The organism is Halobellus inordinatus (assembly GCF_024498335.1).
Classification (GTDB): domain Archaea; phylum Halobacteriota; class Halobacteria; order Halobacteriales; family Haloferacaceae; genus Haloquadratum; species Haloquadratum inordinatus.
In genome coordinates this window covers 1902914-1960584 of sequence record NZ_CP101825.1, presented here as the reverse complement: position 1 = coordinate 1960584, position 57671 = coordinate 1902914, and the positions used below count along the sequence as shown (strand labels likewise).

The 57671-nt window shown below is 61.4% G+C and carries 52 protein-coding genes, 2 rRNA genes and 1 pseudogene (2 of these 55 running past the window's edge); 32 read left to right on the top strand and 23 right to left on the bottom strand.

From position 1 onward, the window contains the following. The 3 genes from NO362_RS10010 to NO362_RS10000 all read left to right on the top strand — a co-directional run. Nucleotides 1–926 (top strand): 23S ribosomal RNA (locus tag NO362_RS10010) (it extends 1988 nt beyond the left edge of the window). 230 nt (nucleotides 927–1156) lie between these two features. Further along, a 5S ribosomal RNA gene (rrf, locus tag NO362_RS10005) occupies nucleotides 1157–1278 on the top strand. Between the two features lie 212 nt (nucleotides 1279–1490). Further along, nucleotides 1491–3227, top strand: a complete 1737-nt coding sequence (locus tag NO362_RS10000; RefSeq protein ID WP_256545120.1) for a hypothetical protein — start codon at nucleotides 1491–1493, stop codon at nucleotides 3225–3227. Between the two features lie 226 nt (nucleotides 3228–3453). Here the strand turns inward: NO362_RS10000 and NO362_RS09995 are convergent, their stop codons facing one another. Beyond that, the gene (locus NO362_RS09995; protein WP_256545119.1) at nucleotides 3454–3894 is read right to left on the bottom strand and encodes a hypothetical protein; all 441 of its coding nucleotides are present in this window, start codon (nucleotides 3892–3894) and stop codon (nucleotides 3454–3456) included. After that, nucleotides 3891–4187 (bottom strand): DUF8124 family protein, encoded by a 297-nt coding sequence (locus NO362_RS09990; RefSeq protein ID WP_256545118.1) that lies wholly within the window; start codon nucleotides 4185–4187, stop codon nucleotides 3891–3893. The genes NO362_RS09995 and NO362_RS09990 overlap by 4 nt, the downstream gene beginning before the upstream one ends. A 146-nt stretch (nucleotides 4188–4333) precedes the next feature. Between NO362_RS09990 and NO362_RS09985 the strand changes: the two genes are divergently transcribed. The 4 genes from NO362_RS09985 to NO362_RS09965 all read left to right on the top strand — a co-directional run bounded on the left by NO362_RS09985 (nucleotide 4334) and on the right by NO362_RS09965 (nucleotide 8141). Further along, the gene (locus NO362_RS09985) at nucleotides 4334–5524 is read left to right on the top strand and encodes a redox-regulated ATPase YchF (protein ID WP_256545117.1); all 1191 of its coding nucleotides are present in this window, start codon (nucleotides 4334–4336) and stop codon (nucleotides 5522–5524) included. Between the two features lie 143 nt (nucleotides 5525–5667). Beyond that, on the top strand, nucleotides 5668–6243 hold the full coding sequence (locus NO362_RS09980) for a cyclodeaminase/cyclohydrolase family protein (RefSeq protein WP_256545116.1): 576 nt from the start codon (nucleotides 5668–5670) through the stop codon (nucleotides 6241–6243). Nucleotides 6244–6462: 219 nt separating this feature from the next. After that, a complete protein-coding gene (locus tag NO362_RS09970) occupies nucleotides 6463–7713 on the top strand; it encodes a PAS domain S-box protein (protein WP_439331171.1) in 1251 nt (416 codons plus the stop codon). A 44-nt stretch (nucleotides 7714–7757) separates the two neighbouring features. Beyond that, nucleotides 7758–8141 (top strand): sensor histidine kinase, encoded by a 384-nt coding sequence (locus NO362_RS09965; RefSeq protein ID WP_256545115.1) that lies wholly within the window; start codon nucleotides 7758–7760, stop codon nucleotides 8139–8141. 65 nt (nucleotides 8142–8206) lie between these two features. Here NO362_RS09965 and NO362_RS09960 read toward each other — a convergent pair whose 3' ends face one another. Further along, on the bottom strand, nucleotides 8207–9208 hold the full coding sequence (locus NO362_RS09960; protein WP_256545114.1) for a hypothetical protein: 1002 nt from the start codon (nucleotides 9206–9208) through the stop codon (nucleotides 8207–8209). Between the two features lie 89 nt (nucleotides 9209–9297). Next, nucleotides 9298–9753 carry a universal stress protein gene (locus tag NO362_RS09955; RefSeq protein ID WP_256545113.1) on the bottom strand — a complete coding sequence of 152 codons (456 nt, stop codon included), beginning with the start codon at nucleotides 9751–9753 and terminating at the stop codon, nucleotides 9298–9300. Nucleotides 9754–10372: 619 nt separating this feature from the next. Between NO362_RS09955 and NO362_RS09950 the strand changes: the two genes are divergently transcribed. From NO362_RS09950 to NO362_RS09925, 6 genes are all read left to right on the top strand, one after another. Further along, complete coding sequence (locus tag NO362_RS09950) at nucleotides 10373–11155, top strand: ABC transporter ATP-binding protein (RefSeq protein WP_121570340.1); 783 nt, start codon at nucleotides 10373–10375, stop codon at nucleotides 11153–11155. 2 nt (nucleotides 11156–11157) lie between these two features. Next, complete coding sequence (locus tag NO362_RS09945; protein ID WP_256545112.1) at nucleotides 11158–11949, top strand: ABC transporter permease; 792 nt, start codon at nucleotides 11158–11160, stop codon at nucleotides 11947–11949. Beyond that, complete coding sequence (locus tag NO362_RS09940) at nucleotides 11940–12725, top strand: ABC transporter permease (RefSeq protein ID WP_121570338.1); 786 nt, start codon at nucleotides 11940–11942, stop codon at nucleotides 12723–12725. Before NO362_RS09945 ends, NO362_RS09940 begins: the two co-directional genes overlap by 10 nt. Nucleotides 12726–13024: 299 nt before the next feature. Further along, nucleotides 13025–14113 (top strand): amidohydrolase family protein, encoded by a 1089-nt coding sequence (locus NO362_RS09935; protein ID WP_256545111.1) that lies wholly within the window; start codon nucleotides 13025–13027, stop codon nucleotides 14111–14113. Further along, a complete protein-coding gene (locus NO362_RS09930) occupies nucleotides 14110–14484 on the top strand; it encodes a Rieske (2Fe-2S) protein (protein ID WP_256545110.1) in 375 nt (124 codons plus the stop codon). The genes NO362_RS09935 and NO362_RS09930 overlap by 4 nt, the downstream gene beginning before the upstream one ends. A 45-nt stretch (nucleotides 14485–14529) precedes the next feature. Next, nucleotides 14530–15513 carry a malate dehydrogenase gene (locus tag NO362_RS09925; RefSeq protein ID WP_256545109.1) on the top strand — a complete coding sequence of 328 codons (984 nt, stop codon included), beginning with the start codon at nucleotides 14530–14532 and terminating at the stop codon, nucleotides 15511–15513. A 389-nt stretch (nucleotides 15514–15902) separates the two neighbouring features. Here the strand turns inward: NO362_RS09925 and NO362_RS09920 are convergent, their stop codons facing one another. Both NO362_RS09920 and NO362_RS09915 read right to left on the bottom strand, forming a co-directional pair. Beyond that, the gene (locus tag NO362_RS09920) at nucleotides 15903–16934 is read right to left on the bottom strand and encodes an ABC transporter substrate-binding protein (RefSeq protein WP_121570334.1); all 1032 of its coding nucleotides are present in this window, start codon (nucleotides 16932–16934) and stop codon (nucleotides 15903–15905) included. A gap of 206 nt (nucleotides 16935–17140) precedes the next feature. Next, on the bottom strand, nucleotides 17141–17641 hold the full coding sequence (locus NO362_RS09915; protein ID WP_256545108.1) for a universal stress protein: 501 nt from the start codon (nucleotides 17639–17641) through the stop codon (nucleotides 17141–17143). A gap of 203 nt (nucleotides 17642–17844) precedes the next feature. Here NO362_RS09915 and NO362_RS09910 point away from each other — a divergent pair, with 203 nt between their 5' ends. From NO362_RS09910 to NO362_RS09890, 5 genes are all read left to right on the top strand, one after another. Then, nucleotides 17845–19014, top strand: a complete 1170-nt coding sequence (locus NO362_RS09910; RefSeq protein ID WP_256545106.1) for a thiamine pyrophosphate-dependent enzyme — start codon at nucleotides 17845–17847, stop codon at nucleotides 19012–19014. A gap of 2 nt (nucleotides 19015–19016) precedes the next feature. Then, on the top strand, nucleotides 19017–19982 hold the full coding sequence (locus tag NO362_RS09905; RefSeq protein WP_369335087.1) for an alpha-ketoacid dehydrogenase subunit beta: 966 nt from the start codon (nucleotides 19017–19019) through the stop codon (nucleotides 19980–19982). Between the two features lie 157 nt (nucleotides 19983–20139). Next, nucleotides 20140–21843, top strand: a complete 1704-nt coding sequence (locus NO362_RS09900; protein WP_256545104.1) for a dihydrolipoamide acetyltransferase family protein — start codon at nucleotides 20140–20142, stop codon at nucleotides 21841–21843. Between the two features lie 83 nt (nucleotides 21844–21926). Then, nucleotides 21927–23351 carry a dihydrolipoyl dehydrogenase gene (gene lpdA, locus NO362_RS09895; protein WP_256545103.1) on the top strand — a complete coding sequence of 475 codons (1425 nt, stop codon included), beginning with the start codon at nucleotides 21927–21929 and terminating at the stop codon, nucleotides 23349–23351. An 85-nt stretch (nucleotides 23352–23436) separates the two neighbouring features. Continuing rightward, entirely contained in the window at nucleotides 23437–24384 is a 948-nt protein-coding gene (locus NO362_RS09890; protein WP_256545102.1) for a D-2-hydroxyacid dehydrogenase, read from the top strand. A 443-nt stretch (nucleotides 24385–24827) separates the two neighbouring features. Here the strand turns inward: NO362_RS09890 and NO362_RS09885 are convergent, their stop codons facing one another. From NO362_RS09885 to NO362_RS09865, 5 genes are all read right to left on the bottom strand, one after another. Continuing rightward, complete coding sequence (locus NO362_RS09885) at nucleotides 24828–25598, bottom strand: IclR family transcriptional regulator (protein WP_256545101.1); 771 nt, start codon at nucleotides 25596–25598, stop codon at nucleotides 24828–24830. A gap of 157 nt (nucleotides 25599–25755) precedes the next feature. Continuing rightward, nucleotides 25756–26244: a DUF3237 domain-containing protein gene (locus NO362_RS09880; protein WP_256290451.1), complete on the bottom strand. Its 489-nt coding sequence runs from the start codon at nucleotides 26242–26244 to the stop codon at nucleotides 25756–25758. 390 nt (nucleotides 26245–26634) lie between these two features. After that, entirely contained in the window at nucleotides 26635–27789 is a 1155-nt protein-coding gene (locus NO362_RS09875; RefSeq protein WP_256545100.1) for an NAD(P)/FAD-dependent oxidoreductase, read from the bottom strand. Nucleotides 27790–27920: 131 nt separating this feature from the next. Continuing rightward, entirely contained in the window at nucleotides 27921–28895 is a 975-nt protein-coding gene (mvaD, locus tag NO362_RS09870; protein WP_256545099.1) for a phosphomevalonate decarboxylase MvaD, read from the bottom strand. An 80-nt stretch (nucleotides 28896–28975) separates the two neighbouring features. After that, on the bottom strand, nucleotides 28976–29419 hold the full coding sequence (locus NO362_RS09865; protein ID WP_256545098.1) for a DoxX family protein: 444 nt from the start codon (nucleotides 29417–29419) through the stop codon (nucleotides 28976–28978). 320 nt (nucleotides 29420–29739) lie between these two features. Between NO362_RS09865 and NO362_RS09860 the strand changes: the two genes are divergently transcribed. The 3 genes from NO362_RS09860 to NO362_RS09850 are packed head-to-tail and all read left to right on the top strand — an operon-like array spanning nucleotide 29740 to nucleotide 34634. Further along, nucleotides 29740–31278 (top strand): COG1361 S-layer family protein, encoded by a 1539-nt coding sequence (locus NO362_RS09860; RefSeq protein WP_256545097.1) that lies wholly within the window; start codon nucleotides 29740–29742, stop codon nucleotides 31276–31278. 3 nt (nucleotides 31279–31281) lie between these two features. Beyond that, on the top strand, nucleotides 31282–33840 hold the full coding sequence (locus tag NO362_RS09855; protein WP_256545096.1) for an efflux RND transporter permease subunit: 2559 nt from the start codon (nucleotides 31282–31284) through the stop codon (nucleotides 33838–33840). Further along, nucleotides 33837–34634, top strand: coding sequence for a TrmB family transcriptional regulator (locus tag NO362_RS09850; protein ID WP_256545095.1), 798 nt, complete (start codon nucleotides 33837–33839; stop codon nucleotides 34632–34634). The genes NO362_RS09855 and NO362_RS09850 overlap by 4 nt, the downstream gene beginning before the upstream one ends. Here NO362_RS09850 and NO362_RS09845 read toward each other — a convergent pair. The 5 genes from NO362_RS09845 to NO362_RS09825 form a co-directional block, all read right to left on the bottom strand. After that, a complete protein-coding gene (locus NO362_RS09845) occupies nucleotides 34627–36084 on the bottom strand; it encodes a YjiH family protein (RefSeq protein ID WP_256545094.1) in 1458 nt (485 codons plus the stop codon). The genes NO362_RS09850 and NO362_RS09845 overlap by 8 nt on opposite strands. A 170-nt stretch (nucleotides 36085–36254) precedes the next feature. Beyond that, nucleotides 36255–36647, bottom strand: a complete 393-nt coding sequence (locus NO362_RS09840) for a universal stress protein (protein ID WP_121570318.1) — start codon at nucleotides 36645–36647, stop codon at nucleotides 36255–36257. Nucleotides 36648–36821: 174 nt separating this feature from the next. After that, nucleotides 36822–37103 (bottom strand): acylphosphatase, encoded by a 282-nt coding sequence (locus NO362_RS09835; RefSeq protein ID WP_256545093.1) that lies wholly within the window; start codon nucleotides 37101–37103, stop codon nucleotides 36822–36824. A gap of 200 nt (nucleotides 37104–37303) precedes the next feature. After that, nucleotides 37304–37579 (bottom strand): hypothetical protein, encoded by a 276-nt coding sequence (locus NO362_RS09830; protein ID WP_256545092.1) that lies wholly within the window; start codon nucleotides 37577–37579, stop codon nucleotides 37304–37306. A gap of 94 nt (nucleotides 37580–37673) precedes the next feature. Beyond that, on the bottom strand, nucleotides 37674–38228 hold the full coding sequence (locus NO362_RS09825) for a DoxX family protein (RefSeq protein ID WP_256545091.1): 555 nt from the start codon (nucleotides 38226–38228) through the stop codon (nucleotides 37674–37676). A gap of 235 nt (nucleotides 38229–38463) precedes the next feature. Between NO362_RS09825 and NO362_RS09820 the strand changes: the two genes are divergently transcribed. The 7 genes and pseudogenes from NO362_RS09820 to NO362_RS09790 all read left to right on the top strand — a co-directional run bounded on the left by NO362_RS09820 (nucleotide 38464) and on the right by NO362_RS09790 (nucleotide 47351). Further along, a complete protein-coding gene (locus NO362_RS09820) occupies nucleotides 38464–39831 on the top strand; it encodes a phosphopentomutase/phosphoglucosamine mutase (RefSeq protein ID WP_256545090.1) in 1368 nt (455 codons plus the stop codon). 187 nt (nucleotides 39832–40018) lie between these two features. Next, nucleotides 40019–41155 (top strand): BMP family lipoprotein, encoded by a 1137-nt coding sequence (locus tag NO362_RS09815; RefSeq protein WP_256545089.1) that lies wholly within the window; start codon nucleotides 40019–40021, stop codon nucleotides 41153–41155. Nucleotides 41156–41230: 75 nt separating this feature from the next. Further along, nucleotides 41231–42813 (top strand): annotated as a pseudogene (locus NO362_RS09810) (ABC transporter ATP-binding protein). After that, nucleotides 42810–44081: an ABC transporter permease gene (locus NO362_RS09805; RefSeq protein ID WP_256290429.1), complete on the top strand. Its 1272-nt coding sequence runs from the start codon at nucleotides 42810–42812 to the stop codon at nucleotides 44079–44081. The pseudogene NO362_RS09810 and the gene NO362_RS09805 overlap by 4 nt, the downstream one beginning before the upstream one ends. Further along, nucleotides 44074–45168, top strand: coding sequence for an ABC transporter permease (locus NO362_RS09800; RefSeq protein ID WP_256545088.1), 1095 nt, complete (start codon nucleotides 44074–44076; stop codon nucleotides 45166–45168). The genes NO362_RS09805 and NO362_RS09800 overlap by 8 nt, the downstream gene beginning before the upstream one ends. A 70-nt stretch (nucleotides 45169–45238) precedes the next feature. After that, entirely contained in the window at nucleotides 45239–46612 is a 1374-nt protein-coding gene (locus NO362_RS09795; RefSeq protein ID WP_256545087.1) for a geranylgeranyl reductase family protein, read from the top strand. 115 nt (nucleotides 46613–46727) lie between these two features. Further along, nucleotides 46728–47351 (top strand): hypothetical protein, encoded by a 624-nt coding sequence (locus NO362_RS09790; protein WP_256545086.1) that lies wholly within the window; start codon nucleotides 46728–46730, stop codon nucleotides 47349–47351. Nucleotides 47352–47363: 12 nt separating this feature from the next. Here NO362_RS09790 and NO362_RS09785 read toward each other — a convergent pair whose 3' ends face one another. Next, nucleotides 47364–48287, bottom strand: coding sequence for an HhH-GPD family protein (locus NO362_RS09785; RefSeq protein WP_256545085.1), 924 nt, complete (start codon nucleotides 48285–48287; stop codon nucleotides 47364–47366). Between the two features lie 112 nt (nucleotides 48288–48399). Here NO362_RS09785 and NO362_RS09780 point away from each other — a divergent pair, with 112 nt between their 5' ends. From NO362_RS09780 to NO362_RS09765, 4 genes are all read left to right on the top strand, one after another. Next, complete coding sequence (locus NO362_RS09780) at nucleotides 48400–48726, top strand: ribbon-helix-helix protein (RefSeq protein WP_256545084.1); 327 nt, start codon at nucleotides 48400–48402, stop codon at nucleotides 48724–48726. A gap of 244 nt (nucleotides 48727–48970) precedes the next feature. Continuing rightward, nucleotides 48971–49114 (top strand): hypothetical protein, encoded by a 144-nt coding sequence (locus NO362_RS09775; RefSeq protein ID WP_256545083.1) that lies wholly within the window; start codon nucleotides 48971–48973, stop codon nucleotides 49112–49114. A 6-nt stretch (nucleotides 49115–49120) separates the two neighbouring features. After that, a complete protein-coding gene (locus NO362_RS09770) occupies nucleotides 49121–50002 on the top strand; it encodes a hypothetical protein (RefSeq protein ID WP_256545082.1) in 882 nt (293 codons plus the stop codon). Nucleotides 50003–50223: 221 nt separating this feature from the next. Continuing rightward, nucleotides 50224–50490: a hypothetical protein gene (locus NO362_RS09765; RefSeq protein WP_256545081.1), complete on the top strand. Its 267-nt coding sequence runs from the start codon at nucleotides 50224–50226 to the stop codon at nucleotides 50488–50490. 314 nt (nucleotides 50491–50804) lie between these two features. Here NO362_RS09765 and NO362_RS09760 read toward each other — a convergent pair whose 3' ends face one another. From NO362_RS09760 to NO362_RS09735, 6 genes are all read right to left on the bottom strand, one after another. Further along, nucleotides 50805–51374 (bottom strand): DUF8159 domain-containing protein, encoded by a 570-nt coding sequence (locus tag NO362_RS09760; RefSeq protein ID WP_256545080.1) that lies wholly within the window; start codon nucleotides 51372–51374, stop codon nucleotides 50805–50807. Nucleotides 51375–52330: 956 nt separating this feature from the next. Continuing rightward, a complete protein-coding gene (locus tag NO362_RS09755) occupies nucleotides 52331–52834 on the bottom strand; it encodes a hypothetical protein (protein WP_256545079.1) in 504 nt (167 codons plus the stop codon). Between the two features lie 53 nt (nucleotides 52835–52887). Then, the gene (locus NO362_RS09750; RefSeq protein ID WP_256545078.1) at nucleotides 52888–53268 is read right to left on the bottom strand and encodes a hypothetical protein; all 381 of its coding nucleotides are present in this window, start codon (nucleotides 53266–53268) and stop codon (nucleotides 52888–52890) included. A 1787-nt stretch (nucleotides 53269–55055) separates the two neighbouring features. Then, a complete protein-coding gene (locus NO362_RS09745) occupies nucleotides 55056–55559 on the bottom strand; it encodes an IS630 family transposase (protein WP_256546624.1) in 504 nt (167 codons plus the stop codon). Beyond that, a complete protein-coding gene (locus NO362_RS09740; protein ID WP_256545077.1) occupies nucleotides 55556–56074 on the bottom strand; it encodes a winged helix-turn-helix domain-containing protein in 519 nt (172 codons plus the stop codon). Before NO362_RS09740 ends, NO362_RS09745 begins: the two co-directional genes overlap by 4 nt. Before the next feature lie 383 nt (nucleotides 56075–56457). Further along, nucleotides 56458–57671: the 3' portion of a tyrosine-type recombinase/integrase gene (locus NO362_RS09735; protein ID WP_256545076.1), read on the bottom strand. 133 nt of this gene lie beyond the right edge of the window; only the last 1214 of its 1347 coding nucleotides appear in the window; the start codon falls outside the window, past its right edge — the gene reads right to left on this strand; it ends in the stop codon at nucleotides 56458–56460.

Sequence of the window (57671 nt, the reverse complement as noted above, 5' to 3'; positions counted from 1 at the left end):
CGGCTTGCATGAATGGATCAACGAGAGCGTCACTGTCCCAACGCTGGGCCCGGTGAACTGTACGTTCCAGTGCGGAGTCTGGAGACCCCCAAGGGGAAGCGAAGACCCTATAGAGCTTTACTGCAGGCTGTCGCTGAGACGTGGTCGCTGATGTGCAGCATAGGTAGGAGTCATTACAGAGGTACCCGCGCTAGCGGGCCACCCAGACACAAGTGAAATACTACCCGTTAGTGACTGCGACTCTCACTCCTGGCGGAGGACACCGGTAGCCGGGCAGTTTGACTGGGGCGGTACGCGCTCGAAAAGATATCGAGCGCGCCCAAAGATTTCCTCATCCGGGTCGGAAACCCGGAGAAGAGCGCAAGAGCAAACGGAAGTCTGACAGTGTCATTCCCAACGAGTGACGCTGACGCGAAAGCGTGGTCTAGCGAACCAACGAGGCTCCTGGATGGGGCCCGTTGATGACAGAAAAGCTACCTTAGGGATAACAGAGTCGTCACCCGCAAGAGCACATATCGACCGGGTGGCTTGCTACCTCGATGTCGGTTCCCTCCATCCTGCCTGTGCAGAAGCAGGCAAGGGTGAGGTTGTTCGCCTATTAAAGGAGGTCGTGAGCTGGGTTTAGACCGTCGTGAGACAGGTCGGCTGCTATCTATTGGGGGTGTATTGGTACTTGAGAGGAACGTTCGTATAGTACGAGAGGAACTACGAATGGGTGCCGCTGGTGTATCGGTTGTCCGAAAGGGCAGATGCCGAGCAGCCACGCACCGCAGGGTAAGAGCTGAACGCATCTAAGCTCGAAACCTACCTCAAAAAGAAGTACCACCGAGGACACTCGTAGAAGACGAGTTCGATAGACTCGGGGTGTACGCACCGAGGCAACGAGGTGTGAGCCCGCGAGCACTAACAGTCCAAAGCCACACTCATACACGAGCATAGTGTCACGTGACTACCCAATCCGTGTCACAGTGGATGCCGTGATGGGGATCGAGACTACCACTACCACAAGGTGACCCACGGTCGAACGGGTTCAGGCGGAAGCTGGATTGCGTGCGTAACAATGGTCGAATGTACGCATCAGATATTCGACTGGCACACCGACACTGGCGCGGACTCACGATACGAGTCCAGATGGTTCGAATCCATCAGTCGGCATTAAGGCGGCCAGAGCGGCAGGGCGACACCCGTACCCATCCCGAACACGGAAGTTAAGCCTGCCAGCGTGCGAGGTAGTACTGGAGTGAGCGATCCTCTGGGAACACTGGCTCGCCGCCTCCACTCATACTTTCAGAGCCCACGAGCGCGTGCTCGTGGGCTCTCTTCATTTCGAAGCAATCGTCTCGAGCGTCGTCTCCGTAATTCATCGGCAAAACACGCTCGCACATCCGTCCTCACAAACTGTTAATTCGGTTAAATCGGGCTAAATCGGGTGGAAGACGGCCTGAGCGAGTTCCCGCTTTATCCAAGAGGGGTCACAAGGGGCGAGTGCAATGACCCGCAGCAAATCACTCACGATCGCCGTGGTCGTCGCCCTCGTTGGGATGGCCGCAATCCCGATGGCCGCGAGCGCGGCGACGGGACTCTCGGTCGACGTCGATCAGCGTCCCGAGACGGGCGGCGCGGTCGTGACAGTAACAGAGAACGACACCGCCGTCGAGAACGCGACGGTCGAAGTGACCTCGAGTACACCGTACGCCGGAAACGGGACGTACGAAACGGACGCGAACGGAACAGTCGTCCTGCCGAATCCGAACGAGACGGTCTCGGTCCAGATCGACGCGAGCGCCAACGGGACGAACGCGAGTAGCGACGTCGAACTCGTCCCGCTCGCCGACTCGCTCGACGTGACCGCGACGCAGGCCGCCGACGGCACTGCGACAGTGACCGTCACGCAGTACGGCGACGCGATCGAGAACGCAACAGTCAACGTCTCGTCCGAGGCGGCGTACGACGGAAACGGCACGTACACGACGGACGCCGATGGGGCCGTCACGCTCCCGAATCCGAACGAGACGGTCTCAGTCCAGATAGACGCCCGCACGAACGGCGTAACGGCTGCGACGGAGACCGAACTCACGCCGGTCGAGGAGTCCTTAGACGTCACGATCGAGCAGGCGTCTGACGGCGCGGCGACCGTGACCGTCACGCAGTACGACGATCCCGTCGCAAACGCGACCGTGGACGTCGACGCCGAGCGCAACTACTCGGGGACGGGCACGTACACGACTGACGCGAACGGGACCGTGGTGCTTGACCAGCCCGAAGACACGCAGAACGTGACCGTCACTGCGACGGCGGACAATCTGAGTGCCGAAGCGACCACTGAACTCACCGGCTACGCGCAACTGGAAGTCGCCGCCGAGCAGAACGACGACGGCGTCCTCGTGACCGTCACGGACGGTGACGACGCCGTCTCGAACGCAACTGTCGCGATCGAGGCAGACGGCGATTACTCGGGGACCGGCACGTACACGACCGACGACGCCGGCGAGGTCGCCCTCCCGCTCCCGCAGGAGAACGTCACGATCACCGTGACTGCCAGCGCCGATAACGAGACGGCCACGACGACGACTCAACTAACGGTCGAATTCGTCGAGCAGGGTCCGTTCGGCCAGGCAGTCGCCCAGTTCGTCGGCGCGCTCCAGTCGGCCGGCTTCGACGGCCCGCCGGGGCAGGCCATCTCCGACTTCGTGACGCAGAACAACCCGGGCAACGCTGACGACGCACCCGGGAACAGCGGCGAAGCACCGGGGAACAGTGATGACGACGCAGACGACGAAAACGAAACCGCAGATGACGAAGGCGACGACGACGCCCCGGGTCGCTCTGGTGACGCCCAGAGCAATTCGGAGGCGCGGGGGAACAACGCAGAGGACGGGCCAGGCCGTTCCGACGAGGCTCCCGGTCAGTCTGGGGACGCCCCCGGTCGGTCTGAGGACGACGACGAGAACGAGACCGACGACGAGAACGAATCGGCCCCACGCGGTAACCCCGGAAACGGTAACGCAGCGGACGACCGCGACGAGGCTGACGACGACGCCGAGGAAGACGATAGCGACGGGGCTAACGAAACCGACGACGACACCGAGGCGGATAACGCCGAAGAAGCCGACGACGACGGAGAAGAAGACGACAGCGACGATAGCGATGACGACGCTGAAGACGACGACGGAGAAGAAGACGACAGCGCACCCGGCAACTCCGGAAACGCTCCCGGTCGGAACTGACGGGTCGTTCTGAACTCTGTCGGCACGCTCTTTTTCTGAGGCGGATCGCAAAAACAGCGATAGCTGTGTACCGGAGACGGCGATTGCGGCACGTCTTCACGCAGTCGATCGTCCGACAGGATGCGATCAGGTCTGTGATCAGTTGCAGACGCTCTCGCACCGCCAGTTGCAGAACGCTCCTCTCGCTGCACTCAGTTCGTCAGTCGTCGAGGACCGGACCACCGCGTCAAAAACGATCTGTCGGTTGTGTCGTGCGGTACCGTGCCAGTGCCCGTCTGGAGACGCCCGAACGCGCTGCAACGACTTCGATGTCGACGTCGAATCGTCGGGCGGCGGCAGCAGCGCCGATGCGGACGAACTCCGCGTGTGTCGCGTCGGTACCGGGTGACCACGCGCCGACGTCGATTCCGTCCGCGCGCGTGGCTTCGAGGGCACGGATGGCGACGGTGCTCACCAAGGCTGCATCGAGCGGATTCTCGTACTGCGACGTATCCCCGCGCGGTTTCGTCTCGTCTGGTGAGTCGCCGTCGCCGCCGCCGTCGGTCTCGTCGCGCCCGTGGGCGCGTTCGAGGACACCGGCGAGCGCGAAATACCGGCGGGCATCCGCCTCGTCGACGAGCGCGCGTTCGAGCGCGGCATCGACGACAGCGTCGAGTGCGTCGCTCACGTCTCGACGACGGACTCCCGGAACGCGGCGTCGACGACGGTTCCGTCGGGGCGAAGCGTCACGCGCCCGAGCGTGACCGTCTCGCCCGTCTCGGCGTCCGCCGCGAGTCGGCGCAGCGTCGCCTCCCGGTCGAGTCGCTCCCAGACGGCCTTCTCGACGAGTCGCTGGAACTCCTCGGGGTCCGTCCAGCCCGAATCGATGTCCGACGGCACGTGGACGACGAACTGAAACTCCGCCTCCGTGACGTGGATCCCGACGCCGAAGGTGTCGCCGTCGTCCTCCGTCTCGCTCATACCACGTGTCGGGGCGCGCGAGTCAAATACTCCCCGGTGAACGCTGTCGGAGTGGATGTGCAAACCGCAACTGAGACGTGTCATCACACCCCGCTGACAGCGACGGATAGGACGGCTTTTGACCGACGAGACACTGCCGAAATCCAATGAGCTACAAGATCGGACTCGTCGGCAAACCGTCCGTCGGCAAGTCCTCTTTTTTCAATGCGGCGACGATGAACGACGTTCCGGAGGGCGCCTATCCCTTCACGACGATCGACCCTTCGGTCGGCGAGGCGTACGTTCGCGTCGAGTGCGCCGCCCCCGAATTCGACGAGAGCTGCACTCCCTCGGTCGGTTTCTGTGAGGAGGGGACGCGGTTCGTCCCGGTAAAGCTCGTCGACGTCGCGGGGCTCATCCCCGGCGCTCACGAGGGGAAGGGCCTCGGAAATCAGTTCCTGACTGACCTGAACGAGGCGGACGTGCTCGTGCACGTCGTCGACTTCTCCGGTGAGACCGACCTCGAAGGCGAGCCGACCGAGGGCCACGACCCGCGAGACGACATCGACTTCCTCGAAAACGAGCTCGATATGTGGTATCTCGACATCCTAGAGAAGGGGCTCGAACGGTACCGCTCGGGATATCACGGCGAGGAGAAGAACGTCGAAGAGGACCTCGCAGAGCAGATGTCGGCGTTCAAGACGAACAAAGACGAGATCAAACAGGTCCTGTTGGCGACAGATGCGGGTCTCGATCCCGACGAGTGGGACGAGGCGACGAAAGAGCGGGTCGCCCGCGAGATCCGCAAGCGGACGAAGCCGATCGTCATCGCGGCGAACAAGATGGACAAGCCCGCCGCACAGGAACATTTCGACGACGTGACCGCCGACCCCGACTACGACCACCTCACGTTCGTTCCCACGAGCGCGCACGCGGAGAAGGCGCTCAAGCAGGCCGAAGAGGCGGGCGTGGTCGACTATCAGCCCGGGGCCTCGAGTTTCGAGACCGTCGGCGACCCCTCCGAGGAGCAGGCGGCCGGCCTCGAACAGATCCGCGAGTACGTCGAGGCGTTCGGCGGCACGGGCGTCCAGGACGTCCTCGAATCGGCGCTGTTCGACGTGATGGGCGCGATCGCGATCTTCCCCGGCAGCGCGAACGGCCGTGCCGACTCACAGGGCGTCTTCCGGGATTGCTTCATCCTCCCCGAAGATTCGACGACCGAGGACTTCGCGTACCACCTCCACTCGGACATCGGTGACGGCCTCCTGCACGGGATCGACTGCCGATCGAACCGGCAGGTCGGCTCCGATCACGAACTCGAACACCGCGACGTGGTCGAAATCGTCACGACGAACTAGCCGCTGTCTGCGGGGTTCGGCGCTCCCGATCAGCGTCGCCCACTGACGAACGCTGTCCTGGCGTGTTGTTTTGCGCGACACAGACGCCACGCGCGGCTACATCCTCCCAACACTCAACCGATCCCGGAGCGAAATCGCCGACGATGCCGTCGCCAACCGAACAGCCGCTCAGTTCGTTCCTCGACGAGGTCGCGTCCGAGCGAGTCGCACCCGCCGGTGGCACTGCGATCGCGGCGACCGGAGCGATGGGTGCTGCACTCTGTGAGATGGTCTGTGTACACACGCTCGCTGCTCGCGACGCCGACGCGGACACGTCGTCGCTGCCCGCACTCCGTTCGGACCTCGAACGGCAGCGCCGCTCGCTGCTCGCACTCGCCGCGCAGGACGCTGCGGTGGTCGACGAACTGTTCGGCGGGGACGGCGAGGGACCGTCCGAACGCCTCTCGAAGCGTGCCGTGGGGATCCCGCTTGCCGTCGCGGAGTCCTGCTTGCGCGTCCTGGAAGTCGCAGAGCGGGTGACCGAACTGGGAAGCGGTGGCGTCGTCGCCGACGCTCGGATCGGCGCGTCGCTCGCTGCTGCGGCGCTCCAAGCAGCGCTGTGGATGGTCCGCGGCAACCTCGACGCACTCTCGGCTCCGTCGTTCGCAGCCGACATCGCGGACCGCGCCGACGCAATCGAACGCGCCGCGGCGGACGTCGCAGACCCGTTCGACACGTAGCGCGACTGATGGGCGAGGACACGCGCACAACTAAGAGGATCGGGTCCGGAATGTCCACCTATGGCCGCTCCGACTCGGGTCCTTCACGTGGACGACGACCCGCAGTTTGCCGACCTCACTGCGACCTTTCTCGAACGTCAGAACTCCTCTCTCGCTGTTCTGACAGAGTCGACTGCGGCGGCCGCACTTTAGCGACTCCGCGCAGACGACGTCGATTGTATCGTCTCCGATCACGACCTCGCGGACACGACCGGCATCGACTTTCTCGAATCCGTTCGGGAGGAGCATCCCGACTTACCGTTCATTCTTTTCACCGGCAAGGGGTCCGAGGAAGTGGCGAGTCGGGCGATCTCGGCTGGCGTCACCGACTACTTGCAGAAAGAGGTCGGGACCGATCAGTACGCCATCCTCGCGAATCGGATCGAGAACGCCGTCGAGCGGTCCCGATCGGTGCGGGCGGCGAGGCGCCGCAAGCGACGGCTCGAAACCCTCGTCAGCAACCTTCCGGGGATCGTCTACCGAACGCGAAACGAACCCGGGTGGCCGATGGAGTCCGTCGACGGCGAGTGCGAGTCACTCGTCGGGTACGCCGCCGAGGAACTCGAATCCGGAGATGTAGCGTGGGGCGAAGACGTGCTCCACCCCGCAGACCGAGAGGAGACTTGGGCCGTCGTTCAGCGAGCGATCGAGCGCGAGGAACCGTTCGAGTGCACCTATCGCGTCGTCACCGCAGACGGGACCGTCAAATGGGTATGGGAGCGGGGACGCGTCGTCGATGTCGGCAAGGAACAGTCGACGGATTCTGACGAAGACGATTCGACGACATCCCGCGTTCTCGAAGGGTTCATCACTGACGTTACCGAGTCACAAGCACGCGAGCAGGAGCTAGAACGCAACGAGCGCCGATTCGAGGCAGTGTTCAACGATCCGAATCTCCTCGTCGGGCTTCTCGATCCCGATGGGACCGTCCTGGACGTCAATCAGACGGCACTGCAGTACGTCGACTTGACCCGAAGCGAGAGTATCGGCGAGGCGCTCGAATCGACACCGTGGTGGGCCGACGGACTGCAGGACGACGTCGAACGCTGGGTCGATGCGGCCGCCGCCGGGGAGTACGTCGAATACGAGGCCACGCATCCGACGGGCGACGGAGAGCCGATCGCCGTCGAAGGCGTGTTCCGCCCCGTTAGAGACGAGGCGGGGGCCGTGACCGCGCTCGTCGTCTCCGCCCGGGACGTCACCGAGCGGCGGAAACGCGAACGCGAACTGCAACGGCAGAACGACCGGCTCGGCGAGTTCGCGGGGTTCGTCTCACACGACTTTCAGAGCCCGCTCTCGACGGCCCGTGGGCGACTGGAACTGGCGCTCGAAACCGGCGATCTCGACCACGTCGAGACGGCTCTCGACGCCGTCAACGTATCGACGAACTCCGAACGGACCTCGCGAGCACGCTCCGAAGCGGCGAGATAATCGCCGAACGGGAGCGTATCGCCGTCGGCGACGTCATCGAACGGGTGTGGGCGACGGCCGACCCGGGATCGGAGGCGTCGTTCTCCGTCGCTGGATCGACGCACATCGAAGCCGACCCGGACGCGTTTCACCGACTGATCGAGAACCTCGTCCGCAACTCCGTCGAACACGGCGGCCCGAATGCCGAGGTCCGCGTCGGACGCCTCGACGGTGAGGACGGATTCTACTACGAGGACGACGGACCGGGGCTCGACCCGACAGTCCGCGAGAAGATCTTCCTCCCCGGATTCTCGACGAAAGCGTCCCGAGACGGCACCGGAATGGGGATGGCGAGCGTCCGACAGATCGTCCTGGCTCACGGCTGGGAGATCGACGTCGGCGACGCCGAGACGCTCGACGGGGCCCGATTCGAGATCCGAACTCCGTGAGGAGACCGTCGGGATCCCCAATCAATCTCCGCGAGAGCCCCGGCAGTCGTCACCTCGTTTAATTTTCAGGCCCCGTCGTCGACGAACCGGAGCCGATAGTCGTAGTAGACGTCGTCGTACCGCAGGATCTGTCGTCCCGAATTGTCGACGCCGGCGTCTTTGCTGATGTTTCCATCCAGATAGGCCCGTTTGTGCATCGCGCGCAGTACGTTCCGATACGCATCCGAGTAGGGGTGCGATTCGCCATATTCGCCCTGTCGTGCGGTTTCGAGTACGTCGCGTGCGGCAGCCGACAGATCGTCTCGGGCGAATCGGGCGTCGACGAATCTGGCGCGCAGGATCGCTTCCATCTCCTCTGGTGACTCGGCGACCGGTTCGACGGTCGCCCGATAGACGGGCTCGTAGAACTGCTCGCGAGAGACGTCGATCCGGTACCGGCGATCCCGATAGCGGACGTGTGTCGGTGCGTCCGACCCCAACAGCGCGCTTGCTCTGCGCTGGTCGTCGTCGCGGTAGACGTAGCCGCCGCGCTGGAGTAGTCCCCACGGAGCCCCGCCGGCATTCCCCCGGGCCCGTGCACCCATCTGTGCGACACGGACCGCTTTGGCGTCGACGTCGGGTAGCTCGGACGCCGTCACCGTCGAATCGGCGTCGGTCTCGCTCTGTGTCTCCGTTTCGCCACTGGCTTCCGAGAGTCGGAGCACAGGGTGGGTCGTCTCGACCTCGTCAACGACGACGGAGTCGAGCCGGTAGTACGTCCCGCCGCGTTCGGTGTAGACGGGGGTCTCGGGAGTCGACGCGAACGGTTTCCGATACTGCGTCGTGTACGATCCCCCGTCGAGAACGGTCCGGAACGCCGCGTCGTCGCGGTCGGATCTCGTCTCCGAGAGGTCGGCCACGAATACCTCGCGGAGTGAACCGCCGACGCGAGAGAGCGTGAGCCTGAGCGTTCGCTTCTGGTCGTCGCTGGAGCGATCGAGTTCGCTGAGACAGCCGGCGGTGCCGACGAGCGTCGACGCTGCGACCGTCCCGAGAAACTGGCGTCTGGAGGGCTGGAAGGCAGTCATCGGGGATACGTGTCATTCAGCCCCGACGATGAAAAATCCCGGCGAGACGGCGGTGAGGTGGTGAATCCACAGACAGCCGGTCAGTTCGGTTACCGTTCCGGTTCGACCGGCGTCTTGACTACCGTGACCGGCATCTCGGCGAGTCTGAGAACGCGGTCGGTGACGCTCCCGAGGAGGCTCCGGTACTCGTCGGGCCGGCGGCGCGTTCCCATCACGACGACGTCGACGCCGGCGTCGCGGGCGAACTTGACGATCGTTTCCGGTGGCTGCCCGTGCTGGATGTGCCCTTCGACGTCGACACCACGGGCTTCCGCGTTTTCGACGACTGCGGCGACGGCGTCTTCGCCGACTTCTTCGAGTCCGTGCTCCGGCCCCTCGCGTTCGTCGACGTACTCGTCGCCGGTGTAGGCGTCGTACACGTCGCTATCGACGACGAACAGGACGTGCAGTGTCGCGCCGTGCTGTGCTGCCAGGTCGATCGCGTGATCGACCGCTCGATCCGACGCCACTTCGCCGCCCGTCGCCAGCAGTATCTGCTCGTACATACTCACGGAGTACGTCACCCGACGTAAAAAATGTCGATGGTGGAACGAATTTGACGGGAACTGACATACGACGTCTGTGTTGGTCGTGCACATCTAGCAATGTAAACGGAATGTGACTATGAGAAACAAAGTTAAGTTTATATTACGGAATTTTACTATCCGGAATTTGAACTCTCCTGTTATATGGGTTTTAATGCCGAAACGCACGGAATACAATCTATATTTCTATTGGTATCAAACTATATAGCGATTTGTTTTAACATTAAACCTAATTATCTTCTGTTTTTTAATGCCGGCTTGGGAACAGTACGGAAACTGTACTGAGCCGGCACACGATGCATCGGAAGGAAGGTTTTTGTACGATGGTGACGCTATCGACATCGTGTTACGTGGTAAGCAGTAACGGTCATAATCATTCGACCGTGTCACGTGTTCAAACTCCGTGCGGAACTCCACCGATGTGGTCTCGGTGACGTCCTCGCTTTGCGGCTGCCGGAAACGTATCACGGGACACGCTGCGGTAACAGATGACGTAAATGATCAAAAATGAACGCGGCGACGGCGAACGAGCGGCGGCGGACCGAACGGTCTCCCGCGCGCACGACGAGGTGAATCTATAATGGATGGACGAGTCACCATATCTGGACTAGAGAAAGTATACGGCCAAGGCGCAGAGCGAACGAAAGCGATCGAAGACCTCAACTTCGAGGTCGACGGCGGCGAATTCGTCAGCGTCGTCGGACCGAGCGGTTGCGGAAAGAGTACCCTCCTGTATCTCATCGCTGGCTTTCTGGACGCTACCGAGGGAACGATTTCGGTCGACGGCGACCCGATCAACGGACCGGGCACGGACCGCGGCGTCGTGTTCCAGGACTACGCGCTATTCCCCTGGCGGACCGTCTACGAGAACGTCACGTACGGACTCGAAGAAGACGGCGTGCCGAAAGACGAACGCCAGAACATCGCCCAGAAGTACATCGATATGGTCGACCTCGACGGGTTCGAGGACAAGTATCCCAAAGAGCTGTCGGGTGGGATGAAACAGCGCGTCGGCATCGCCCGTACGCTGGCGTACGAGCCGAAGATCCTCCTGATGGACGAGCCGTTCGGCGCGCTCGACCAGCCGCTTCGGGAATCGCTGCAGGACCAGTTGCTGGACATCTGGAGCGACCTCGGGAAGACCGCCCTGTTCATCACCCACGACGTCGAGGAGGCGGTGTACCTCTCCGAGCGTGTGCTGATTATGACGCGACACCCGGGGACGAAAAAGACCGTTGCCGAGATCGATCTGGACCGCTCGGGATCGCGTGAGGAGATCGTTACCTCGGACGACTTCGCTCACTTCAAGAACGACGTCTGGAAGTCGCTCCACGAGGAGACGCAAACAGAGGTGACACTGTAACCGTGCGATACGCGACGTCGCGAAGCATCGAGGTGCTTCCGGCCCCGGTTCAGGGCGTCGTCAACACGATTATCGACTGGATCCCGCTCGGCATCGTGGTCCTCGTCTGGGAGCTGGTGAGTGGCGGGATCGTTGCGACCGACGTCCTCCCCGCCCCAGCGACCGTCGGAGCCGAAATCGTGGACCTCTTCGTCTCCGGCGAGGTGTTCTCTCACCTGTTTATTTCGCTGTTCCGCGTCGGCGTCGGACTCGGATTGAGCATCCTCGTCGGGGTCCTCCTCGGTGTCGGGATGGCCAGGTCCGATCCAGTCGAGAACTTCTTCGACATCTTCCTCTCGATGACGTATCCGATCCCCAAGACCGCTCTCGTCCCCCTCGCCATCCTTTGGCTCGGCGTCGGGACGAAGACGGCGATCCTCATCGTCTTCCTCGCGTGTCTGCTTCCGATCGTGCTGAACGCCTACAACGCCGCCGAGAACGTCGATCAGAACCTCGTCTGGGCGGCCCAGATGATGGGGACCGACGAGCGGTCGATCCTCTATAAGATCGTCTTTCCCGCAACGATCCCCGAGATTATGACTGGAGTCCGCCAAGCGGTGCCGATCGCTTTCATCGCGCTCGTGAGCGCTGAACTCATCGCCTCGAACGCAGGGATGGGCTATCTGATCCTCACCTCCGGACAGATCGGGAACTACCCGACGATGTTCGCGAACATCGTCATCATCTCGGCGGTCGCATTCGTGGCCGTCCGTGCCTTCGAGGAGGCGCGTGGGAGGTTGTTAGTATGGACGTAACCACCGACGCCTCGCGTGGGCTGGACCTCTCCCGACTCGTCGAGTTCGGTAAGTCAGTGTACTCGCTCGTGATCTTACTCGTGCTCTGGGAGGTCGTCGGGCAACTCGGCTTGATCCACTATTACTTCCTCCCGCCGCTGTCTGACATCCTCATCCGATTCGCCGAACTCACGCTGAGCGGCGAGATGCTGTTCAACGCGTACCTGACGCTACAGCGAGCGCTCATCGGCCTCGCCATCGCCTCGGTGCTCGGCGTGATCGTCGGCGTCCTCTCGGCGCGGAACGACATCGTCGATTGGTTCTTCGACCCGATCATCAAGATCGGCTACCCAGTCCCGATCATCTCGCTCATCCCGGTGTTCATGCTCTGGTTCGGCATCGGCGACATCTCGAAGATCATTATGGTCGCCGTCGGGACGTTCTGGCCCGTCGCCGTCAACGCCCGCGAGAGCACCCGACAGGTCGAGACCAACCTCATCTGGTCGGCGCAAATGATGGGCACGAGCGATCGGCGACTCCTCTGGCGCGTCGTGATGCCCGCAGCGCTGCCGGGTATCCTGACCGGGTTCCAGATCGCGATGCCGCTCTCGCTGATCATCACGTTCGTCTTCGAGATGGTGGCCGGCGGTGGCGGCCTCGGAGCCTTAGAGATCCAGGGCGTTCGGTCCTTCGAGTCCGCCCAGGTGTACGCGGCTATCATCGCGATTATGCTCATCGGCATCGGTCTCGACCGCATCCTTCGCTTCGTCCGCGGACGACTGCTTCACTGGACCTGAACTTCGGCACCGTTTTCTTCGATTCCATTTCGTCCGCGTGAACTCGCTACTAGACCGTTCGCGGCCGTTTGGCTCCGCGCTAGCGCAAAAATCTAAATGGTTGTCCATCAAAGATTCTCTTGTATGTCAGAGACAACCACACACGGTCACGCTGCGGCGGCCAGACGCTCGGCGGGGCGAGCCACTGTACTCATAGGGGTTATCGTACGTCTCCATAGATTTCTCGCCGGACGGTACGGCGAGAATCTCCGAACAGTTACGATAACCCCTATCAGTATCGCTCACGCGGAGGGAATACGATGATCGACGCGGCACGAGAGCGGATCATCGACTGCGATTGGCACTATCAGGACTCCTTCAAAGAGGTCGCGGCGTATATGCCCGAGCCGTGGCGCACGAAGTACAAACACAGCAACTGGGACGACGCGGGCGTGAAGCAGAACCTCAGTTCGTTCTTCCCGACGTCGACGGGCGACAGACAGAACTACGGGAAAGTCGTCCGCGAGCACTCGAACTACCCCGACGAACCCGAAGAGCCCGAACGCGTCAGGGAGGGGATGGACTTCCTCGACATCGACGTGTCGCTACAGATCTCACACCTCATCCTCGCGATGGGCGGCGTCAACGCCGACGACAAGCGCGTCCAGGCGTTCACGAAGGGTTACGTCGAGTATATGCTCGAAGAAGTGCTCGATCCCGACGACGGCGTCTACGGACTCGCACCGATGCCGTACGGCGACGTTGAGGCCTCTCTCGACATTCTCGACCGAATCGAGGACGAGGAGGCCTACGTGGGTGCGTGCTTCGTCACCGCGGGTGCGAGCCCACCGCTCGGGAACCGCAAGTACGACCCGATCTACGAGCGGTGTGAGGATCTCGACCTCCCGGTCGTGTATCACACCGGCGGCTCCGGACTCGACGAGTACGTCCGCGCGGGGTATCAGGAGATGATCGAGACCCACACGCTCGGGTTCCTCGAATCCAATATGTCCCAGATCGTCAGCGTCGCCTGCCAGGGCGTCCCCGAGAAGTACCCCGACCTCGACATCGTGTTTATGGAGTCCGGCGTGACGTACATTCCGGGCCTCGTCAGCCGTCTCGACGAGGAGTACCTCAAGCGCCCCGAGGAAGCGCCGCTGCTCGATACGCGCCCCAGCGAGTACATCACGGACTTCTATTTCGGCACGCAACCGCTCGAAATCTCCGCACGGAACGAACTGCTCGAACTCTGCTTCGATATGATCGGGACCGACCGACTCCTGTACGCCTCCGATTACCCCCACTGGGACTTCGATAGCCCGTCCATCATCAACGATCTGCCGATGCTCGACGACGACGACCGACGCGCGATTCTGGCGGGCAACGCCGAGGGGGTGTTCGGACTATGAGCGACGGCCTCGTCGAGGTCGGTCCTGCGACCGAGTTCGAGGACGGCGACCACGCCATCGTCGAAGTCGGCCGCGCGGAAGTCGGCGTCGTCCGCGCCGACGGGGAGTTCTACGCGCTCAGAAACCAGTGTCCACACGACGGCGGCCCCGTCTGTAAGGGCACTGTCCAGCGCGAACTCCTCGGCGAATTTACTGGCACGGGCGAACGCGTCGAGCAGTACTACGGCGAGGAGTGCATCATCTCCTGCCCCTGGCACGGCTGGTCGTTCGAATTGGAGACGGGTACACATATCGGCGACGAACGCATCCAACTGCCGATGTACGACGTCGTCGTCGAGGACGGGATCGTCTACGTCGACACCGACGAATGAACCGCACGGGGCAATCTACTTGTGTCTCAGCGGTGAGGTGATCGTATGCACGTCGCGATCATCGGCGGCGCGAGCACCATCGGATCGACGGTCGCCTACACGCTCGCCGGGCTGGCACCGACCGTCGACGTCTCGCTCGTCGACATCGACGAAGGGGCGGCCTGGGCGCACGCGACCGACGTCTCCCACGCGGGCTATCACTTCGCGAACGCCCCGGGTGCCTCCGAGAGGTACGACCCGGACTCCGTGGGGACGATCGACTCTGCGACGCCCGAGGAGTTGCCCGCGCTCGATCCCGACCTCCTGATCTTCAACGCCGCCGCCCCCCAGCCGGAAGACGCCACCGACCGCGGTGCGCGCGAGGCCGAACTGGAACGCAACCGCGAGATCGTCGAGGACGTCGCGGGGAACCTCACTGCGCTGGATCCGACGCCGCTCCTCGTCGTCACGAACCCGATCGACCGCCTCGTCTATCACTTCTACTCGCTCCTCGAGTGGCCTCGACGCTGCTTCCTCGGCTACTCGCTCTCGGAGACGGCGCGGGCCGCGGACGCTCTCGCCGACGGACTCGGCGTCCACCGAAACGACGTCTACTGTCCGATAATGGGCGAGCACGGGGAGAACGTGGTGCCCGTCTTCTCGCGGGCCCGCGTCGATGGCGAACCGGTCGAGATATCCGCCGACGAGCGCGCGGACGTCCGCGAATTCGTGCGCGACGTGCCATTCGAGATCGCGAAGAAGCGCGGCGTCGACGAGACCTCTCGCTGGGTCACGAGCGCAGGCGTCACCCGCGTGGTTCGTACGATGCTGGCCGCAGACGAACAGGCTACGCTCGATAGCGACGGGACCGGCCCGTTCTGTCTGTCGACACCGCTCGCGGGCGAGTACGGGTTCGAGAACGTCGCGCTCAGCGTCCCCGTCGACATCGATGCCGGCGGCGTTGCGGCGATCCACGAGTGGGAGCTCACCGACGAGGAAACCGAACAGCTCACCGACGCGTACGACGCCGTCCGTGCGGATCTCGCGTAGGATTCTCTTCAGGACCGCTCTCTCGCTATGAAAAAGAGACCCCGACAACCTGCGGGCCGATCACGCAGTCGTCGTCGGTCGGCGTGCTGCTGACCGCCGAGATGGCGTGACCGAGCGAAACGTCGTCCGGTCGATGGCGTCGACCGCGGCTGGGGTGCTGTGGTCGCGAGGCGATAGTGCGTTCGCTGTGTGGATATGGTGGGGTATCGGCGTCGCTAGGCCGCTGGGTGCCTCTGTCGGTGGTGCCTCTCGAGCGTCCCGCGAGCACGTGCCACGAGTGCCTCTGACCTCCGGTTCCGTGGATCCCCGTGCGACCCTTCTGTCCCATATTACAAAACGTTTGTCCTGGTGTCGTTCTGCCAATCGGAACGAACGTCTCTGGAGTTGCGTTAGTTCGACGGGACGAACTCGTTGGTCGCGTACTCGCCCACGTCGAAGCTCTCTTCGACGAAGCCGAGGTCGACCAGTTCGTCGATCGCGAACTGGAGCCGTTCGATGTCGATCCCGATGTCCTGTCGGTAGTAGTCCTGGTTCGTGAGGAAGAACCCGTCGACCAGCGACTCGGGCAGCTCGAAGTGTTCGGCCGCCAGCGAGACGACTTCCGAGCGGTTGTCGTAGCAGTAGTTGACGAGTTCGTCGAGGTCTTCGCCCCACGCGCTGATCGCGTCGGACTTCTGGTCGATGGCGTTGTTCGACGCGACCGTGTACGCGAACGGGTACGCTTCGTCCCAGAGATCCTGACTGCGGTAGACCTCGGTGAAGCCTTCAGCGCGGGCCGACACCGCGAACAGGGCGGGGAAGATCCCCGCGTCGATCCGGCCGTCGTTGATCGCCGAGACGAACGTCGGGAACGGCAGTTCGACGATCTGCGCGTCGCTCCCGAAGCTCAGATCTGCCTGCCGGATCCCCTTCTCGAGAATCGCGTGCGTCCCCGTCCCCTGTGCGTTGACGCCGACGTTCTTCCCTTCGAGATCGGCGATCTCGGTGATGTCGGAGTCCGGGCCCGAGAAGATGGTGAACCCGTACCACTCGGGGTGGGCGTCCCAGAAGTCAGTCGAGATCATCGTGATGTTGCCCGGAACGGCTTCCTGGCGGACTGCGGAGGCGTAACTCACCGTAGTCAAGAGAGCCATATCCACTTCGCCGGCCGCCATCGAGTTCAGTGAGTCGGGCGTACTCTCGTTACGCGTCACGCTGAGTTCGTATTCGGAACCCAGATTCGTGAGCTGATCTTGAATCTCCGGAATCGCGAAGAGCGAACCCAAGTTCTCGACCGGGACGGTAAAGGCGAGTCCCAGCTCGGGGGTGCCGCCGCCGCCCGTGATGCCGGAACAGCCAGCGAGACCCGCTAATCCAATTGTACCAGCCGCCGCACCGGACTTCAGGAACGACCGGCGCCGAATGTTATCGAATGCCATCATCGAATGGGATAGATACGGGAGTATATAAAATCACCTGTCTCCCTGGAGGGATGCAATCGTCATACTGCGGCCAGACGCACTGCTCTTTTCGGCGCCAGCGTACAGCTCTGCTGACAATCGCTCGCCGTCCCGTAAACTCGAACGAGACTGTCCCAGTACGTCGAGATGTCCCGCCACCGCGAACAAGGGGGTAGCCTCTGTTCACCTCACTCCTGGGACATCACCGTCACGACGGGGCGGTCCGCCTCCAAGAGGATCGACTGCGTCTTGCTCCCGAAGACAGCTTTGCCGACCGGGGTGCGCTGTCGCCCGCCGATGACGAGATACTTCGCGTTTCGTCTGTCGGCCTCAGCCAGGATTTCCTCGACCGGTTCGCCCACGCGCCCTTTCAGGACCGTATTGGACGGGTCGTCGAGTGTGCCACGGACGACGTCGCGTGCGACACCGGTGGCGTGGCGTTCGCCGTCGTCGACGGTGTACTCCTCGGTCTCCTCGTGGGGGTGCTGGTCGGCGCCGCCGTACGAGGCCGGCGTCGTGATCGTCCGCGACGAGCCGCCGCCGGCGGCGCTCCGGAACTCCTCGAAGACGTCCTGCGGCATTACGTGCAGTACCACGTGCTCGACGTCGAACGCCTCGGCCAACTCAGCACCGCGTTCGACGGCGTGGCTGGGGATCGCCTCGCCGTCGACCGCTGTGAGTATCGTCATACACGATACTCTAAGTGGGAGATAATAAATCGTGGTGCCGATTCTACACCTCTCGGCCTGTCGCAATCGGGCGGTTGCTCGCACTCTGAGGGACATTCGGCACCAAGGCGTCGAGAATCGCCACCTCGTCACGCCCGATAGAATCACCGAACGTCACCACCCGCGATTTTATTACCGGGCCCACGAAACACATCGCTCGTCGAATGAGCGATAGAGAGTCAGACATACGTGCATCTCCAGCTGTCGGCGACGACGGCGGTGGCGAGGTGCGGTATCTCTCCCAGCGAAATCTGGAGGTACCCACCCATCAGATCGTCTCCCCGGACGGTTCCTACGACGAGGGGGCGATCCCGGACCTCGACGACGAGGAGTTGTGCGACCTGTACCGGTGGATGGTAACTGATCGGGTGTTCTCACGGCGGATGGTGAACATCCAGCGGCGTGGCGAACTCGGAACCTTCGGGTCGACCCGCGGTCAAGAAGCGAGTATCATCGGTAGCGCGTTCACGCTTCAGCCCCAAGACTGGCTGTACGTCGGGCGCGCGTGGACGCCGATGTTTATGCGCGGCGCGTCGATGAAGGATATGATCCTGTTCTGGCGCGGCATCGAGGAGGGCCAACAGGCCTTCGCGCGTCAGAACTCCCAGATCGCGATCTCGATCGGTTCACACCTCCCGCTCGTCGCGGGCATCGCGTGGGGAATGCAACTCGACGACGCCGACGCGGTCTCGACCGCCTATCTCGGCGACGGCGCGACCAGTACCGGCGCGGCCCACGAGGGCATCAACCTCGCGGGCTCGCTCGGACTGCCGGCGCTGTTCTTCTGTCAGAACAACCAGTACGCCATCTCGATGCCCTTCGAGCAACAGAGCGGTGCGAACACCATCGCGCAGAAGGCGCTCGCGTACGGCATCGACGCCATTCGCGTCGACGGCCAAGACGTGCTCGCGGTGTACGACGCGGTCCAGAGCGCGCGCGAACGCGTCAAGAACGGCGATCCGGTGTTCGTCGAATCGGTCACGTACCGTCTCGACGCGCACACGACGAGCGACGATCCCACCCGGTATCGCGACGACGAGGAAGTCCAGCAGTGGGAAGAAAACGATCCGATCGAGCGCTACCGGATGTTCCTGAAGTCCGAGGGCCTCTGGTCCGAAATCGACCACGACGCCATCGTCGAGGACATCGAAGCCGAATTCGACGAGGCGCTCGCTGCCGCAAACGAGTTCGAAGAGCGCGGCGTCGCAGAGATGTTCGCGTACGTCTACGACGACCTGCCGCCCGAACTCGCGCGCCAACTGGACGAATTCGAGGAACTGCTCGAACGCCGACCCGAGATGTACGACTACATCGAACAGCGACCCAAGGGATGACTATGCAGGCTACTATCGTACAGGCGGTCAACGACGCACTACACACGGAGATGGAACGCGACGACCGAGTCGTCGTCTTCGGCGAGGACGTCGCCGAGAGCGGGGGCGTCTTCCGCGCCACCGACGAACTCCTCGAGGAGTTCGGAAGCGACCGCGTCGTCGACACGCCGCTCTCGGAGATCGCGATCGTCGGCGGCGCGGCGGGAATGGCGATGTACGGCTACCGTCCCGTCGCCGAGATCCAGTTCTCGGGCTTTCTCCCCCCGGCGTTCGACCAACTGGTCACGAACGCGAGTCGGATCCGCTGGCGCACGCGCGGCGAACTGAGCGCGCCGATGGTCGTCCGGATGCCTTACGGCGCCGGCGTCCGCGCGCTCGAACACCACTCCGAGAGTCTCGAAGGGGCCTACGGTCACATTCCCGGCCTCAAGGTTGCGGTGCCGAGCACGCCCGCGGACACGAAGGGACTGCTTACCGCGGCGATCCGGGACCCCGATCCGGTGCTGTTTATGGAACCGAAGCGGATCTACCGCTCCATCCGCGACGAGGTGCCCGAGGGCGAGCACGAAGTTCCGCTCGGCGAAGCGGCCGTCCGTCGTGAGGGCTCGGAGTTGACGGTCGTCGCCTGGGGCGCGATGATGCCGGCGACGCTCGACGCGGTCGAGCAGAGCGGTGTCGACGCCGAGGTGATCGACCTCCGCACCATCTCGCCGATGGACGCCGAGACGATCGTCGAGTCGGTCAAGAAGACCGGCCGCTGCTGTGTCGTCCACGAGGGGCCGCGAACCCTCGGGATGGGCAGCGAGATCATCGCACGGATCAACGACGAGGCGCTGATGTACCTCGAAGCCCCGGTCGAGCGTGTGACCGGCTTCGACACGCCCGTCCCGCTGCTGTCGATGGAAGACTTCTACTTCCCGCACCCGCCGCGGATCGTCGAAGGCATCGAGCGCGCGCTGTCGGTCTGACAACGCCGTCACAATCTAACTCCGGACTCCTCGGCTCGAATCATCCTACGGTCCGGATTCGACGTATCGACCACAGCGTTTTTATTTTCGTTTCGCCGGAGTCCGAAACCCGTGATCGCAGGGAAATACTGAAAGGGTAGTGCGTCGACCGAAGCGTATGGTTGAGCGAACTTTCGAGCTGCCGGACCTCGGGGAGGGTATCGCCGAGGGCGAACTCGTCTCGTGGCTCGTCGCAGCGGGTGATACTGTGGAAGAAGATCAGGTCATCGCCGAGGTAGAGACCGACAAAGCGCTCGTCGAGATTCCGAGCCCCTACGACGGGAGCGTCACCCGACTCCACCACGAGGAAGGTGAGATCGTTCCGGTCGACGCCGTCATCGCCACGTTCGAGGTCGAGGCCGACGAAGAAGCGGCGACCGAGCGCGACTCGTCGAACTCCAGTGCCGACGCCGAAGGGAGTCCCGGAGAGACAGCCGCCGACGCAGCCGACACCGACGCGGCGGCCGCAGGCACACCCGCCGACGCGGCCGCAGACGCTAGCCCGGGCGAGTCACCCGTCCCGTCGGGTCGCGTGTTCGCGTCGCCGAGCACCAGAGCGCTCGCGCGGGAACTCGGCGTCGACATCGGCGCTGTCGAGGGCAGCGGTCCGGGCGGCCGCGTGGCCGGCGCTGACGTCCGCGCCCACGCACAGGGTGCCGGAACTCCCGCCGGCGAGGAACCCGCTGCTGGGGCAGCGACCGCAAGTGCCGCAGCCGCCGAAACTGCGGCGACGACGACTGCCGACTCCGAAGCGGTGGCCGCAGTCGGAAACGGCACGGCCGAGGCCGTCGAGCAGCGAGAGAGTGGCGTCGGCGGCACTGCTGCCGAGCGAGACCGCACGCTCTCGATGCCGGCAACGCGACAACTCGCGGCGGACCTCGGCGTCGATCTGAACGCCGTCCCCGCGAGCGAGGAGCGGGAGGGCGAACCGTTCGTGACGCCGGACGACGTTCGAGCGTTCGCGGCGGAGGGTAGTGACGGGGCCAGCGGTGTCGCGTCCGGCGTCGCCGGCGCGACGACCACCGAGGAGGCGAAGTCGGCCACTGAACCGGTGACGACGGCAGACGAGCGGTCCGCGGCCGAAGCGCCTGGCGAGGGCGCAGCAGCCGGCGATCTCGCCGACAAACCGGGCGAGCGGGTCCCGTACCGCGGCGTTCGGCGCACGATCGGGGAACAGATGGCGGAGTCGAAGTACACCGCCCCGCACGTCTCCCACCACGACGAGTTCGACGCGACCGAACTGGTCGAGTTGCAGGAGGAACTGGCGGCTGTCGCCGAGACAGAGGGCGTGAAACTGACCTATCTCCCGTTCGTCGTGAAAGCGATCACGACCGCGCTCGCGGAGTTCCCGTACCTGAACGCGAGCCTCGACGAGTCGGCCGAGGAAATCGTCCTCCACGACGAGTACAACGTCGGGATCGCCGTTGCGACCGACGCGGGACTGATGGTGCCGGTCGTCAAGAACGCCGACGAGAAGGGGCTGAAGCAACTGGCCGAGGAGATTCGCGATCTGGCCGAGCGGGCGCGGAACCGACAGATCAAGCCCGAAGAGATGCAGGGCGGCACGTTCACGATCACGAACATCGGGGTCATCGGCGGCGAGTTCTCCTCGCCGATCATCAACCACCCCGAGGCCGCCATCTTCGCGATGGGGCCGATCAAGAAGCGCCCGTGGGTCCTCGACGACGAGGTCGTCGCCCGAAACACGATGCGCTTCTCGATGTCGGTCGATCACCGCCTCGTCGACGGCGCAGACGCCGCGCGGTTCTCGAACCGCGTGAAGGAACTGCTCGCAGAACCCTCGCGACTCCTCTTGGAGTAACGCACGGTCTCGGTTCCATCTGCGGATTCGTCCCGCCGACGCGGACGGATGACTTTTTGACTGGGGAGCGAGACGGGAGGTGTATGGTAATGGGCGATATCGCGACGGCGACGGATCTTCTCGTGATCGGTGCGGGGCCTGGGGGCTACGTCGCTGCGATCAGAGGCGCACAGTTGGGATTGGACACGACGCTCGTCGAGAAAGACGCCTACGGCGGCGCCTGTCTGAACCGCGGCTGTATCCCATCGAAAGCCTTCATCCACGGCGCCGACGTCGCCCACGAGGCGGGCAACGCCGAGGAGATGGGGATCCACGCCGATCCGGCGATCGATATGCTGCAGATGCAGGAGTGGAAGTCCGACGTCGTCGACCAGCTCACGAGCGGCGTCGAGAAGCTCTGTAAGGCCAACGGCGTCTCGCTGCTCGAAGGGGCGGCCGCGTTCGAGGACGAACACACCGCCCGCATCGCCCACGGCGGGGAGGGACAGGGGATGGAGACCGTCGAGTTCGAGCACGCGGTGATCGCGACCGGCTCGCGACCGATTCAGATTCCCGGGTTCGACTTCGCGGACGACCCCGTGCTCTCTTCCTCTCAGCTCCTCCGGATGGAGTCCGTCCCGGATCGACTCGTCGTCGTCGGTGCGGGCTACATCGGGATGGAACTCTCGACGATGCTCACGAAACTCGGCACCGAGGTGACCGTCGTCGAAATGCTCGACGACGTGCTCCCGGCGTACGAGGCTGACGTCAAGCGAATCGTCCGCAAGCGCGCCGAGGAACTCGGCATCGACTTCCACTTCGGTGAGGGCGCGACCGGCTGGGAGGAGACGGCCGACGGCGTGCTCGTCTCGACCGAAACCGAAGCCGGAGACGTGTCACAGTACGAGGGCGACGCTGTCCTCGTCGCAGTCGGGCGACAGCCTGTCACCGACACGATGGAACTTGACGCGATCGGCCTCGAACCGAACGACGCCGGATTCATCGAGACGGACGACCGTGCGCGAACGGACGTCGAGAACGTCTTCGCAGTCGGGGACGTCGCGGGCGAACCGATGCTCGCGCACAAAGCGAGCGCCGAGGGAATCGTCGCCGCCGAAGTCGCCGCCGGCGAACCGGCCGCGCTCGACCAGCAGGCGATCCCCGCCGCGGTGTTCACCGATCCTGAAATCGCCACGGTGGGTCTGACCGAGGACGATGCCGCAGACGCCGGCTTCGACCCCGTCGTCGGGGAGATGCCGCTCCGGGCTAGCGGGCGCGCGCTCTCGATGGGCGAGTCCGACGGGTTCGTCCGAATCGTCGCCGACGAGGCGAGCGAAATCGTCCTCGGCGGGCAGATTGTCGGCCCGAACGCCTCCGAGATCGTCGCCGAGGTCGCACTCGCAGTCGAGATGAGCGCGACGCTCGAAGACGTCGCCGGCACGGTGCACACGCATCCGACGCTCGCCGAGGCCGTGATGGAAGCGGCCGAAAACGCGCAGGGACAGGCGATTCACACGCTGAATCGCTGATCTGAGGGCATTCACCGCTCGCGTCACGCTGCAATCAATTCGGTTTCACCCAAGGAACTATCCCTCCGCAGTCGGTGGATCGGGTATGCCGAACGATCGAGCGATCCAGCGCGTCGGTATCCACGAGTGGGGAACGCATCCGGTTCCACCCGCACATCTCCGCGACCTTCTGCGGGAGATGGACGGACTCGACTGCGAGTTCGCGGTGTGTGACACCGACGACGTGAGCGACTTCGACGGCGTCGTCACCCTCTTTCATCACGACGAGTTCGTCGGGGCTGTCGAGTGGGTGCACAACATCCGATCGGGGTACAACGATTTCCCACTCGACGACTACCGCGAGGCCGGCGTGACGATGACCAACAGCACCGGCGTCGCGGGCGACCTCGTCGCCGAGACGGTCACCGGTTTGGTCCTGACGCTGGCGAAGGGACTCCACCGCTTCCGCGACCGACAGAACGACGGCGAGTGGGAGCGACTCCCCTGGCAGCGGCCCTTCGAGATAAGCGGTGCGAACGCCTGCGTCGTCGGTCTCGGCGAACTCGGGGGCAGCGTCGCGACCCGACTCGGCGTGCTTGGAATGAACGTCGAGGGCGTCGACATCCGTCCGGTCTCGGGCCTCGGACTCGACCGCGTCCACGACGTGTCGCGCATCGAGGACGCCGTCGCCGATGCTCGTTTCGTCGTCCTCACGACGCCACTGACGGACGCGACCCGCGGACTCGTCGATGGAGACGTCCTCGACGCGATGCGCGAGGACGCATATCTGATCAACGTCAGCCGCGGACCGATCGTCGAGCAACACGCGCTCGTCGACGCCCTCGAAAACGACGACATCGCGGGTGCAGCACTCGACGTCTTCGATCCCGAACCGCTTCCCCGAGACTCTCCGCTCTGGGAGATGGACGAAGTCGTCGTGACGCCGCACGCCGCCGCCCAAGCGAACACCTACGGCGATCGGATCGCCGACCTCGTCGAAACGAACATCGGCCGACTCAACGACGGCGCGACGCCGTGGAACGAGATCGTGTGAGTCGAAGCGCGCGCGGACGTCTTTCCACCCCCTCGCTCGTCGCTTCCGATCCGGGCCATCGGAACCGTTCATAGATTCTCGCCGGACGATACGACGTGAAATTCACGAGACTGACGACAATCTCTACGAGTGGCTGGACAACTTTCGCCTACGGCGTAGTCCCGTTCTGATCTCGCGAAATCTGCTAGCCAAGAGAGGATCCCACGATCCGGACTCCTCACACTTCGTGTACGTTATCACCCAATTGATGATTCTCTCCGTGGTTCGACCGGGAAAATTCTCACAGAGTCGTTCTTTTCTTACGAACAACTATTCGTATCTAGTTTGGACCGAGTAATCTCTCGGTGCAAATGGGTTCGTCTGAAGATGTGGTCCGACGCGATCCAGATGCCGACGCGCGTCACTGCTCGATACGTTCCGCCAACAAAAGCGGCCGACGGGGACTACGAATGTGTCTGGTTGAGTTCGATGATGTTCGCGGCCCGCCGAAGTTCCGGGAGGATTTCCTCGTCGATTCGCTCTTGATCCATTCGACTGACGGGGCCCGACACGCTCAGCGCGCCGGTGATGTCGCCGTCGCTCAGGATCGGCACGGCCACGCAGTTGAGTCCCTTGATCCGTTCTTCGCGGTCGTACGCGCACTCGCGCTGTCTGATCTCGGTCAGCGCCTCGAACAGTTCCGCCCGGTCGGTGATCGTTCGGTCGGTTTTCGCCGGGAGGCCGTGGCGCTCGATGATCGCGTCGACGCGGTCGCGCGGGAGATACGCGAGAACCGTCTTTCCGAGCGCGGTCGTGTGCAGTCGGACGGACTGTCCCGTGTACGAGTCGAGGCTGACGGCGTTCTCTCCGCGTTCGCGGGCCAGAAACACCCCGAGGCCGTGCTCTTCGACCAGCAGGTTGGCGTACTCGCCGGTGGCCGCCGCGAGGCGCTCCATCTCCGGGGTGGCAACCGTGTAGAGGCGCTCTCTGGACCGTGCGTAGCCGCCGAGGTCGAGGAACTGAAGCCCGACCTCGTACTGTTGGCCGTGCTGAACGAGGTAGCCTTCGTGCTCGAGGGTCCGGAGGTAGTTGTGGGCGCTGCTCTTCGGGATGTCTAGGTGGTTCGCGAGTTCGGTGACGGTCGCGCCGTCGTGGGACTTGAGCGCCTCGACGATCCGAAACGTCGTCTGCGCCGTCTTCACGGGCGTTTTCGGCTCCCCGTTCGTTCCATCCATACGATGTGCATCATCGTTCAGAATATAATAGTTATCGTTCGTTTCTCGTGTACGCCCGTTCGAAGATCGGCGTATCGCCCTATGATTGCTCCCCACGCCGAGCACCACCCAGGGTGTCCCACACACTGGGACGCCGACCGCCGTCTCCCGAATCGGGCTAGCGGACCCGGTAGACGGCCAGTCGCACGCCGTTCGGCTGGCGAGTCCCGGCGGCGACGAAGACGCTCTCGGTGAGCCACTCCAGATCGGGGGCGGCCGTCTCGAACTCCGGGACGGACGCGAAGTAGACGTCGTCGGGTTCGACCGGGAGTCCGTCGCGCAATCGCTGGCTCGTCTCCGGATCGGCGAGTCGCATCCCGCGGTTCTCGACGTACACTCGCTCGCCGTCGGTCGTCTCGAACGCGTACTTGGCGACGAGTTCCGTCGGTCGCCGCTCCCGGTAGAGTTGGTAGTCCGCACCCGCTTCGAGAACAGTCCCTTCGATACGCCCCGACACAGTCCCGCCCAGGATGGGGATGATCCGTCGTTGTCCGTCGCCGGTTTGACCGATCTCGATCGGCGACTCGACGTCGATCTCCAGTTCCATCACGCGTTCGAGGCCCAGTTCCAAGTTCGGATCGTCGGTCTGCCAGGTATCGTCTGCCATATTCTCCCTGTACCTCGAATATACATAATCGTTGTGCGTGAAACTCGATCCGCCGTCCGTCAATCCATCTCCGACGGCGGGTATAACATATGTACCGGTGTTATCTTAATGTACTTTCGCCGCCAAGTGAAATCCAAACATTACGGTACAAGTAGTATATAATCTATATTTTAAATCTCTATTAGAACATTGGTAAATTTACTTAATGACTTTGAATAACCGAGTTTTAACTGATATAGTGGGCTGAATTTGTTATATGACATATGGTATAACACCGTAAATAACACTGAACAGATTGTACCCGGATGCGAAAGCCTCGATCAGTCTCGTCGACTCACTAGCTCCGACTCGAACGGAACGACGGCGTTCGGCTTGGCGGGCCGACCCCCGTCAGGCCCGTAACTCCGCTTCGACGAGCTCGACGGCATCTCGGACCGCGCCCACCGAGCCCAGGTGTCCCGCACCGACGGCCGTCTTCATCGCTTTCGCTGCCGCGCCGGTCACGACCTCCGGACCGAGTTGGGCTACCGTCCCTTCACCGACTGTCACGATCCAGCCCGGGACCTCGAAGCGGTAGGGATCGAGTCTGGGGGCGAAATCGTCACCGTTGGCACTCTCGTAGTCGACGAGGCGGGCGATGTTTGCAGCGACCGTTCGCGCCTCACGGAGCGCGGCGGACGCAGAGGCGGGCACGGGCTCGCCGTCGGCGTCGACGGCGCGGGCGGCGTCGCCGACCACGAACGTGTGCGTGTCGAGCCGCAGGTCCTTGCGAACGATCGGGCGGTCCCCAGCCATCGCGTCCGTGCCTCGGATTCCGCCGGTCCAGACGAACACGTCGGCGTCGAACCTTCCGCGGTCGGTCTCGACAGCGTCCGCCGTCGCGCGCTCTACCGTCGTTCCGGTCGAGATCGACACCCCACGGGATTGGAGCTCGTCGCGAACCGCTTCTCGGAAGTTCGGCGGGAAGTTCGGCGCGACGTCGTCCAGTTGTTCGAGAAGCGTGACCTCGGCGTCGACGCCTTCCTCGCGTGCCAGCGCGGCCAGTTCGCCCGCGGTCTGGACGCCCGACAGGCCTGCGCCACCGACCACGACGTGCACCGCCTCACTTCCGCCATCGGCCGAATCTGCTCCGAGCGCGTCGAAGAAAGCCTCCCGGATCGCGAGCGCGTCGTCGACGGACGTCAGGGGGAGTCCGTGTTCGGCGACGCCCGGGATACCGTAGTCGGCGGTCGTCGATCCGAGACAGACGGCCGCGTAGTCGTACGCAAGCACATCGCCGCTGGCGAGGTGGACCCTCCGTTCGTCGCGATCCACTTCGGTTACGTGGTCGGTTCGGACCGTCGCTCGATCGAAAAGCTCCGACAGCGGGACCTGAATCGCGTCGGCGACGCTCGGGCGTCGGATGACGCGGTGGACTTCGTGTTTGACCAGGTGCGTGTCAGATTCGTCGACGACGACGAGGTCGACCGATGGCGGGAGTGTCGATTCGAGACGGCGCGCCAGCGTCACGCCGGCGTAGCCGGCTCCGAGGATCACGACTCGCATAGCCTGTCGTTCGGACCGGAGGGCAAAAGGGCGAACGGCCGTTTCGCGGCGACGACGAGAAACGCGGGTCGAGACGGGGCGACCTATGAGGGGCAGAGACGACGCGAGCGGCTGTGACGGCGCGAGCGCGGTCAGAACAGGGCGTCGGACTCCGGGAGGATCTGTGCGGGGCCGCCGACCTCCCAGACGTCGGTGTCGACGCCGACCGCTGCGATCCGGTTCTCGACGGCATCGACGTGTTCGGCGGTCGTGTTGACGTAGACGCTCGCGCCCGTGTCGGTCGAGAAGAAGACCGGGACGTCCTCGTCCTCGCGCAGCTCGCGGACGGCGTTGAACACGGCAATCGTGTCCGGCTGCCAGTAGACCCAGCCCGCGGGTCCGGTCATCGTCGTCGCCGTCAGCGACAGCGAGTCGTGTTCGGCCAACTCGAACGCGCGGTCGAAGTCGGCGTCGTAGAGTGCGTCGCGCATCTCGTCGATCTGGTGGTGGACGTGCGCCATCCGCGCCTGGAACATATGGCTCTCGGCGGCCTCGCGGTGGGCCTGCTCGGTCTCCTTGTAGGCGGGGACGTGCGCGGCAACGATCCGAAGATCGTCTTCGAGGTCCGTCTCGATCCGTTCGGATCGGCAGTCCCGATCGTTCATCCCCGAGTAGAGGTGCGAGAACGCGCCGGTGACGGCGCGGGCAGCCGACGACGAGCCGCGGCGTGCGATCGTCGAGACCTCGGGGCGAGTCATATCGAGGCCGGCGGCTTCCGCGAGGGCCATCGCGGCCGCGGCAAAGCCCGAGGACGAGGAGCCGAAGCCGATGTTCGAGGGGAAGGAGTTCTCGGATTCGAGTCGAACCGGGTGCTCGATATCGGCGAGGTCGCGGACGTGCTCGACGACGGCGTCGATGCGCTCGGATCCGCGGCCCTCGACGCGGTCGCCGCCGATCAGGTAGACGTCCTCGTCGGCGTCCGGCTGAAATTCGACCGTCGTCGTCGTGGCGCTCGGTGCGGTGCAGACGCTGATGCTGTCGTGATACGGGAGGCGAAGCTCCTCGTCGCGCATCCCGTGATACTTGATCAGTCCCTGGATCGGATGCGCCTTAGCGGTCGCCTTCATACCCCTACGCGGGAGGGACGGCGGGTTAAACGTCCCGATGACTCGATCGGGTGGGTAGAAACGGTCCGTTCAGCGAGTACTTACAGCCCGATACCGACCGCGTACGGCCACGGGGCCCCGGAGAGCGCGAGAAAGACGAGCGCGCCGCCGAGAAGCGCGACGTTCTTCAGGAAGTTCGTCATCTCCGACTGCTGCTGCTCTTGAGGCACGGCCCAGAAGTCGTGCATCGCCGGGGTCGAGACGAGCAGGAACAGCGCGATTGCGCCCGCAGCCAGCGCCGGGAACGCGCCGATCGCGATTCCGAGGCCGCCGAAGAGCAACATCCCGCCGCTGAAGACGACAGCCAGGCGCCCGGCCGGGATGCCCTTCGACTCGGCGTACCCGGCCATCTGGTCGACTCCCTGGAAGTGATTCAGTCCCATAAACGCCAGTACGACGCCGAATAGAACACGTGCCAGGAGGAACGCGATTCCTTCGGAACCGGCATTCAGTTGCAATACCATCGGTGAGATATCAGGTATCATCACAGTATGTAGTTCGTAGACGAACCGATATATAATTTTCCTGACTTTAATGATACCAGGTGACGTCACTGTAACGTGCTGTAACGGCCAACGCTTTCTTGTTCTGACGGCGAGAAATAGGAAGGGAAGTAGCCACTACGGGCCCGAGAGAGCACTTTCGCGCTCCGACGCCGAGAACACGAACACTGTTTGTAGAAATTTACAATACCTTATATAGCAGGCGGTCGATAGTGTGGTATCGACCGTAATTCGCGTCGACAGTCGGTGGACTGTAGTGGTAGCACACCGACTACGCCGGCGACGCGAACGGGTCCCCACCTATGACACGCAAGGCACTGGCAGTCCTGATCGTCGCATCGCTCCTCGTAAGTACGGTTCCTGCCGCTGCGCTCACCTCCAATCCGAACATCCAGACAATCACGCCCGATCCCTCGCTCCAACCCGGCGGCGTGAACGAACTCTCCTTCCAGTTGGTGAACGACGGCGAGGGTGCCGAAGACGAAACTCGCTCGGCGCACAACGTCCACATTCGTCCGCGTGACGTCGGCCGGATCGACGTCGAGACCAGACACCTCTACGTCGAACAACTGCCCGACGGCACGCCCGCCGGTCTCTCGCTGAAACTGAACGTCCCTTCAGACATCGAGAGCGGCACCTACCGGATTCCCCTCCGACTCTCGTATGAGTACGACAGCGGCGCGGGCAACGACGTCGAACGGAAGACCACCATCTACCTCCCCGTTCGCGTCGAGTCCGGCCCCCGATTCGACGTCGTCGACACCAGTTCGACGGCGACCGTGAGCGGACAGGGAACCCTCGAAGTGACGGTCAAGAACGTCGGCGACTCCGCGGCGTACGACTCGACGTTCACGCTCTCGTCGTCGGCCCCGGACGTGCAACTCGGTGCCAGCCAATCGAGCACGCGCTTCGTCGACACCTGGGAGCGCGGCGCGAACCGGACGTTCGAGTTCGAAACGACGCTCGGTGACAGCGCAACCGTCGGCAACTACTCGCTCGGCGCGCAGATCGACTTCGAGAAGCCCAGCGGCACGACCGGATCGACGCCCTCCCTGACTGTGCCGTTGCGGGCACTCCCCGAGATGACGTTCTCGGTGGCCGACGTGAGCAGTTCGCTCCGCGTCGGTGAGACCGGAACGCTCTCCGGGACGGTCACCAACACGGGTCCGAAGGCCGCAAACAACGCGGTCGTTACGTTCCCCGATCCGGGTCCGACAGTCACGCCGATCGAAACGTCGGTCGCCGTCGGGTCGCTCGAACCGGGTGAGTCCGCGCCGTTCGAGTTCGACGTGGAAGTGACGAGCAGTGGGTCCGCAGGCCCGCGACAGTTCGATCTCGCCGTCGACTACCGCGATCAGGACGGCTCCTTGCGACAGTCCGACGACATTCCCACGCGCGTCGAGGTCGGTCCCCAGACGCCCGAGTTCGACGTCGAACCGGTCAACGGGACGCTCAGCGCGGGCTCCGACGGTGAGTTCGAGGTGACTGTGACGAACACCCGCGACTACACGGTCTCGGACGTCTCCGCGAAGATCTATATGGACTCGCCGCTGTCGTCGGACGACGACGAGGCGTTCGTCGACCGCCTCGAACCCGGCGAGTCGGAGACGATCGTCTTCCAACTCAGCGCCGGCGGCGGCGCGACGGCGAAGACCTACCCGGTCAAGATGGACTTCCAGTACGACGACGAGGACGGTGACACGATCATCTCCGACACGTACCAGATCCCCGTCGACGTGACCGCTAGCTCCGGCGGCGGGCTTCCGATCGTCCCGATCCTCGTCGTGGTGGCGCTCGTCGTCGTCGCCGGCGGGTACCTCTACTACCGCCGGCAGGGCTGACCGATGCGGCTCGACTACCAGCGGTTCGTCGACTGGGCCGACGACAAGATCGTCAACTACTCCACGCGGGTGATTCTGACGTTCTTGCTCGTCACGGCGGTCTTCGCGGTCGGTCTGGGTGGCGTTTCGACCGAGGCGGGGACCCAGCAGTTCGCCGAAGACATCCCGGCAGCGAACGCGCTCGAACGGATCGAAAACGAGTTCCTGCCGGTGTTCTCGCCGAGTCCCGGTAGCACACAGCTCGTCCAGAAGGACGCCAACGTCCTCTCGAAGCAGTCGTTGCTCGCGATGCTCAGGGCACAGGAGGCGCTCGAAGATCGAAACGATATGTACGTCTCCGAGACCTCCTCGGCGGCGTCTGTCGTCGCCCAGACGATCGACCCGTCGGCGACGACGCTCGAAGAGCAGATCATCGCGCTGGAACGAGCGACCCAGACCGACGTCCGCCGGGCCGTGCGTGAGAACGCGGACAACCCCGGCTTCACGGGCACACTGAGCAACGACTTCAACCGGAAGGCGGCGTCGGCGTCGTCGACGATCGGCGTCGTCACGCACGATCTGCCGCAGGACGTCGGCGGCGGTGGGTCCGGACAGTCGGGCGATAGCCCGATGACTCCGATCCAGAACCAGGCCCAGCGGATCATCGACGCCGAACTGGACGCCGACATCACCGTCTTCGGGAGCGGGATCATCGCCGACGAGTTCGGGACTGTCGTTACCGATTCACTGCTCATCGTCACGCCCGCGGCCGTCCTCCTCATCGTCGGCTTCCTCGTCGTCGCCTACCGCGACCTGCTAGACCTGCTGTTGGGCGTCATTTCGCTCGGGATGGCCGTAATCTGGACGTTCGGCTTCCTCGGGCTTGCGGGCATCCCGTTCAACCAGATTATGATCTCGGTCCCGCCGTTGCTTCTGGCGGTCGGGATCGACTTCGGAATCCACGCGATCAACCGCTATCGGGAGGACAGAGCGACCGGCCTCGACGTCGAGGAGGCGATGACCGTCGCGACCGATCAGTTGCTCGTCGCTTTCTTCATCGTCACCGGCACCACCGTCATCGGTTTCCTCTCGAATCTCGCCTCGGACCTGCCGCCGATCCGCGACTTCGGGATCGTCGCCGGCGTCGGCATCATCTTCACGTTCCTGATCTTCGGCATCTTCCTCCCCGCCGCCAAGGTGTGGCTCGACCGCCGCCGCTACGACTGGCCCATCCCGACGTTCAGCCAGAGTCCGATCGGTGAGGAGGGGTCGGCGCTCGGCGAGACCCTCTCGGTCGGCGTCACGCTCGCGCGGTACGTGCCGATCGTCGTCCTCGTGCTCGCGCTGGTCTTCAGTGCCGGCGCCGGCGCGTATGCCACCGGCGTCGACACCTCGTTCACCCAGGAGGATTTCCTCCCGCCGGAGGAGGTCTCGCCGCTTTTGAAGTCGCTTCCAGAACCGTTTGCACCCAGCGACTACGGCGTCGTCGGGACGCTGAACTTCCTCGAAGACAAATTCACGAGGACGCAGGGGGGGTCAGTGACCATATACGTCGAGACGCGGATGGAGAACGACGCCGCGCTCGAACGGATCTATCGCGCCGGACAAGATCCGCCCGAGGAGTTCGTCAGCGCGGACGACCGGCGCGCCGAGGCCACGAGCATCGTCACCATCATCCAGGACTACGCGGAGCAGAGCCCCGAGTTCGCCGCGCTGGTCGAGCGGAACGACCGCAACGACAACGGCGTTCCCGACGACAACCTCCCGACGATCTACCGGGAACTAGAGACCTCACCGGTCGGCGACCGCGCGTCCGAGTACCTCTCTGAGGATCGCCGGAGCGCGCGAATCGTCTACTCGGTCTCCGCTGACGTGTCCGACGACGAAGCGACCGTGGCCGCGAGAGAGGTCGCAGAGCGGTTCCGCGGGGACGCGACGGCGACGGGTAACACCATCGTCTTCCAGGAGGTCTCCGATCTCATCTTCGAGTCCGCGGTGACGAGTCTCGGACTCGCACTCGGGGCCACGGTAATCTTCCTCGTGGTCATCTACTGGGTGCTCGAAGGGCTCCCATCGCTCGGCGTCGCGAACCTGGCCCCGATCGTCGTCTCCGTCGCGGCCGTCGCCGGGACGATGCGAGCGCTCGGCATCTCGTTCAACGCGTTCACGGCGACGATCCTCTCGCTCACGATCGGGCTGGGGATCGACTACTCGGTGCACGTCGTCCACCGGTTCATCGACGAGCGTCGCGAGCGGGCGCTCATCCCGGCTCTCAGACGGACCGTCATCGGGACCGGTGGCGCACTCCTGAGTAGTATGGCGACCACGGCCTTCGGAATCGGCGTCCTCGTTCTCGCCGTCCTCTCGGTGCTCGGGCAGTTCGGCGTGTTGACGGCGATTTCGATCATTTACTCGTTCCTCACGTCCCTGCTCGTGCTCCCCTCGGCGCTCGTCGTGTGGGATCGGATCGTCAACGACGACCCCGACGTGCCGATGGGGCATCCAACGGGCGAAACGCCCGAGGAAACCGTCGCCGAGCCATCGCTCGACGAATCCAACGGCATCGACGGGGGCCCGTTATGAACGCTGGACCCGGCTCCGATACGAACCAGAATCTCTCCGAGCACGAGGCGGTTTCGTCGCTCGAACGCCTCGGCCTATCGAACTACGCCGCGCGGGTGTTCATCGCGCTGCAGCGACTCGGCGTCGGCACGGCCAAGCAGATTCACGAGGAGACGGACGTCCCGCGCTCGCAGGTGTACGGTGCGGCCGAGGAACTCGCGGATCTCGGCCTCGTGGAACTCCAGCAGTCCACGCCGAAACGCTACCGTCCGGTGAGCCTCGACACGGCGCGGCGGCAACTCGCCGAGTCGTTGAAACGGGAAGCCGATCGCGCTTTCGCCTTTTTAGAAGCCCAGCGCGCGGCCCGAACCGAGGAGGAGACGCGCGACGACGTCTGGACGGTCCGCGGTCGAGAGCCGGTGAACAGGCGGGTCGTCGAACTGGCCCGGCAGGCCACCGAGACCCTGTTGTTCGGCGCCCCAGCCCCCGAGTTCGTCCCCGAGGACTTCGTCGAGATCGTCGAAGAGCGTCGTGACGCCGGCGTCGCTGTCCGGGTCGTCAGTGAGAGTCCGACTGTCCGAGAGATGTTCGCGGAGGTCGAAGGGATCGAAGTGGATACGCCCGTCCAAACGGAGGGGATGAATCACATCGGCCGCGTCCTCCGAATCGACGAACGCGCCGTTCTTCTCTCGGCCGTCTCTGCGGACGATTCTTCGGAGGAAACAGCGATCTGGTCGGCCGACACCGCGATGGCCGAGATCCTCGCCGGCGCGATCGCGGGGAGTATCGATTCGCTCGTTCGCGGTTCTAGATGAGGCCGAGGGCCGCCACACCGTGCGTCAGGGCGGCGGCGATCGGGATCAAGAGCGCGGTCCGGAGCACCAGGATGAGGGTGAGATCACGGAACCGCATCGGGACGTCGTCGAACATATCGACCATCATCGGAGCCGACGCGGCGAAGAAGATCGCCTGCGCGCTCGTGATGATCACGACGAACACCTTCGTAGCGATGTCCGTCCCGACGGCGAGCGTCGCGCCGATGAAGTACTCGGCCGCGCCGCCGATGATGGCCGTCGCGGCCATCTGCGGATCCGGAATCGCGAGCGCCGACATCACGGGCACGAGCGGGGCCGCGAGGTACTCGAAGACCGGCGTGTGGGCTTCGAGCAGGAGCACGGTCGTCGCGATCGTCAGGACCGTTCCGAGAATCATCGCGGTGAGCTTCGTCCCGTCGACGAAGCCGTCGATCGCGGCGCGGTGGATCGGATCGCCGTCTTCGGCCGTCTGCATCGCCTGATTGAGGGCGAACGTGAAGTACTCACCGACCGTCCCGGTGAAGGCCGGCTCGGGGTTGGGTTCGGCGACGTACTCCTGTGGGACGTTCGAGAGCGGCGGCACGCGGACGAGAATCGCGGCGACAATGAGCGTCGCGATCATATAGAGCGCGACGAGCAGCGGGAAGATGTGGAGGAGTTCGAGTACGGCGGCGACCGCACCGACCGTCCCGAGGTTCGCCGTCGCGAAGCAAGTACAGATCACGAACACCTCGCGCTTGTCGTAGCCGCCCCGATCGAAGACGTTCCGCGTGAGGTAGTACCCGACGCTGAACGATCCGAGCCAGGAGGCAGCACTGTCGAGGGCTGCCCGCCCGGGCAGATTGAACAGCGGTTTCATAATCGGCTGTGCGAGCGTCCCGATGAACTGGAGCCCGCCGAGTTCAGCGAGCAGGTTGACGAAGATCCCGCCCAGCGGGATCACGAGGACGATCGTGATCATCAGGACGTCCCAGACGATCCCGGCGATCCCGTCGGCGAGGATCAGTTCGGGACCGAACCCGAAGAACATCGGTACGCCGAGGAAGATCGCGATGACGCGGAACGCCCAGAACGGCTTCGACGTCTTCCAGTAGCCGATCTGGAGCAGTCGTTGCGTCCGGTCGTTCAGCGAGATCGTACCCTGATAATGCAGCATCGAGATCGTCGTCAGGATCCCGCCGGCGAACAGGATCAAGAGCACGAAGACCTCGACCGCGAAGAAAGAGAAGTCCGTGATGAACGACATCAGGATGTCGAGCGGGATCGTCGTCTGTCCCTCCCACTGGACCGGGAAGAGGAAGAAGAACCCGCCCGTGATGAACGAAATGAGGAATTTCAGTAGCGGTCGCGTCCGCCATTCGATCGTTACGTCGTCTATGGACTTCTGTTCGGGTTGAACTGACTCGCCCGAGATGTGGTCGCTGTTTTCCCAGCTCTGGCCACCTATCATAGGTTGCCAAAAAATAATGCTATAAAAAAATACTCCGATCTTCTGTGAGCAACGACTACATTATTTATGAACAATACGGGTGAATTGTGTTACAATACGTAACAATACCTTATTCACCTAGTTTTTTGTCCCGCATCCCGGGACACGGCTCAGTGGCGTTGGCGCCGGCGTCACTCAGCCGTACTGAGGATCACCGGGCGGTCGGATTTGAGGCTGACGTCCTGGGTGACGCTCCCGAAGAGCGCTTTGCCGGCAGGCGACCGCTTTCGCCCGGCGAGACAGAGCATCGCGGCGTCGACTTCCTCTGCCTTCTCTATGATGTGCTGGACGGCGTCGCCGCTGGATTGACTCACTTCCACGGGGAACCCGGCCGCTTCGAGACTCTCGGTGGCAGCTTGCACCGATTTGAGGTCTTCGGCGTTCGCCCCCTCGTCGTCGGTCCGGAAGACGTGATAGATCACGACCCGGACCTGCTCGGTATCCATCGGCAGCGCGGTGATCGCTGAAACCTGTTCGTTCGCCCGTTCGACGTCCGTGTCGATGCAGAGTAGTATCGTTTTCATCGTGGGTCAGTCGTGTGATTGCGGGTGGCGCGCACGGTCGGTGTCGTAAACCGACGGTCGCACTCCGCCGTGTTCGGAGTATCCTCTCGGTCTCCCATTAATGCCTATCGTTACCGCGGTCCCGGTCGTCGAAGCCGCGGTTCCGGCCATCCCTGCCCGTTGCGTGCCGCGTTCTCACCAGCGGACCTGGAAGCCTGACTCACCCGCTGGTGCTTCGTACTCAACCTCGACGTCGTCGACTGAAGCGGCCGAACTGCCGGTGTGGCACCAATCGATCATCTCTTCGACCGCGGACTCGGGACCCTCGAAGACGGCCTCGACGCGGCCATCGTCGAGATTCTTGACCCATCCGTCGACGTCGCGCTTGCGGGCCGCATCGCGTGTCGACGCGCGGTAGTAGACACCCTGGACGGTTCCGCTGACGAAGACGTGCGCTCTGGTTCGATCGTCGCTCATCCCGCTCGACGATTGCGGCGGCGGACAAAAAGAGGCTGTCGTCGGGTGGCCTGTCGGAACCACCTCGAAGGCGCAGATGCGGCCCCTCGCTCGAACTCACGGCTGAGCGGCTGTCCCGAGTGAGTCTCGCCGGCGTACGAGTCCGACCCGACGGTCGTCGTCCTCGGCGTGCTCCTCACGCTCGCGCTCGGCGGTCTGTCTCAGCTATGGGACGGCATCTGCTCCTGTGTGACCCGGATCAGCACCCACACCGAGAACCACGCGAAGAGGAACAGGAAGACGAGCGCGGTGGTCGACAGCACTCCGAGAGGGTTCGCCAACTCGACCAGGATCGGCATCGCGAACAGAAAGACGACCGCGACCGTAGCCCCACCTGCGAGGAATTCGAGGTACGTCGAAAGCGTGATGCAGTCCGCACTGGGCTCTGGCTCCCGGCGACTATGGTGCTCCGCTCCCGTGGTGTCTGGTGTGAGCATACATACCACTGTTTGAAATTACAGGGTCGATTGTGATAAATATATCTCGTCGCCGATCGTACGTGTGACGACGTGCTCTAGGTGGGAACCGGTGTTACCCGAGTAGATATCGCGCCCAGGGGTACCGTTCGACGAGCGTCTCTCCTCCGAGATCGTACTGTTCGATGTACTGACCCAGGCCCAGAATTCGACCGGCACCGAACGCCGCGACCGAGAGGAACACGAGCATATACGCGAAGTCGCCGTTGATGTACCCGTGGGAGACGCTCCAGTTCCCGAGATAGAACAGGAGCATCAGGAACGCGCCGAAGAACGCTGCGAGGCGGGTCAGGACGCCGAAGAGGAGCCCGAGCCCGATGAGCACCTCGCCCCACGGGACGGCGACGTTCACGAAGTCGACGAACCAGGGCGTCTGCCCCATCGAGACGAACAGTCCTGCTACGGGGCTGCCGTTCGCCGGCGGTGCGTTCTGGAGGTAGCCCGCCGCGCCGAAACTCCCCGAGAGCACCTTGTCGAAACCGCTCTGGAAGAACGCCAGGCCCATCATCAGCCTGAGCGCGAGGATGAACCAGACGCTCAACGAGTGGAGTTTGCCTTCCGCTGTGAACCCTGCAAGCGTACTCCGGAGTTGAACTTCTTGTACAGACATCGTTGAAGCATCTCGAAGACGGTTATTAAATGTATGTGCCCAAATTGAATCTGATCCCGGAATACAGCGTAAATTCTCGCACTATATCCCCAATATTGTACAATATATAAAACATAAAGATAGGTTCGTTTCGGACCGCGGGCGACGCCTCCGGACCACCGTAAATGCGGTCCAAGCCCGTCGCGATTCGGAACGCAAGCGTGAGTTTATAGGCGATCGGCGGGCCAGATAGCGTATGGAACTTTTCGGGACCGCCGGGATTCGCGGATCGGCCACAGAGCGGGTGACGCCTGAACTCGCACTCGACGTGGGTCGGGCGGTCGGCGCCGACGCCGCCGAATCTGCGGGCCCACCGACGGTCGTCGTCGGTCGCGACGGACGGACGACCGGCCCGGCGCTTGCGGCGGCCGTCGAGGCGGGACTCGAATCAGCCGGTGCGGACGTCAGACTGGTCGGTGTCCTCCCGACGCCGGCACTCGCATATGCCTCACAGGGACGACACGGCGTGATGCTGACGGCGTCGCACAACCCACCGACCGACAACGGAATCAAACTGTTCGTCGACGGCGAGGAGTACGATCAGACGCTCGAACAGACGATCGAAGCGCGGGTCGCGAGCGATCACCCGCCCACCGCGTGGGACGAGTGGGGGGCGTCCGAGGATCTAGCTGTCCTCGAAGACTACCGACAGGCGGTCGTCGAGTACGCCCGCGACTACGGCGCGGCCGCCGACGGTCTCGACGTCGCGGTGGACTGCGGGAACGGAATGGCCGCGCTCGGAACGCCGCAGGTCCTCCGGGAACTCGGCGCTCGCGTCGTCACGCTGAACGGACAGGTCGACGGCCACTTCCCCGGTCGGGAGTCGAAGCCGACGCCGGAGTCGCTCGCCGACCTCCGGGAGTTCGTCCGCGAGGGCGCGTTCGACTTCGGAATCGGGCACGACGGCGACGCCGACCGGATCGTGATCGTCGGTGCCGACGGGGAGGTCGTCCACGAGGATACGATCGTGGCGATTCTGGCCGCACACTTCGTTCGCGCCAGCGACGCGGCCGACCCGGTCGTCGTGACGACGCCGAACGCCTCCGGTCGGATCGACGAGCGGGTGCGTGACGCCGGCGGGCGCGTCGAACGCGTCCGACTCGGGGCGCTCCACGAGGGCATCGCTGCGGCCCGCGCCGAGGGCGGCGACGTGGTCTTCGCCGCCGAGCCGTGGAAGCACATCCACCCGCGACACGGCGGCTGGATCGACGGCGTCGCCTCCGCGGCCGTCTTGACGCGCCTCGTCGCGTCCGAAGGCCTCGACGGCCTCCGCGCACCCGTGACGGAACGGCCCTACCGGAAAGTGAGCGTCGACTGCCCCGACGACCTGAAATCGACTGTGATGGAGCGACTCGAGACGGCGCTTCCGGAGGCGTTCCCCGACGCCGGTGTCGACACCGAATACGGCGTCCGACTGGAACTCCCCGACGCGTCGTGGACGCTCGTGCGACCCTCGGGGACGGAGCCGTACGTCCGTGTGTACGCGGAAGCCGACGACGTGGACGCGCTCGTCGGCGAGGTGACTGACGTCGTCGCGGCCGCCGTCGACCGGGCGGACGCCTGATCTGCGTCTTCCGAGCTGCTCGACACGCACTTGCTGGCCGACGCATACCTCGCTACCCGACGCATACCTCGGCTCCACGAACTCTCGGTGCGTGTCCAGTTTTTCGTCCACACAGAGACGTGTGCAGACGCGGAAACGACGAATTTATGCACATCTCGCTGCCCAGTGTTCAATAGGAGTCCATAATATGGATAGACGTACGTTTGTCAAGGCCACTGGTGTCGCGGGAATCGCTGGACTAGCTGGCTGTAGCGGCGGTCCCTCTGGGGGATCCACGGCCGAACCGACGACCGAGTCGGGCGGTTCTGACAGCAGCGGCGAAGGCGGCGAGACGACCGCTGCGGAGACGACCGAGAGCAACGTGGCGGCCAACGTCGGGATGGTCTACGCGACTGGCGGCCTCGGCGACGGCTCGTTCAACGATCAGGCCCAGCAGGGCGCGCTCCAGGCCGAAGAGGAGCTCAGCATCTCGTTCAACGAGGCACAGCCCGACGAGGTGGCCCAGTTCAAGACGTTCCAGCAGCAGTTCGCACAGTCGACGGATCCGAACTACGACCTGATCTGTGCGATCGGGTTCCTGCAGGCTGACGCGCTCTCGCAGACGTCCGAGAGCTATCCGGACCAGAACTTTATGCTGGTCGACAGCGTCGTCGACGCGCCGAACGTCGCGAGCTACACGTTCAAGGAACACGAGGGCTCGTACCTCGCGGGCCTGATGGCGAGTCTCCTCACCACGCGAGACTTCTCGGCCGGCGCGGGATCGACCGCCGGCGACTCGACGAGCGTCGGCTTCGTCGGCGGCGTCGAGTCCGACCTGATCAAGAAGTTCCAGGCCGGATTCGAGGCGGGCGTGAACGCCGGCAGCGGCGACGTCGACGTCCTGACGAACTACGTCGGCGGCTTCAACGACGTGGCCGGTGGCAAAGAGGCCGCGACGGCGATGTACAACAGCGGTGCCGACATCGTCTATCACGCGGCGGGGAACACCGGTACGGGCGTCTTCCAGGCCGCCCAAGAGCAGGGCAAGTTCGCGATCGGCGTCGACCGCGACCAGTCGATCACGAAGCCCTCCTACGCCGACGTCATCCTCGGGAGTATGGTCAAGCGGGTCGACACCGCCGTGTACAACGCGATCGAGTCGGTCGTGAACGACAACTTCCAGGGCGGTAGCGTCGTCTCCCTCGGCCTCGAACAGGACGGCGTCGCGCTGATCGAAGGCGACCAGCTCGGCTCGGAGCTCCCGCAGGACGTCACAGACGAGGTCGCCAGCGCACGTGAGAGCATCATCGCGGGCGACATCTCGGTCCCCTCGACCCCGCAGTAGGCCGACACAGCGACGTTCGAGCCACTACACATCCAAACCTATTCGTTTATCACCGAACCACGGAGAAACAGATCTATGGCCACAGCCGTCCACCTCGACGGAATCACGAAGCGGTTCCCCGGGGTCGTGGCGAACGACGACGTGGACCTCGCCGTCGAGCGCGGGACCGTACACGCACTCTTAGGAGAGAACGGGGCCGGGAAGACGACGCTTATGAACGTCCTCTACGGACTCTACGAACCCACCTCGGGCCGCGTGCTCGTCGACGAGGAGGTCCGCTCGTTCGACTCGCCGAGAGACGCGATCGACGCCGGCGTCGGGATGATCCACCAGCACTTCATGCTCGTGGATCCGATGACGGTCACCGAGAACATCACCCTCGGCAACGAGCCGCGGAAGTGGGGCGGCCTCGCTGTCGACCGCGCGGCCGCCCGCGAAGCGGTCGTCGAACTCTCGGATCGCTACGGTTTCGACGTCGATCCCGACGCCCGAGTCGAGGACATCTCGGTCGGCGAGCAACAGCGCGTCGAGATCCTCAAAGCACTGTATCGCGGCGCCGACGTACTCATTCTCGACGAACCGACGGCCGTCCTGACGCCGCAGGAAGTCGAGGAACTGTTCGGCGTCCTCGAAGAACTGACCGCTCAGGGCAAGACGATTATCTTCATCACGCACAAACTGGGCGAAGCGATGCGCGCAGCCGACGACATCACCGTCCTCCGGGACGGCCGCAACGTCGGCAGCGTCAAAGCCGACGAGACGACCCGCGAGGACCTCGCGGAGTTGATGGTCGGCCGCGAGGTCTTACTCGACGTCGATCGCCCACCCGCGGAGACGGGCGACGTCGTCGCCTCCGTCTCGAACGTCGTCGTCGACGACGACCGGGGCGTTCGCGCCGTCGACGACGTCTCGTTCGACGTTCGGGCGGGCGAAGTGTTCGGAATCGCCGGGGTGGACGGCAACGGACAGTCCGAACTCGTCGAGGCGCTGACGGGGCTTCGACGCCCCCAACACGGCCGGATCGAATTTCTGGGCGACGACGTCACCGCCGACAGCGAATCGAGGAGGGGATGGCATACATCCCCGAAGACAGACAGGAACGCGGCCTCGTGATGGACTTCGACCTCACCGAGAACGCGCTGTTGGGGAGTCAGCATAGCAAAGAGTTCGGTCCGAACGGCCGCATCGACTGGCCGGCGACCAGAACCCACGCCGAGGCGATCATCGACGAGTACGACGTTCGACCGCCGGACGCCGACGCAATCTCGGAGTCGCTGTCGGGCGGGAACCAACAGAAGTTCATCGTCGGCCGCGAGTTCGAGCGCGACCCCGAACTCGTCGTCGCCTCGCATCCCACTCGCGGCGTCGACGTCGGCTCGATCGAGTTCATTCACGAGCGGCTCTTGGAACTCCGCCAGCAGGGCGTCGCGGTCCTGCTCGTCTCCTCGAAGTTAGAGGAGGTACAGGGGCTCTCGGACCGACTCGGCGTGATTTACGAGGGCGAGTTCATCGACGTGGTCGACCCCGACGAGACGACAGAAGAGGAGCTCGGATTACTGATGGCCGGAGAGCACCCGGACGAAGACGACGCGGACGTATCGACCGACGCGACAGAGAGCGGTTCGGCCGAGGCAGCCACGGGCGGTGACCGCCCGTGAGCGTCGGCGACCGCGCCCGCGACGTGCTCGCCCGCCTGGCCAACGCCTCGGCGACCGAGCGGATCCTCATCAGCACGGCGGCGCTCCTGCTCTCGATCCTCGTCGGTGCCGTCCTGGTGCTCGTCGCCGGTCGGATGACGGCGTGTACGCCGAACGAGGCGGTCTACTACTTCGGCACCGGCTTCTGTTACGACCCGATCCTCGTCTTCGATCGGCTCTTCCTCGGCGCACTGGGTGACCCCCTCAGCGGTGGCTGGTCGCCCGACGGGCAGTTCTCGGTCACGCTCCGCGAGACGACGCTCCTGATCTTCGCTGGGCTGTCGGTCGCGCTCGCGTTCCGCGCCGGCATCTTCAACATCGGGACGCAGGGCCAGATGGTCGTCGGCGCGCTGGCGACGGCGGTCGCCGTCCTCTGGGGCGCGACGCTCGTCTCGGGCGTCCTCGGAACCGTCGTGTTGGTCCCGTTCGGGATCCTCGTCGGCGCGGTCTTCGGCGGCCTCTACGGCGCCATCCCCGGGTTCCTGAAGGCGTACGCCGACGCCAACGAGGTCATCACCACGATTATGCTCAACTTCATCGCGACCGGAGTGACGCTGTATCTGGTCAGCGGTGTGTTCAAAGACCCCGAGAGCGCGGCGAATCAGACCGTCCCGTTGCCGGAGTACGCGCAGTTCCCGACGGTGCTCTTCGGCGGTCGCCAGGACTTCTCGCTCGTTGCGCTGTTCTTCGGACTTCTCGCGATCGCCGGGCTGTACTACCTCCTCGAGCACACGGCGTTCGGATACGACGTCCGCACCAGCGGGATTCAGCCCGAGGCCGCCGAGTACAGCGGCGTCGACGCCCCGCGGACGGTCGTCGCGAGTCTGACGCTGTCGGGTGCACTCGGCGGCGTCGCCGGGGCGATGTACGTGATGATGATTCTCGGGACGTTCCAGACGGGCGTGCCCTCCTACGGATTCGACGGCATCACGGTCTCGATCCTCGCCGGCAACAACCCGCTCGGGGTCGGTATCGCCGCGCTCCTCTTCGGCGTGCTCAAGAGCGGGACGACCGTCGTGCAGTTCGCGACCGACGTCCCGCCGCAGTTGGTCGGCGTGCTCCGCGGGCTCATCATCCTCTTCGTCGCGATGCCGGAGTTCTTCCGGCTCGTCGGCAAGCGCATCACAGACACCGGATCTCGCGCGGTCGCAACCGACGGCGGACGCCCGGAGCCGGCCGCCGGAAGTTCTGGCACGTCCGGCGACGACGGGGGTGAATCCGATGAGTGATGCGACGGGCAGCGCCTCGGAGGAGCCCCGACGCGACGAATCGGACGGCCTGCTCGATACGCACTCGCCGCGGAAGATCGTGGCGTGGGCCACGGTCGGCGGACTGGCCGTCCTACTCGCGGCCGGCGCGCTCTTTCCGGACTCGCTCGCCGGCACGCTCTCGGACGTCATCACCAGCCGCAACACGCTCGCGTCGGCGCTGCGGCTCTCGGTTCCGATCGCCTTTGCCGCGCTCGGCGGCATATTCGCCGAGAAGTCCGGCGTGATCAACATCGGACTCGAAGGCCTGCTCATCATCTCGGCGTTCACCGCCGTCTACGTGACCGACGTCACGGGCGGCGTCTGGCTCGGCTTCGGTGGCGGAATCATCGCGAGCACGCTTCTCGCGGCGCTCTTTGCGGTCGTCACGATCCGATTCCGGGCCGATCAGATCATCGCCGGGCTGGCGGTGTGGCTGATCGCGCTCGGTCTCGCGCCGTTCGCCTCGCAGGTCATCTACGGCGGGCCGAACACGTCGACCGTTCCGACGATCGGCGCCATTTCGGTACCGGTCCTCTCAGAGATCCCGTTCTTCGGAGCGCTCTTTTCGGCGTCGCCGTCGGTGTATCTGCTCTTTCTGGCGGTCGCACTCTCGTGGTACGTCTTCGAGCGCACGTCGTTCGGTCGGTGGATCCGCGCCAGCGGCGAGAACCCGAAGGCGCTCGACACCGCCGGGGTGAACGTCGCACACGTCCGCTACGCCGCGGTGCTTCTCTCCGGCGTGCTCTCGGGGATGGGTGGCGCGGCGCTGTCGCTCGACCTCGGGCAGTTCACCGGAAACGGCCCGACGATGGTCAACGGCAAGGGATTCATCGCCATCGTCGCGTACCTGTTCGGCAACTACAATCCGATCGGCGCGTTCCTCTCGACGATGCTGTTTGCGGGCCTGGACGCGATGCAGACTGCACTCCAACTGCAGGGCATCGGCGTCCCCCGACAGCTCATCCGGATCACGCCGTTCGTGGTCGTGATCGTCATCCTCGCGCTGGTCGGTCGGACGCGGACGCCCGAGGCGGCCGGCGAGTACTACGAATCCGGCGAGGAGTGAGGCTGCGACCGGCCCACTCGGGCCGTCGCACAGATAAAGAGTTTTCCGCTCGCACGCGAGAGACGGAACGATGAGTACCTCCCACGAGTACGACGTCGTGGTCGTCGGTGCGGGGACGGCTGGCTGCTACGCGGCGGCCACCGTCGCCAGAGAGGGCCTCGACGTCGCCATCGTCGAGCGGAAGACAGCCGAGGAAGCCGGACACATCGCGTGCGGTGACGCGCTGAAGGGCGCGGACGCGTTCCCGGAGGCGATTCCGAAGTCCCAGATCGAGGGCGCCTTCACGAACACGGGCGTCGACCACGGGCGCTTCGAGATCCCACAGGAAGACACCGTTCTCGAGATCCCCGTTCCGGGTGAACTCGCGGTCATCGACCGCTGGGAGTACGGTCGTCTGCTCATCGAGGGCGCAGAGTCCGCCGGCGTCGACTTCCACTACGACACGGTGGTTCAGGACGTCGTCCAGGACGACGACGGAACTGTCACCGGAATCCGCGGGACGCACAAAGGCGACGTCGTCACCTACGACGCCGACGTCGTCGTCGACGGTGCGGGCTCGCTGTCGCTCCTGCAGGACAAGACCGACTTCTCGAACGCCACCTTCGATACGAACGTCTCGTACTCGCAGTTCTGCTCTGCGTATCGGGAGATCGTCGAAGTCCCCGAACCCGTCGAGTGGGACGACGCGCTCGTGTTCAAGCCCACCGAGCGCGCCGCAGGCTACCTCTGGTACTTCCCGCGCACCGAAACCACGATTAACGCGGGATTGGGCTTCCAGATGAACGAAGAGCCGATGAAGCTCGTCGACGACTTGCGCCGCGACCTCCAGCACCGCCCCGAGTTCGAGGGTGCGACGGTCACGGACAAACTCGGCGCGGCGCTGCCGACGCGCCGCCCCTACGACTCCGCGGTCGCCCCCGGCTTCCTCGCCGCTGGCGACTCGGCGGGCCACGTCAACCCCACGACCGGCGGCGGCATCGCCGGCGCGGCTTACGCGGGCACCTACGCCGGCGAGCAGGCGGTCAAAGCGATCTCCGAGGGCGACGTCGGCGAGGAGAACCTCTGGCGCTACAACGAGCGCGTGATGGACCACTTCGGCGCGCGCTACGCCGGCCTCGACGTCTACAACATCCTCTCTACTGCGGTCGACGTCGACGACCTGATGGGCCTTCTCGCGTCGCTCCCCGGTGAAAAGCTCGCCGAGGCGCTGTACTCCGGCACGACCTCTTTCGGCCCGACGCTACTCGCGAAGACCGTCAAGGATTCGTACGGCTACTGGGGGCAGATCCTGCACTTCTACAAGACGAAGAACCTCGCAGACGACCTGATGCAGCACTACGGCCGGTACCCGGGTCGCCCGGAGGCGCTCGACGTCTGGCAGGCAGAGCGCGACCGCCTGATGGACGACATCTACGCGGTCACCGGCGCGGAACCGAAGTACTGACCCGCCGAACAGAGTACCGTCTACGCGCCCTCTCTCACCCGATCGTACGCTGCCGGCCGCGACGGGGGCTGACGCACCGAAGACACTTACACCGCACCGGAATACGTGCAGGGGTATGGACCGACGAGCCCTCCTTGCGAAATCTGGTGCCGCCCTCCTAACCGCCCTCGCCGGGTGCGGGACCGACCGCTCGCCCGAGACCGCCGATCGAACGCCGTTGACGACGACGGACCCGCCTCCGTCCTCGACAGCTACCGATACGCCGGAACCGACGATTCCGATCCAGACGCCGGCGGAGGGCAACTGCGATCCGGCTGACCGACTCCGTCCGATGCCTGATTCTCCCCGAGCGAGAGGGTATCCGACGCATCCGGGCAGCATCGACACACCGACCGTTCGATCGTTCGCGACCGGGTACGAGCGCGCCTATCGGTACAACTCCAGACTGCCCGAATTCGAGAGTGTGCAGGTCGACGTCGATTCCCCCGAGTGGGCCGTCGCCGACGCACAGAACGGACTCGCCGTTGGTCTCGACGGACGCGTCCAATTCGACGATCCGTCGACGTCGTCTGCGACGGCCACGCCGCTTCCGTCTGGGTTCTTCGAGTTTGCCGTTTGGTACTACCTCACTGAGCGGTTCGCGCTGCGGACTGAGGCACGCACTGGGCCTCTCGAAGAAGGAGACGAGCCAGATCTTCGGAGTGGAACCATCGTCGCGTGTGGATCGCCGGACGGCTGACTCGCGTCGTATTCACCGCTTGAGCGACGCGACGGTGTCGCCGTCACGACGTTCGACCCCCACCAACCCGTCCTCTGCCAAGTCCTCGAGAAGCCCTCGGAGCCACTCTCTCCCGTACGTTCCGCCGGGCGCGTAGTCGACTCGCACTCGCGGCCCCAACTCGTCCAGCGCGAGTTCGTCGTACTCTTTGAGCGTCGAGACGACCCGCCCGCGCATCTGTCGACGGCTTCCCTCGAACTCGGGTTGTGTGGGCACGTCGGGGGCGGTGAAATCGCCCGTCTCGTAGGCGTGACACCACTCGCGCCACGGGCAGCCGGCCTCGTCGCACTTTGGCACCTTCTCGCAGGCGACGCCGCCGAGTTCCATTATCGCGTTGTTCCAGACGCGAGATCGGCCGTCGGGCATCAGTCGTTCGGCCCCGCGTTCGAACGCCGCGTCGTCGTCGGGGAGGTCGAAGGCGCGGTACAGCACTCGCTTGACGTTCGTGTCGACGACGGCGTCGCCGTTGTTGAACGCGAACGACGCGACCGCGTTCGCCGTGTACGGGCCGACGCCCATCAGTTCGGAGAGTTCGTCGGGCGTCCGCGGGAACGATCCGTCGTACTCGTCTCTGACCTGCTGTGCCGCCTCGTGGAGGTACTTCGCACGGTTGTTGTAGCCGAGCGAGTGATCGCTCCAGAATGCGACGACGTCGGCGCGGTCGGCGGCCGCGAGGTCGGCCGCGGTCGGCCACCGGTCGAGGAAATCCTCCCAGGCGTCGACGACGCGGTCGAGTTGCGTCTGCTGGCTCATCACCTCCGAGACGAGAATCTCGTAGGGGTCGTCGGTCTCGCGCCAGGGGAACGCGCGGTGGTCGGCCTCGTACCACGACACGAGCGCCTCGCGGACGCTCGATAGGGTTTCTTCGTCGATCCGGAGCGCCTCGCCGTCGGTCATCGTCGGAGTCTGGGACCGGCGGGGCTTGTGGATTCTGATCGGCGCGCGCGAACCCCATCGAGAGCGCACCGAGACGAAAGCCGTTTGGCCGCGCCACCCGAGAACCTGGGGTATGAGTCTCGACGAACTCACCGCGGACGTGGAGTCGGCCTACGGCGACCTCGACGAGGAGCAGTCCGTCTCGCTGGACCGGGAGACGCGCCACGAACTCGCGATGCTCGCGGCGGCGTTCGGCACCGAGGAGACAGACGAACTGCTCCGGCGCGCGGTCCATCTGCTCTTTCAGACGACCGTCGACCGCGGGACGCTCGATTTCCATCTCCGACAGGACTACGACGTGACCTACGACGAGTATCTTTACTCCACATCGAAGGATACTATGAACCAAAATCCGGGTGGACTGCCGGGAGATGATGGACCGCGCCGGTATCAATTCTAGATCTAGTCCCTTCCTCCCTCTCGCTCCTCATTTCGATTTGAGCTTGCTCAATCAATCATATAGTACGCTCAGTAGGTTTTCTTGTGAGGTGAGGGGTATCCATCCTCTTCGATCAAAGACTTCAGAATCTACGCTGTGTGAGGATTGAGTGATTCTAAATCAATTCTGGATATAGTGAAACACTTGTCCAAAGAAGGTATGTAAAATCATAACATTTTTTAACTTGTAGCCCTAATTATTAAATATGGATGAAAGAACCACAATTCCTTTGGAACGCAAAACACGGAAGAAGCTCGCGGTTGAAAAAGACCTTCGGGATTCTTCTTCTTACGATGAGCTTTTAAACGAATTGCTACACAGCTACGGATTTTTAAGTAATCAGGAGTGATTTTTTATGACGAAAGTAACTATAGTAAACACCGGCAGCGGACCACAGATTCAAAAAGAGGTTGAGATTGACGAATTGTCAGAATATGGAGATTCGTGGCAGATCGTCGGAAGAGACAAAGATGCTATCGTAGAGGAGCTATCTAAGAGCGAATCTAAGAGCGATAGAAAGGAGGAGGTGGCTGCTCAAGCATTTAGAGATCACGCCAAGCGAAATAACTCCCCTGTTTTCGAGGAGCTAGCAGACGATATCGAATCCGATTCTTCCTCTTCCTCTAACGAAAATGATGATCCTGAGCTAAAGGCCGACGACTTCGATTCGTGGTCCGATATGAAGAGCGAGATGAGGGAGAGACACGAAGAGAAACTAGGGGACAGAGGACTAGAGCAAGAACTTGATACGCTCCGGAAGGGTGCGCGAGAGCGAAAAGGCAAGGGGAATGCAAGTACGGCATTAGCCGAATACCTCGAAGAGAAGGCCGACAAAGCCCTCGAAGATGGATCTAGTGGTCCGGACCCCCGTGATCGATTGGAAGGAAAGGACGTAGATACCTCCGAGATGGCTGAAGCAGCTAGCGAGGCGTTTGAACGCTATGCCAGAAGTGGTGACTCCCGGCACAGTGAGGTTTGGTCCGATCTGAGCGAGGAATATGAGGAATTAGCTCAGTCTGAGCCATCCATCGTCCGAGAAGAGGAGAACCCCTCTGGGGTCGATGACACCCATCTCGCGGAATTTGAGAACGGAACCCGGAGAGTCACCACTACCAATCCCGAAGTGAAGGAAGAGCTTAGAATCCTCACAGAAGAAAAAGAGGGTGTCCGAATCGAATCCCACGACGGGGAGACAATGATTGGAGTCGTTGAGGATATGGGAGTGTTTGATCAATGAAATGCCAGAATTGCGATTCTGAGGAAACCCACGGGGAGTGGGATATGGCCTTCGTTGGATCTAGCGAGTACAAACCCTCCCTTAGAGTCTACTGCGATAGCTGTCAAAACGTGGACGAATATGAACCGAATGGAAACTGGATCTTGAAATGATCGATACACCCGACAAATGCATCAAGTGCGGGGCAAAGGGTCTAGACACGGATCTGCGCATTGAGCGATATGGATCTGCCAGACTTCTTCTCAAAGTGGGTTTATATTGTATCGAATGTGCTTGGGACGAGGAATATACAGCGAAACTTGATAAAGGAATTTGAAACTATGAATCAAAATACTACCAAATCGCCTTATACGGGCTATAAAACGATGAGATGGACTTGCTCAGATGGGGATATCATCTCAGTTGTAGAGGAGTACCAGCAGGAGAATGATCTAAACGATGGGGAGTTGATCGAGGCCGCCCTTTACAACCTCATCATCGAATCGTAGGGATTCCTCTCAACAATTTAATTACGTATAGATGCTTGATTTGTTCGACATATGGACGCAGATAGCGGAACCAATCTCGCAGTTCTATATGCAACGTTAATTATTATTATCGGCACGATTGTGACAGAATGGCCACCTGAGAGACTGGATGTCGTATTCTGGGTTAGTGCCGTTGTGACCGCTCTGATTGTAGTACGAATTGGGCTATTGATTTGGGACTTAGATCCACTTCTCAACTGAATGTATCAGGAGAACGGTGTGTTCAATAATCGTTCGGAGCTGTTTTTGGTTACTGAGGATAGCTAAGATATCGTCTAATAGCTCTCAAGGGTCCCAAGCATCTTAGATAGCAATTCAGATTCCGTTATTTCATCATTTTCGATCTGCATAATCCACTCATTCTCAATAATATAAGATCCGACTGGATCTCGATCTGGTGGTGCCATTTCAGCAAATAGTCTTTCAGTTGAGACCCCCTGTAATACCGCTCCGTGGTATGATTCAGAAACGTCTCTCATATCTTGGATAATATCGTCGGTGGTTTCAACAACTGATTCATAGACAATCTGGGCTTCATCTCCCTCGATTGAGTAGCTGCGCATAGTTATTCCAAAAACAGATAAGCTTGATCCCATCATCTCCATAATTTCCTTGTCTGAAGGCTCTTCCTCAGTGGGTGTTGGGGTAGAGGTGTCCGTTGGTGTTGGGGTAGGAGTGTTTGTTGGTGTTGGAGTAGGAGTGTCCGTCGGTGTTGGAGTAGAAGCCTCTGTAGGAACTTCCGTAGACGTTTCAGTTTTTGTGGGTCCATTATCTGAACCGCCGGAACAACCTGTTAAAACAACACTCGTACCCATTCCGAGTAAGACTTTGCGACGTTTTATCATACCCTAACTAGTTAAATCACAAACAGAAAAGTAGTCACAAATTACCTCTGAGGACTTTTGAATCCCAGTCTAATTTACCCGAGATTGTATTTGATAGATCCTCTGGTCATATGAATAATACTTAAGTAATGACAAGTAAAATCAACCAATATGTCAACTCAGATGGGTCCGGTTGAGTCTGCATTGAGGTTTGGAGTTATCGTAATAATAGCAATAGCAATTATGGGTTCGTTCAGTTGGTGGGTACTAAGTTTAGATGGTCCTCTGTGGCCAATTGTGGCAATTGTGCTAATCGTGGGCGCTATGGTAGTAGTATCTTATGAGAGATTGATCGGGTGGTGACTGATTTCGCGGTCCTGCCGGTCATCCGCGGTCTAGATCTATTTTGACTACTTGTGACCCCAAAGTCCCCCTGACAGACTTGCTTTAGTACCCTAAAGCAACATTGTCACCCCCCTGTAAGGATTAGCACACCTAGACAGATGCTATTAAGATATCAACCGAAGTAATAATTCTAATTTCCCAGACAAAACTAAGGGGGTAGCTAGAATAGCCGTTATCAGTAGTACAACAAGGAGAACCTCGGCTCCGAGTAATATATAATTCTGAATTTTTATGTGGAGGATGATGGACTGCATATCGCTTTTTAGATCGTCAATATGCTCTTCAGGGATGTCGTGTGAACTTATCTCCTTACCCCCAGAATATCGAGTATGGTTAGAACGCTTTTTTTTCACCCAAGTTCTTGATCTTAGACTCGACAGAGAGATGCTTTTTCTCAATATAGTCCCATAATTGATGTGGGCATCTCTCAGAATACAGTTTAACAGGTTCGCCGCTCTCGATACTTTGAATATTTGAGAAATAATGGGATTTTATTCGGTTCCTTGCCTTTCGCTCTTGGCGAATGGATGGAAAAATTTTCGCGAGAACACCACCGAAATCGATTGAAACCATTATATCCGAACCCCCAAGATTTCGATACCACTCTTGGCTTTTCCTGCCGCTTCATTATTCAGATTCAAAGCCAAGGTTCGAGTCTCGTCTAAGATGTCTTCTACTTCGTTATAACTAGTAGTCTTGGGAATTGAGTACTCTTCTCCTTCACTTAGGTTGTTAATCGGGATTTCGCTTTGGAGCAATTGAAGATTGTTATTGATCCGGTTAGCTTTCTCTACTACAGAGTCAGAGATAGAAATACTAGGGTTTAAGCGGGAATTGAAATCTTTCCGCAGCTCTTTGAATTCTTGCTTGTCTTCATAATCAACGGACTGTTTATCAATACAAGCTGCAGATATTGAATTGGCTCGATGAGCTAGGTTTGATATCTTACTGTACCATCTCCGTCGTTCTCTTCTTTGGTTGAATGCTTCATTCAAAAACCACCCAAAGACACTACCAGAGAAACCACCCAAAGAGAAACTAACAGACATTGGGATGTTTGACAGATTCTCAATCATACCCAAAACCTCTCAAGTGTTGCTAAAAAGCGTAACTCTCGGTCCATTTTAATTTAAAAGGCCAAAGCCAAAATAGAAACAAGAAGAATTCCCCCTGACAGGAAGATATTCGTAAGTCGCCTCTGCCGCTCAGCCTTGATTTGGTGGGCAAGCTGTAGGCCCTCTTGGGTTAGTCCATATACCTTGACCCCAGTGTTGTTATTGACTTCCACTAATCCTGTTTCTATCAAATATTGCAAACTATCGTCTATATCTTCCTCAAATTTTGGTTCAATCTCACTATAAAATTTGTTCGCAGAGCCGGTTAACAGGCTCATCTCTTTCGCATCGAGCATTCCAGAGTCAATCTCGGGGTTCGTAACGATTTTATGTTGATACATCAATAGAAGAATTTCCACCCAATTGTCATCATTACGCTGTAGAGGGTACCTCATACTATTTGAAACAGCATTTAGGACAAAAAACATATCCTACCGGGGATTCCTTCGATCCGGATCAATTCGGAGCGACAAGTAGCAGTCACCCCCAGACAAGTTTTCGGAAAGTTTGGACAAATATGCGCGTAATATCCTAAGATATCTCCCTCTATTTTGAATAACTAGTAATCATCTCTTCTCTTTCGATTGTTTTCAGGGGTTTTAGTGTATGCCACATCCCCAATCATAATATTTCGAGATTCTGTGGGTAGATGCCCCAAAACCTACAAATATTAGCGAATTAGCGAATTGACCATTATCATCGATTCGTCTGGGGTTTTGGAGGTGATTGAATCCTAATCCACCGATACAAGGATAGAGACTACAGGATTCAGGAGATTATGGATATCCCCGGATAGCAAATTTCATTAGCGACGTGAGAGGCCCAATCCCCTAGGGTATTTGATAGGTTATTTACTAATTTAGGTAGACCTAAAAGTAGCCCCTCGAAGCCAGCCTTCTGGGGGCGGATCTACCCTTTCCTCACAAATCCACATAGAGTCAGATTTTGAAGCTCAGAATCGATTTCTATCTTCCGAGAGGGAAACATCATCTCACCTCAGAAAACCTCAGGAACCCGGCAGAGCTTCAGAATAAGTAACTCAAAATCGATTCTATCCGGAGCGCTATGCGTAGAATGCAAACCGAAGCCGAAGAGGAAGGCACAGATCCACTTGTGTTGTGTAGTTGTCTGGATCAGACAACTACACAACACAGATTAAGGAAATCGCAGTACAGAGATGACATTGAGTTAATTCCATACTCCTGAATATATAAAATAACTCCCCGAATCGCCCGAATCCTTCCCACTTCCTGATAGGTTTTCTAATTTCGTTTATTGTGTCGATGAGAGAAAAACAGAATGTAAATCGCTGGCAAAGCTCTAGATCTAGATCGATGCTCGAAGAGCTACAGACTCAAAGTGAACATTGATCGAACCAAAGAGAGTCTGTATTAGCTGCTAAGACTGCATAGAGCCACATACATCAATCCTATTGGATTCTTTGGGGATAATGAGTTATTGGGTCATTGAATTGAAAAACGTCTTAGAAGGCTATAGAATGGCATAGAATAGATTTGTTATAAATGAATAATATAGAGTGTATTTCCTAAAGAATAGGTAGAGAATAGTTTTATTCGTTTAATTCGTTAAGTATAGAAGGAAGTAAGTACATTGTACTGTATTTGTAGATTGTTTGATGTATATATTAAATATGTTGTGTTTTGGAGCAAGGGACTCCGTAATAATGAGTATGAACAACCACTATTTTCCATATATTTAAATCTGTGAACAGTATTTCCCGAATTTTAGGATAAGATAGTATAGTATACTAGTCTAGACTAAGGAAGAGAAGAGGGGAAGGGACTACAGGGATGGGGAGTAGAAGATCACTCTAGTATAGTAGTATAGTCTAGAAGAGGGAAGAGAAGAGAAAGGAAAGGGGACTACAGGGGATAGGTTAGAGTAGAGTAGTATACTAGAATAATATATTACTAGTTCTTACGAAATCCAATCTAAAATTTACACAAATATATTCTTAGATCAGTATTTCCCAGACGATTGTCCAGTTATTTCCGTAAAAGTTATAAGTTTTCATACCGTAGTAACATATGGGGCGTTGACTCGTCCTGTTCCGTCTCTCTGACGGGCGAAATAAGCGCAATTGGGCGACGTGTTCTCTGAACCACTTCCTTTGGCTTCCGCCTCAAGTCTCTCAACTTCGTTCACAATACACCTATAGGGATTAGCATAAGTAGTGATACACTTTTGGTGCAGTAAGTCTCGGGATTGTTGCTGTGAGGAAGCGTTTCACGTCGTCAATCGTCTCGAAGAGCCGATTCTTTCGGGCGGCTTTGAGCTGGAGCCAGCAGTTCTCCAGTGGATTCAGCTCAGGCGCATACGGTGGTAGATATTCAAGAAGCAGGCCGTCGCCAGCGGCCTGCTTCTTGAGATCCTTGGCGATGAAATACGGCGCATTGTCCAAGACAATCACGAGCTTCTTGCCGAAGCGATCGCGGAGTGCTCGCAAGAAGTACTTGCTGACCGTGGCGGTGAACGAGTCGGGCGTCAGCGCGACGAAGTGCTCACCAGTGTCAGTAACTGCACCGAGCATATTGATCGCCGCTCGCCCGCCCGAGACCGGCAGTCTCGGGCGGGAGTTCACCGGAAACCACGTCGGTTTCTGATTCGTCGAAACCGCCTCTGTATGCTGATCAATGACCGCAATCGTGTACCCGTCAGCCTTCAGCGCCGACCACTTTTTTTGAACTCGCCACGCCAGCGTGCCTTCTCAGCGGGATCGGCTTTGTAGTGGTACGGCCGGGCTGTCTGCCGTGACAGCCCGGCCTTTCCGAGGAGTCGGTACATATGCGCGTGAGAGTACTCGACGCCGTAGGTGTCGAGGATGTGCGACCGGAGGAGTTCAGGTGACCACGCAGGATCGTCGTAGCCGGCCTCTGTCGGCGACGCGTGCAGCGTCGCCGTCAGTTCCGTCCACTGGTCAGCGGACAGCCGGGGTGATCGTCCAGCCTTGGGGGCGTCGCCGAGCGCGGTGACGTCGCGCTCGGCGACTACCTCCAACCAATTGTATCCAGTTTGAGCAGGAACACCGAGCAAGTCTTCGATTTCATAGGCGGAGAAGCCCGCATTGTAGAGGAGCGCAACCGTCAGTTGCTTGGTCGCTTTCGCATCAGTTTCCCTCCGCAGTTGCTGGCGCAACTGCTCCGGATCGACACCATCCAACTTTGCACCCTCACGAGTCATACTACTCTTACGCGCTCAGAGAGCATCAATACCTCTGCTAATCCCTATAATAATCGCGTCCAATGCTCATCGAGGGAGATGGGTCGGACCCTTGCGGATACCCACTTTCCTCATACTCTACAACTCAATAGCGATGTGTGTTTGCTCGCTAGTAGCCACAGACGATTTATCAATCACCCCCGGAGTGACATTTAATGACGGATCTGACAGAGGATCAAATCGAAGCGTACCAGACTGCCGCACAGTCGGATCTACCCATTAGCTGGTTCGCTCAGGCTCTCTTGAAATCCGAAGGGATTCCTGTAGCAGATAGACAGAGGAGTGAGGAGGTCACTGTGCGACCGAAGGACACGCCCACAGTCGGAGAGGAGAATGAGGGGGAGTCAGTTTTCGCTTTCTGATAGAGCTTCTTCAACGATTTCGGGATTCTCCCGTAGTATCTCCCCAATATTCTCTTTGACGTGTTTTTTAATTTCGTCTACGGCTTCTTCCTCTTCCCCTTCGGCTTCGCCCTTGGATTCATAGATATCGTCTTGAATTTGATCTTTCGCGGCTTGAGCATCTAGGGTAAACTCAAGGCCGCACCACGGACACAATTTTGCGCTCGCCGGGGGATTCTCACCACATCGGGGGCATACTGTGGGTGTTGCCTCGTTTTCTCGCTCTTCAACGTCTAGGTCGAATGCTTTTCGAGCCTCGCGGATGTGGTCACTATCCTTCAGGTGGGCATAGGTGGATTCCATTACTTGGCTCTCTGGTGCGTGGCCGAGTTGATGTTTGATAGCACTCTCCGGCACACCGCGACGAAGCGAAATAGTGACAAAGTTATGTCGCAGGGAGTGAGGATTCAGGGGCTTCTCAACGTCTGTCCGGTCTTTCATCCGCCGGAGAGCTTCGTAAACGCTTGATTCTCCCATTTGGGTCCGTGCCGTCTCTTCGTCGCTTAAGTTTCGATCTTCTTTGTATGGTCCACCGTTAGAGAACGAAGGGAGAGGTGTGAAAACATAGGCTTCAGGATCATCGGGATTCGGATGGCCGGTTTGCAGCCATTGTCGAATCGAAGCCGCAGAGAGGAGTAAGTCGCGCCACTTGCCGTTTTTATCTGCTCCTTTCAGGCCCTCTTCCTCCTCGTTGAGGCAAAATTGCTCTTGCTCAAGCTTGAGGTTCTTGATTTTGAGGGTCCGGGTGGCACTTGCTCGTTGCCCCGTATATATCAGAAAGTCGAATAGCGCCAAATCCCGGTTGTTTCGTGCCGCTCCTCGAAGCTCCTGAATCTCCTCACGGGTGAGCATATCGTCGGGGTCAACACCCGTATTCTCTTGCGTTGGGACCGGGATTTCTTCTTCGTTGATTCCCGCTTCGGTATGAACCTTGTAGAATTTCCTGAGAGCGATAGAATACAGTCTGAGGGTCCCATTCGTCAGTCCGTCGTCTTTGACGCTATGGTGTTCTCCGTCTTTATACTGCTGTAGTAACTCCCTCAATTCCAATTCGGAGGTATCCAATAGATCAACGTCCTTAGCGAATCGCCGGCATTTTTTGACGTAGTTCTCAAGCGTACTGGGTGCGTTTGTTTTCTCTCCCTCCGGCACACTCA

Bases quoted from the DNA above. Each gene is read 5' to 3' on its own strand.
- NO362_RS10000 (WP_256545120.1), top strand. From the start codon at position 1,491: ATGACCCGCAGCAAATCACTCACGATCGCCGTGGTCGTCGCCCTCGTT.
- NO362_RS09990 (WP_256545118.1), bottom strand. From the start codon at position 4,187: ATGAGCGAGACGGAGGACGACGGCGACACCTTCGGCGTCGGGATCCAC.
- NO362_RS09985 (WP_256545117.1), top strand. From the start codon at position 4,334: ATGAGCTACAAGATCGGACTCGTCGGCAAACCGTCCGTCGGCAAGTCC.
- NO362_RS09980 (WP_256545116.1), top strand. From the start codon at position 5,668: ATGCCGTCGCCAACCGAACAGCCGCTCAGTTCGTTCCTCGACGAGGTC.
- NO362_RS09960 (WP_256545114.1), bottom strand. From the start codon at position 9,208: ATGACTGCCTTCCAGCCCTCCAGACGCCAGTTTCTCGGGACGGTCGCA.
- NO362_RS09955 (WP_256545113.1), bottom strand. From the start codon at position 9,753: ATGTACGAGCAGATACTGCTGGCGACGGGCGGCGAAGTGGCGTCGGAT.
- NO362_RS09950 (WP_121570340.1), top strand. From the start codon at position 10,373: ATGGATGGACGAGTCACCATATCTGGACTAGAGAAAGTATACGGCCAA.
- NO362_RS09940 (WP_121570338.1), top strand. From the start codon at position 11,940: ATGGACGTAACCACCGACGCCTCGCGTGGGCTGGACCTCTCCCGACTC.
- NO362_RS09935 (WP_256545111.1), top strand. From the start codon at position 13,025: ATGATCGACGCGGCACGAGAGCGGATCATCGACTGCGATTGGCACTAT.
- NO362_RS09930 (WP_256545110.1), top strand. From the start codon at position 14,110: ATGAGCGACGGCCTCGTCGAGGTCGGTCCTGCGACCGAGTTCGAGGAC.
- NO362_RS09925 (WP_256545109.1), top strand. From the start codon at position 14,530: ATGCACGTCGCGATCATCGGCGGCGCGAGCACCATCGGATCGACGGTC.
- NO362_RS09920 (WP_121570334.1), bottom strand. From the start codon at position 16,934: ATGATGGCATTCGATAACATTCGGCGCCGGTCGTTCCTGAAGTCCGGT.
- NO362_RS09915 (WP_256545108.1), bottom strand. From the start codon at position 17,641: ATGACGATACTCACAGCGGTCGACGGCGAGGCGATCCCCAGCCACGCC.
- NO362_RS09910 (WP_256545106.1), top strand. From the start codon at position 17,845: ATGAGCGATAGAGAGTCAGACATACGTGCATCTCCAGCTGTCGGCGAC.
- NO362_RS09905 (WP_369335087.1), top strand. From the start codon at position 19,017: ATGCAGGCTACTATCGTACAGGCGGTCAACGACGCACTACACACGGAG.
- NO362_RS09900 (WP_256545104.1), top strand. From the start codon at position 20,140: ATGGTTGAGCGAACTTTCGAGCTGCCGGACCTCGGGGAGGGTATCGCC.
- lpdA (WP_256545103.1), top strand. From the start codon at position 21,927: ATGGTAATGGGCGATATCGCGACGGCGACGGATCTTCTCGTGATCGGT.
- NO362_RS09890 (WP_256545102.1), top strand. From the start codon at position 23,437: ATGCCGAACGATCGAGCGATCCAGCGCGTCGGTATCCACGAGTGGGGA.
- NO362_RS09885 (WP_256545101.1), bottom strand. From the start codon at position 25,598: ATGGATGGAACGAACGGGGAGCCGAAAACGCCCGTGAAGACGGCGCAG.
- NO362_RS09880 (WP_256290451.1), bottom strand. From the start codon at position 26,244: ATGGCAGACGATACCTGGCAGACCGACGATCCGAACTTGGAACTGGGC.
- NO362_RS09875 (WP_256545100.1), bottom strand. From the start codon at position 27,789: ATGCGAGTCGTGATCCTCGGAGCCGGCTACGCCGGCGTGACGCTGGCG.
- mvaD (WP_256545099.1), bottom strand. From the start codon at position 28,895: ATGAAGGCGACCGCTAAGGCGCATCCGATCCAGGGACTGATCAAGTAT.
- NO362_RS09865 (WP_256545098.1), bottom strand. From the start codon at position 29,419: ATGATACCTGATATCTCACCGATGGTATTGCAACTGAATGCCGGTTCC.
- NO362_RS09860 (WP_256545097.1), top strand. From the start codon at position 29,740: ATGACACGCAAGGCACTGGCAGTCCTGATCGTCGCATCGCTCCTCGTA.
- NO362_RS09855 (WP_256545096.1), top strand. From the start codon at position 31,282: ATGCGGCTCGACTACCAGCGGTTCGTCGACTGGGCCGACGACAAGATC.
- NO362_RS09850 (WP_256545095.1), top strand. From the start codon at position 33,837: ATGAACGCTGGACCCGGCTCCGATACGAACCAGAATCTCTCCGAGCAC.
- NO362_RS09845 (WP_256545094.1), bottom strand. From the start codon at position 36,084: ATGATAGGTGGCCAGAGCTGGGAAAACAGCGACCACATCTCGGGCGAG.
- NO362_RS09840 (WP_121570318.1), bottom strand. From the start codon at position 36,647: ATGAAAACGATACTACTCTGCATCGACACGGACGTCGAACGGGCGAAC.
- NO362_RS09835 (WP_256545093.1), bottom strand. From the start codon at position 37,103: ATGAGCGACGATCGAACCAGAGCGCACGTCTTCGTCAGCGGAACCGTC.
- NO362_RS09830 (WP_256545092.1), bottom strand. From the start codon at position 37,579: ATGCTCACACCAGACACCACGGGAGCGGAGCACCATAGTCGCCGGGAG.
- NO362_RS09825 (WP_256545091.1), bottom strand. From the start codon at position 38,228: ATGTCTGTACAAGAAGTTCAACTCCGGAGTACGCTTGCAGGGTTCACA.
- NO362_RS09820 (WP_256545090.1), top strand. From the start codon at position 38,464: ATGGAACTTTTCGGGACCGCCGGGATTCGCGGATCGGCCACAGAGCGG.
- NO362_RS09815 (WP_256545089.1), top strand. From the start codon at position 40,019: ATGGATAGACGTACGTTTGTCAAGGCCACTGGTGTCGCGGGAATCGCT.
- NO362_RS09800 (WP_256545088.1), top strand. From the start codon at position 44,074: ATGAGTGATGCGACGGGCAGCGCCTCGGAGGAGCCCCGACGCGACGAA.
- NO362_RS09795 (WP_256545087.1), top strand. From the start codon at position 45,239: ATGAGTACCTCCCACGAGTACGACGTCGTGGTCGTCGGTGCGGGGACG.
- NO362_RS09790 (WP_256545086.1), top strand. From the start codon at position 46,728: ATGGACCGACGAGCCCTCCTTGCGAAATCTGGTGCCGCCCTCCTAACC.
- NO362_RS09785 (WP_256545085.1), bottom strand. From the start codon at position 48,287: ATGACCGACGGCGAGGCGCTCCGGATCGACGAAGAAACCCTATCGAGC.
- NO362_RS09780 (WP_256545084.1), top strand. From the start codon at position 48,400: ATGAGTCTCGACGAACTCACCGCGGACGTGGAGTCGGCCTACGGCGAC.
- NO362_RS09775 (WP_256545083.1), top strand. From the start codon at position 48,971: ATGGATGAAAGAACCACAATTCCTTTGGAACGCAAAACACGGAAGAAG.
- NO362_RS09770 (WP_256545082.1), top strand. From the start codon at position 49,121: ATGACGAAAGTAACTATAGTAAACACCGGCAGCGGACCACAGATTCAA.
- NO362_RS09765 (WP_256545081.1), top strand. From the start codon at position 50,224: ATGGATCTGCCAGACTTCTTCTCAAAGTGGGTTTATATTGTATCGAAT.
- NO362_RS09760 (WP_256545080.1), bottom strand. From the start codon at position 51,374: ATGATAAAACGTCGCAAAGTCTTACTCGGAATGGGTACGAGTGTTGTT.
- NO362_RS09755 (WP_256545079.1), bottom strand. From the start codon at position 52,834: ATGATTGAGAATCTGTCAAACATCCCAATGTCTGTTAGTTTCTCTTTG.
- NO362_RS09750 (WP_256545078.1), bottom strand. From the start codon at position 53,268: ATGAGGTACCCTCTACAGCGTAATGATGACAATTGGGTGGAAATTCTT.
- NO362_RS09740 (WP_256545077.1), bottom strand. From the start codon at position 56,074: ATGACTCGTGAGGGTGCAAAGTTGGATGGTGTCGATCCGGAGCAGTTG.